This is a genomic window from Tardiphaga sp. OK245, assembly GCF_900108575.1.
GTDB lineage: Bacteria > Pseudomonadota > Alphaproteobacteria > Rhizobiales > Xanthobacteraceae > Tardiphaga > Tardiphaga robiniae.
On the sequence record NZ_FNWZ01000007.1, the window covers coordinates 1 to 57671 of the forward strand.

General features: G+C 61.8%; 47 protein-coding genes (1 of these 47 running past the window's edge). 28 read left to right on the plus strand and 19 right to left on the minus strand.

Features of this window, described 5'->3' with window-relative positions:
- The first annotated feature begins 670 nt into the window (after nucleotides 1–670).
- From BLW80_RS27665 to BLW80_RS27675, 3 genes are all read left to right on the plus strand, one after another.
- Nucleotides 671–1129: a PaaI family thioesterase gene (locus BLW80_RS27665; protein ID WP_093761584.1), complete on the plus strand. Its 459-nt coding sequence runs from the start codon at nucleotides 671–673 to the stop codon at nucleotides 1127–1129.
- Nucleotides 1130–1350: 221 nt separating this feature from the next.
- Nucleotides 1351–1761 carry a response regulator gene (locus BLW80_RS27670; protein WP_093761586.1) on the plus strand — a complete coding sequence of 137 codons (411 nt, stop codon included), beginning with the start codon at nucleotides 1351–1353 and terminating at the stop codon, nucleotides 1759–1761.
- A gap of 129 nt (nucleotides 1762–1890) precedes the next feature.
- On the plus strand, nucleotides 1891–3468 hold the full coding sequence (locus BLW80_RS27675; protein ID WP_244528473.1) for an ATP-binding protein: 1578 nt from the start codon (nucleotides 1891–1893) through the stop codon (nucleotides 3466–3468).
- Nucleotides 3469–3471: 3 nt separating this feature from the next.
- Here the strand turns inward: BLW80_RS27675 and BLW80_RS27680 are convergent, their stop codons facing one another.
- From BLW80_RS27680 to BLW80_RS27710, 7 genes are all read right to left on the minus strand, one after another.
- Complete coding sequence (locus tag BLW80_RS27680) at nucleotides 3472–6114, minus strand: EAL domain-containing protein (protein ID WP_139285962.1); 2643 nt, start codon at nucleotides 6112–6114, stop codon at nucleotides 3472–3474.
- A gap of 190 nt (nucleotides 6115–6304) precedes the next feature.
- Nucleotides 6305–8938 (minus strand): EAL domain-containing protein, encoded by a 2634-nt coding sequence (locus BLW80_RS27685; RefSeq protein ID WP_093761592.1) that lies wholly within the window; start codon nucleotides 8936–8938, stop codon nucleotides 6305–6307.
- A gap of 269 nt (nucleotides 8939–9207) precedes the next feature.
- Entirely contained in the window at nucleotides 9208–9993 is a 786-nt protein-coding gene (locus BLW80_RS27690; RefSeq protein ID WP_093761594.1) for an ABC transporter ATP-binding protein, read from the minus strand.
- A complete protein-coding gene (locus BLW80_RS27695; RefSeq protein ID WP_093761596.1) occupies nucleotides 9990–10763 on the minus strand; it encodes an ABC transporter permease in 774 nt (257 codons plus the stop codon). Before BLW80_RS27695 ends, BLW80_RS27690 begins: the two co-directional genes overlap by 4 nt.
- Nucleotides 10764–10893: 130 nt before the next feature.
- Complete coding sequence (locus tag BLW80_RS27700; RefSeq protein WP_089266870.1) at nucleotides 10894–11838, minus strand: ABC transporter substrate-binding protein; 945 nt, start codon at nucleotides 11836–11838, stop codon at nucleotides 10894–10896.
- 105 nt (nucleotides 11839–11943) lie between these two features.
- The gene (hutC, locus tag BLW80_RS27705; protein ID WP_093761598.1) at nucleotides 11944–12708 is read right to left on the minus strand and encodes a histidine utilization transcriptional repressor HutC; all 765 of its coding nucleotides are present in this window, start codon (nucleotides 12706–12708) and stop codon (nucleotides 11944–11946) included.
- Nucleotides 12708–14087 carry a formimidoylglutamate deiminase gene (locus BLW80_RS27710; protein ID WP_210185361.1) on the minus strand — a complete coding sequence of 460 codons (1380 nt, stop codon included), beginning with the start codon at nucleotides 14085–14087 and terminating at the stop codon, nucleotides 12708–12710. The genes hutC and BLW80_RS27710 overlap by 1 nt, the downstream gene beginning before the upstream one ends.
- Before the next feature lie 95 nt (nucleotides 14088–14182).
- On the opposite strand from BLW80_RS27710, the gene hutI reads away from it, so the two are divergent.
- From hutI to BLW80_RS27730, 4 genes are all read left to right on the plus strand, one after another.
- Nucleotides 14183–15409 carry an imidazolonepropionase gene (gene hutI, locus BLW80_RS27715; protein ID WP_093761602.1) on the plus strand — a complete coding sequence of 409 codons (1227 nt, stop codon included), beginning with the start codon at nucleotides 14183–14185 and terminating at the stop codon, nucleotides 15407–15409.
- Between the two features lie 10 nt (nucleotides 15410–15419).
- On the plus strand, nucleotides 15420–17093 hold the full coding sequence (hutU, locus tag BLW80_RS27720) for a urocanate hydratase (RefSeq protein ID WP_093761604.1): 1674 nt from the start codon (nucleotides 15420–15422) through the stop codon (nucleotides 17091–17093).
- Between the two features lie 9 nt (nucleotides 17094–17102).
- On the plus strand, nucleotides 17103–17672 hold the full coding sequence (locus BLW80_RS27725; RefSeq protein ID WP_093761606.1) for a HutD/Ves family protein: 570 nt from the start codon (nucleotides 17103–17105) through the stop codon (nucleotides 17670–17672).
- A 152-nt stretch (nucleotides 17673–17824) separates the two neighbouring features.
- Nucleotides 17825–18706 (plus strand): LysR family transcriptional regulator, encoded by an 882-nt coding sequence (locus BLW80_RS27730; protein ID WP_093761608.1) that lies wholly within the window; start codon nucleotides 17825–17827, stop codon nucleotides 18704–18706.
- 186 nt (nucleotides 18707–18892) lie between these two features.
- Here BLW80_RS27730 and BLW80_RS27735 read toward each other — a convergent pair whose 3' ends face one another.
- Together BLW80_RS27735 and BLW80_RS27740 are read right to left on the minus strand one after the other, a co-directional pair.
- A complete protein-coding gene (locus BLW80_RS27735) occupies nucleotides 18893–19852 on the minus strand; it encodes a phospholipase D-like domain-containing protein (RefSeq protein ID WP_093761610.1) in 960 nt (319 codons plus the stop codon).
- Nucleotides 19853–19926: 74 nt separating this feature from the next.
- Nucleotides 19927–21270 carry a TAXI family TRAP transporter solute-binding subunit gene (locus BLW80_RS27740; protein WP_093761612.1) on the minus strand — a complete coding sequence of 448 codons (1344 nt, stop codon included), beginning with the start codon at nucleotides 21268–21270 and terminating at the stop codon, nucleotides 19927–19929.
- Nucleotides 21271–21460: 190 nt separating this feature from the next.
- Here BLW80_RS27740 and BLW80_RS27745 point away from each other — a divergent pair, with 190 nt between their 5' ends.
- The 3 genes from BLW80_RS27745 to feoB all read left to right on the plus strand — a co-directional run bounded on the left by BLW80_RS27745 (nucleotide 21461) and on the right by feoB (nucleotide 25514).
- Nucleotides 21461–23254, plus strand: a complete 1794-nt coding sequence (locus BLW80_RS27745) for an ABC transporter ATP-binding protein (RefSeq protein WP_093761614.1) — start codon at nucleotides 21461–21463, stop codon at nucleotides 23252–23254.
- Nucleotides 23255–23343: 89 nt separating this feature from the next.
- Nucleotides 23344–23631, plus strand: a complete 288-nt coding sequence (locus BLW80_RS27750) for a FeoA family protein (RefSeq protein ID WP_093761616.1) — start codon at nucleotides 23344–23346, stop codon at nucleotides 23629–23631.
- On the plus strand, nucleotides 23628–25514 hold the full coding sequence (feoB, locus tag BLW80_RS27755; protein ID WP_093761618.1) for a ferrous iron transporter B: 1887 nt from the start codon (nucleotides 23628–23630) through the stop codon (nucleotides 25512–25514). The genes BLW80_RS27750 and feoB overlap by 4 nt, the downstream gene beginning before the upstream one ends.
- A 121-nt stretch (nucleotides 25515–25635) precedes the next feature.
- On the opposite strand, the gene BLW80_RS27760 is transcribed toward feoB, so the two are convergent.
- Nucleotides 25636–27228 carry a gamma-glutamyltransferase family protein gene (locus BLW80_RS27760; protein WP_093761620.1) on the minus strand — a complete coding sequence of 531 codons (1593 nt, stop codon included), beginning with the start codon at nucleotides 27226–27228 and terminating at the stop codon, nucleotides 25636–25638.
- Nucleotides 27229–27404: 176 nt separating this feature from the next.
- Between BLW80_RS27760 and BLW80_RS27765 the strand changes: the two genes are divergently transcribed.
- The gene (locus BLW80_RS27765; RefSeq protein WP_093761622.1) at nucleotides 27405–28853 is read left to right on the plus strand and encodes an amidohydrolase family protein; all 1449 of its coding nucleotides are present in this window, start codon (nucleotides 27405–27407) and stop codon (nucleotides 28851–28853) included.
- 230 nt (nucleotides 28854–29083) lie between these two features.
- Here BLW80_RS27765 and BLW80_RS27770 read toward each other — a convergent pair whose 3' ends face one another.
- Nucleotides 29084–30337 (minus strand): acetyl-CoA C-acetyltransferase, encoded by a 1254-nt coding sequence (locus BLW80_RS27770; RefSeq protein ID WP_093761624.1) that lies wholly within the window; start codon nucleotides 30335–30337, stop codon nucleotides 29084–29086.
- 251 nt (nucleotides 30338–30588) lie between these two features.
- On the opposite strand from BLW80_RS27770, the gene BLW80_RS27775 reads away from it, so the two are divergent.
- Both BLW80_RS27775 and BLW80_RS27780 read left to right on the plus strand, forming a co-directional pair.
- Nucleotides 30589–32151, plus strand: a complete 1563-nt coding sequence (locus tag BLW80_RS27775) for an adenylate/guanylate cyclase domain-containing protein (RefSeq protein WP_093761626.1) — start codon at nucleotides 30589–30591, stop codon at nucleotides 32149–32151.
- Nucleotides 32152–32279: 128 nt separating this feature from the next.
- Nucleotides 32280–33194, plus strand: a complete 915-nt coding sequence (locus tag BLW80_RS27780) for a 3'-5' exonuclease (protein WP_093761628.1) — start codon at nucleotides 32280–32282, stop codon at nucleotides 33192–33194.
- 153 nt (nucleotides 33195–33347) lie between these two features.
- Here BLW80_RS27780 and BLW80_RS27785 read toward each other — a convergent pair whose 3' ends face one another.
- Nucleotides 33348–34337: a Bug family tripartite tricarboxylate transporter substrate binding protein gene (locus tag BLW80_RS27785; RefSeq protein WP_093761630.1), complete on the minus strand. Its 990-nt coding sequence runs from the start codon at nucleotides 34335–34337 to the stop codon at nucleotides 33348–33350.
- 228 nt (nucleotides 34338–34565) lie between these two features.
- Between BLW80_RS27785 and BLW80_RS27790 the strand changes: the two genes are divergently transcribed.
- The gene (locus BLW80_RS27790) at nucleotides 34566–35624 is read left to right on the plus strand and encodes a ketopantoate reductase family protein (RefSeq protein WP_089266854.1); all 1059 of its coding nucleotides are present in this window, start codon (nucleotides 34566–34568) and stop codon (nucleotides 35622–35624) included.
- An 82-nt stretch (nucleotides 35625–35706) separates the two neighbouring features.
- Here the strand turns inward: BLW80_RS27790 and greA are convergent, their stop codons facing one another.
- Nucleotides 35707–36189 carry a transcription elongation factor GreA gene (gene greA, locus BLW80_RS27795; RefSeq protein ID WP_089266853.1) on the minus strand — a complete coding sequence of 161 codons (483 nt, stop codon included), beginning with the start codon at nucleotides 36187–36189 and terminating at the stop codon, nucleotides 35707–35709.
- A gap of 340 nt (nucleotides 36190–36529) precedes the next feature.
- Here greA and BLW80_RS27800 point away from each other — a divergent pair, with 340 nt between their 5' ends.
- Entirely contained in the window at nucleotides 36530–38398 is a 1869-nt protein-coding gene (locus BLW80_RS27800) for a dihydroxy-acid dehydratase domain-containing protein (RefSeq protein WP_093761632.1), read from the plus strand.
- Between the two features lie 182 nt (nucleotides 38399–38580).
- On the opposite strand, the gene BLW80_RS27805 is transcribed toward BLW80_RS27800, so the two are convergent.
- The gene (locus BLW80_RS27805) at nucleotides 38581–38937 is read right to left on the minus strand and encodes a hypothetical protein (protein ID WP_093761634.1); all 357 of its coding nucleotides are present in this window, start codon (nucleotides 38935–38937) and stop codon (nucleotides 38581–38583) included.
- A gap of 457 nt (nucleotides 38938–39394) precedes the next feature.
- On the opposite strand from BLW80_RS27805, the gene BLW80_RS27810 reads away from it, so the two are divergent.
- The 7 genes from BLW80_RS27810 (at nucleotide 39395) to BLW80_RS27840 (ending at nucleotide 50297) form a co-directional block, all read left to right on the plus strand.
- Nucleotides 39395–40123, plus strand: coding sequence for an outer membrane protein (locus BLW80_RS27810; protein WP_093761636.1), 729 nt, complete (start codon nucleotides 39395–39397; stop codon nucleotides 40121–40123).
- A 189-nt stretch (nucleotides 40124–40312) separates the two neighbouring features.
- Entirely contained in the window at nucleotides 40313–42457 is a 2145-nt protein-coding gene (locus BLW80_RS27815) for a methyl-accepting chemotaxis protein (protein WP_093761638.1), read from the plus strand.
- Nucleotides 42458–42577: 120 nt separating this feature from the next.
- Nucleotides 42578–43630, plus strand: coding sequence for a biotin synthase BioB (gene bioB / locus BLW80_RS27820; protein ID WP_093761640.1), 1053 nt, complete (start codon nucleotides 42578–42580; stop codon nucleotides 43628–43630).
- An 87-nt stretch (nucleotides 43631–43717) separates the two neighbouring features.
- Nucleotides 43718–44782 carry an MBL fold metallo-hydrolase gene (locus BLW80_RS27825; RefSeq protein ID WP_089266847.1) on the plus strand — a complete coding sequence of 355 codons (1065 nt, stop codon included), beginning with the start codon at nucleotides 43718–43720 and terminating at the stop codon, nucleotides 44780–44782.
- A 162-nt stretch (nucleotides 44783–44944) separates the two neighbouring features.
- Nucleotides 44945–46174: a 5-aminolevulinate synthase gene (gene hemA, locus BLW80_RS27830; protein ID WP_089266846.1), complete on the plus strand. Its 1230-nt coding sequence runs from the start codon at nucleotides 44945–44947 to the stop codon at nucleotides 46172–46174.
- A gap of 59 nt (nucleotides 46175–46233) precedes the next feature.
- Nucleotides 46234–46665, plus strand: a complete 432-nt coding sequence (locus BLW80_RS27835; RefSeq protein WP_244528474.1) for a GlpM family protein — start codon at nucleotides 46234–46236, stop codon at nucleotides 46663–46665.
- Between the two features lie 113 nt (nucleotides 46666–46778).
- Entirely contained in the window at nucleotides 46779–50297 is a 3519-nt protein-coding gene (locus BLW80_RS27840) for a PAS domain-containing hybrid sensor histidine kinase/response regulator (RefSeq protein ID WP_093761642.1), read from the plus strand.
- A 5-nt stretch (nucleotides 50298–50302) separates the two neighbouring features.
- Here BLW80_RS27840 and BLW80_RS27845 read toward each other — a convergent pair whose 3' ends face one another.
- Nucleotides 50303–50980, minus strand: coding sequence for a response regulator (locus BLW80_RS27845; RefSeq protein ID WP_068732722.1), 678 nt, complete (start codon nucleotides 50978–50980; stop codon nucleotides 50303–50305).
- A 412-nt stretch (nucleotides 50981–51392) separates the two neighbouring features.
- On the opposite strand from BLW80_RS27845, the gene BLW80_RS27850 reads away from it, so the two are divergent.
- Nucleotides 51393–53045 (plus strand): MFS transporter, encoded by a 1653-nt coding sequence (locus BLW80_RS27850; RefSeq protein WP_374725619.1) that lies wholly within the window; start codon nucleotides 51393–51395, stop codon nucleotides 53043–53045.
- A gap of 100 nt (nucleotides 53046–53145) precedes the next feature.
- Here the strand turns inward: BLW80_RS27850 and BLW80_RS27855 are convergent, their stop codons facing one another.
- Nucleotides 53146–53616, minus strand: a complete 471-nt coding sequence (locus BLW80_RS27855; protein WP_093761644.1) for a secondary thiamine-phosphate synthase enzyme YjbQ — start codon at nucleotides 53614–53616, stop codon at nucleotides 53146–53148.
- Nucleotides 53617–53709: 93 nt separating this feature from the next.
- Between BLW80_RS27855 and BLW80_RS30550 the strand changes: the two genes are divergently transcribed.
- Nucleotides 53710–53871 carry a hypothetical protein gene (locus tag BLW80_RS30550; RefSeq protein WP_170849831.1) on the plus strand — a complete coding sequence of 54 codons (162 nt, stop codon included), beginning with the start codon at nucleotides 53710–53712 and terminating at the stop codon, nucleotides 53869–53871.
- Nucleotides 53872–53886: 15 nt separating this feature from the next.
- Here the strand turns inward: BLW80_RS30550 and BLW80_RS27865 are convergent, their stop codons facing one another.
- The 3 genes from BLW80_RS27865 to BLW80_RS27875 all read right to left on the minus strand — a co-directional run bounded on the left by BLW80_RS27865 (nucleotide 53887) and on the right by BLW80_RS27875 (nucleotide 55464).
- Complete coding sequence (locus BLW80_RS27865) at nucleotides 53887–54108, minus strand: DUF6894 family protein (protein ID WP_068732634.1); 222 nt, start codon at nucleotides 54106–54108, stop codon at nucleotides 53887–53889.
- Between the two features lie 100 nt (nucleotides 54109–54208).
- Complete coding sequence (locus BLW80_RS27870; protein WP_093761818.1) at nucleotides 54209–54742, minus strand: hypothetical protein; 534 nt, start codon at nucleotides 54740–54742, stop codon at nucleotides 54209–54211.
- Between the two features lie 98 nt (nucleotides 54743–54840).
- Nucleotides 54841–55464, minus strand: coding sequence for a 2-hydroxychromene-2-carboxylate isomerase (locus tag BLW80_RS27875; protein WP_093761648.1), 624 nt, complete (start codon nucleotides 55462–55464; stop codon nucleotides 54841–54843).
- A gap of 275 nt (nucleotides 55465–55739) precedes the next feature.
- Here BLW80_RS27875 and BLW80_RS27880 point away from each other — a divergent pair, with 275 nt between their 5' ends.
- From BLW80_RS27880 to BLW80_RS27895, 4 genes are all read left to right on the plus strand, one after another.
- Nucleotides 55740–56117 (plus strand): AtpZ/AtpI family protein, encoded by a 378-nt coding sequence (locus BLW80_RS27880; RefSeq protein WP_089266840.1) that lies wholly within the window; start codon nucleotides 55740–55742, stop codon nucleotides 56115–56117.
- A gap of 104 nt (nucleotides 56118–56221) precedes the next feature.
- On the plus strand, nucleotides 56222–56971 hold the full coding sequence (locus tag BLW80_RS27885) for a F0F1 ATP synthase subunit A (protein WP_089266839.1): 750 nt from the start codon (nucleotides 56222–56224) through the stop codon (nucleotides 56969–56971).
- Between the two features lie 73 nt (nucleotides 56972–57044).
- On the plus strand, nucleotides 57045–57272 hold the full coding sequence (locus BLW80_RS27890; protein ID WP_068732626.1) for a F0F1 ATP synthase subunit C: 228 nt from the start codon (nucleotides 57045–57047) through the stop codon (nucleotides 57270–57272).
- Nucleotides 57273–57334: 62 nt separating this feature from the next.
- Nucleotides 57335–57671: the 5' portion of a F0F1 ATP synthase subunit B family protein gene (locus BLW80_RS27895; RefSeq protein ID WP_089266933.1), read on the plus strand. The gene runs 233 nt beyond the window's last position; 337 of the gene's 570 nt are visible here — the first part of the coding sequence; it begins with the start codon at nucleotides 57335–57337; the stop codon falls past the right edge of the window.

A 57671-nucleotide genomic window follows, 5' to 3' on the forward strand; every position in this document is an offset into this window, starting at 1 on the left:
CCATGGCGAACGGTCCCATCACCAAAATTAATGTCCCAGGGCGGAGGGACAGGGTAGCCGCAAAGCACTTGGCCGAACGCGTTTTGACTTGGTCGTCCGTCACACTGTCCAGGGGTTTGTCTATCCGAAGATCGGCCGTCTCCTTGCCAGTGGCAGTGCTGGCGCAGATCCGTCCTGCCCGAAGACAGACGTTCCCCCATGAACCGCGTGACGCCGCATCTCCGGCGTCCACCGCATCCCACCCCGCGAACGTGACGATCGCGATCGCCCCTCTCGGTGGGGCAGGACAGAGGGGAATATAAACCTGATGGAGATATTGTCAACGGGATATAGGAATAAATGTTTGGGTGCTGTATATCGCCCCATACTGTCATTCCGGGGCGTGGCCGGCACTTGCCGGCGCGAACCCGGAATCTCGACCTGTTCAGCTACCCCCTCGTCATTCCGGGTTCGCGCCGGCCCGCTTCGCGGTCCTCTGCGCCCCGGAATGACGAGGGGGTAGCTGAACACTCCGGCAGTCCGGCCCGGTCCGCCCGGAATGACGGGCGACGAGCCATGCAGATTGCGACGCGCGCCCTCGCCGCGACGTCCTATCCACCCGCCCCCCGCTTTTGTATGACCTAGCCCTCACTCCCTCCAGCCCACCGATATCTCGGAAGAAGGAAAATCCATGACTGATGTGGCGACTGACGCGGCCTATGCTGAACTCGAAGCCGCCGGCTGGAGCATCATGGACGATGACGGGTTCATCCATTTCGTCGGCCCGATGTGGCACCGGGTCGTCGATGGCATCAATGAATTCGCCATTCTTGGCCAGGACAAGCACCGCAACCGCCGCGGCGTGGTTCAGGGCGGGGCGGTGATGACGCTGGCCGACCGGAGCTGCGGCATGGCGGCGCGCGAGGCTGCGGGGGTCGAGGCGCTCGCCACCGTCCAGATGGATACTTATTTCGTCGATGCCGCGCGGATCGGCGACCTGATGATCTCCCGGCCCAAGGTCGTGCGTGCCACCAAGAGCCTGATCTTCATGAGCACCGAGGTCAGTGTGAACGATCACGTGGTCGCCACGGCGCATGGTGTGTTCAAGACGGTCCGCGACCGCACCGATGCCGGGCGCAAGAACGACTGACCTGACGGCCGCCGCGGATTTTCGTCATCTTCACGGATTTTTTTTCGCACGCGGCGGAACGAAAGCGCGATCAGCTCGCTTAGCAAAGACATGCGAACCAAAACAGTTTTTACGCGACCTATATTCGTATTCGATTGATCACGTTTAGACTGACCAATGCTTTCGACCCGAACCATCCCGGCCCTGTGGCCCATGGAACCGGCGATCAAGGTTCAAATCCCATGGCCCAAGACGCTGCCGTAAACGACGCCGCCCTCCCCGCCACCGTCCTGGTCGTCGAGGACGATGTACTGCTGCGCATGTTTGCGGTCGAGATGATCGAGGACGCCGGTTTCCGGGTGATCGAGGCGCAGGATGCTGACGCTGCGATCCGCGTACTCGAAGCCCGCAACGATATCCGGATCATCTTTACCGATATCGACATGCCCGGCTCGATGAACGGGCTCAAGCTCGCCCATGCCGTCGCCAATCGCTGGCCGCCCATTCGCATCATCGCAACATCGGGCCACTTCAGGATAGGCGAACGCGACCTGCCGGATGGCGGTCGCTTCATTCCCAAACCCTATCGACAGCACCAGATCATCGGCGCCCTCACCGAATTCGCCAATCCCCGCAGCGCATTCGGCGTCTGATAAGCCCCGTTCGCAATTGCGCTCACGCTTGACGCCTCCACACCGCCCGGTCACCCTCGGTTGCTAGATACCAGCTATCGGCGGAGGCACGCGATGTGGGCATCACTCCAGAACTTTCTCGATAGTTCCATGTTTGCCCCGCACGGCATTTGTCTGCTGTGGGATCCCGGCCTGATCTGGCTTCACGTCGCCTCGGATGCACTGATCGCCGCGGCCTATTTCTCGATTCCCGTCGTACTCACGATCTTCGTCTGGAAGCGCCGCGATGTGGAGTTCGGCTGGATCTTCTGGGCCTTCGCGCTCTTCATCATGGCCTGCGGCCTGACCCATGTGATGTCGATCTACACGCTGTGGGTTCCGGTTTATGGCGCCGAAGGAATCCTCAAGGCGATCACCGCCATCGCCTCGGTCGTCACCGCTGCGATTCTCTGGCCGCTGCTGCCGCGGCTACTGGCGATCCCCTCGCCCGCACAGTTGCGCGAAACCGAACTGGCGCTGATCGAGGAAGGCCGGCACCGGCGCGAGGCCGAGGACATGCTGCGCCATACGCAGAAGATGGAAGCGATCGGCCATCTCACCGGCGGTGTTGCCCATGACTTCAACAATCTGCTGACCATCATCATCGGCAATCTCGAAATCGCCGAGCACAGCATCTCGACCTGGACGGAATCGTCACGTGATCGCCTCAAGCGCGTCATTGCCAGCGCGGCCGGCGGCGCGCAACGCGCCGTGGTGCTGACGCAGCGCCTGCTTGCCTTCGCACGCAAGCAGCCGCTCGACCCGAAGACCATCAATGTCAACGGATTGCTCCACGGCATGTCGGACTTCTTCCAGCGCACGTTGAGCGAGAATATCGATCTCGAAATCGTCGGCGGCGCCGGGCTGTGGCAGGTCGAGGTCGATCCGAGCCAGATGGAAGCCGCCATCCTCAATCTCGTGGTCAATGCACGCGACGCCATGGCCGGCCAAGACCATCTGAAGATCGGCAAACTGACGATCGAAACCAGCAACGCCTTCATCGACGAGATCTACGCCCTGCAGCATTCCGATGTGGTCATCGGGCAGTATGTCCTGATCTCGGTGACGGACACCGGACCGGGCATGCCCAAGGACGTGCAGGAGCGCGCGTTCGACCCGTTCTTCACCACCAAGGAGCCCGGACAGGGCACCGGCCTCGGCCTGAGCCAGGTCTACGGCTTCGTCAAGCAATCCGGCGGCCATGTGAAGATCTATAGCGAGGTCGGCGAAGGCACGACCATCAAGGTCTATCTGCCGCGCAGCAGACAGCATACGGAGCAAGCAAGCGAGATCGAGAGGCGCATTGTCGGCAGCAAGGGCAACGAGACTGTGATGATCGTGGAAGACGATCCGGATGTGCGGTCCTACCTGGTCGAGACGCTGGAAGGTCTCAACTATCAGGTCCGCGAGGCCGGCAATGCCGACGCAGCGCTGGCCGATTTTGCCGCTGACCCCGAACCGTTCGACCTGCTGCTGACCGATATCGTGATGCCCGGCATGAACGGGCGACTGCTGGCCGACGAGATGCAAAAGCGGCAGCCGAAGCTGAAAGTGCTTTTCATGACCGGCTATTCGCGCAACGCCATCGTGCATCAGGGCCGGCTCGATCCCGGCGTGTCGCTGCTACAAAAGCCGATCACGCAAGCAGCGCTCGGCGGCAAGGTGCGCGAGATGCTCGACAAGAGATAACGACTACGGGATCCGTCTGACGGACGGGACGACGCCCAGCGTCCGCTCCGGATGCGCCTGGCGCCGCATCTCGCTCAGGGCGATGGCGGCACGCGACGTTTCGTGATTCGCGAACCAGAGTTCGAAATCGGGCACCGGCAGCGCAGGCGAATAGACGAAGCCCTGGATGACATCGCAGCCGAGTTCGATGAGAATCCGGCGCTGCCCGTCGGTCTCGACGCCCTCGGCGACCACGATCATGTCGAGACTCTGGCCGACGCGGATGATGGCGCGCGTAATCGCCAGCGCACTCGCCTCGCTTTCAAGGCCACGCATGAAGCTGCGATCGATCTTCAACTCACGGATCGGCAGATGCGCGAGACGGCTGAGGCTGGAATAGCCGGTGCCGAAATCATCCATCGACAGCTGCACGCCGGATTTGCGAATTTTCTCCATGGTCTCGACGGCGGTCGAATGCTCGCTCATCACCACGCCTTCGGTGACCTCCAGCATCAGCATGTCCGGCGACAGGCCGTTTTCGGCAATTACTTCGCCGACCAGCGTGGCGAGATCGCCGTTCTGGAAATTGATCGGCGACAGATTGACCGAGACGCTGGGCACGTCGACGCCATTTTTGCGCCAGGCCGCAACCTGCCGACAGGCTTCGCGCAGCGACCAGGTGCCGATCAGCTCGATCAGCCCGTATTCTTCCGCGAGCGGGATGAACTTCGATGGCGGCACTTCGCCGAGCACCGGATCGGACCAGCGGGCCAGCGCCTCGACACCGTAAAGGCGACCGTCAGCGCGCACCTGCGGCTGATAGTGAAGCCGCAGCGCATCCTGCACGATGGCATTGCGCAGCGCCGTACTGAAGGCGAGTCGCTCCTCGCTGACGCGGTTCATCTCCGCACTGAAGAAACGATAGGTCGAGCGGCCGGCCTGCTTGGCCTGATACATCGCCGCATCCGCATGTTTGAGCAGACCGTCGATATCACCGGCGTTGTCGGGATAGATGCTGACGCCGATGCTGGCAGATACCGGCACCAGCTTGGCGCCAAGCTGCATCGGCGGCAGCAGTGTCTCGAGCAGGCGGCTGGCGATCAAGGCGGCGCCTTCGACATCGCAATTCGGCAGCACAATGACGAATTCGTCGCCGCCCTGCCGGCTCAGCGTATCGGCCGGCCGGATTTGCCTGCACAGTCGTTGCGTGACCTTGACCAGCAACTCGTCGCCAATGGAATGACCGAGCGTGTCGTTGACGTCCTTGAAGTGATCGATATCGAGGAACATCACGGCAATGCGGTCCCGCGGTTTGCTCTTGTCGATCAGCCCCGTCAGGATCTGGCGCAGTTGCGCGCGGTTCGGCAAGCCGGTCAGCGCATCGAAATAGGCCAGACGCGCGATTTCGCTGCGGGCCTCATGCCGTTCAATGGCCAGTGCGCACAGATGAACACAGGCATCGACGATAGTCTGATGCCAGCGCGTCGGGCCGCGCACTTCACGGAAGTAGAAGGCAAAGGCGCCGATGACGCGGCCGTCCCGCGCCTTGATCGGCGTCGACCAGCAAGCGCGCAGGCCGGCTTCCAGCGGCAGGCTGCTATAGAGGCGCCACCGCGGATCGGTGGCGATATCGGTGGCCAGCACCGCGTGGCCGAGAAAGGCCGCCGCGCCGCAGGACCCGACATCGGGACCAGTGGCAATACCGTCAACAACAGGCGCGAAGGCGGCCGGGAGGCTGGGACCACCGAGCGGATGGAGCCGACCGTCCGCGTCCACATGCAACACCGACGAGACGATATCGGGCGCGATGGCTTCGACGCGGTGGCAGAGATCGCCGATCACATCCACGACCGGCATGTCGTTGGCGAGATTTTCCAGCACATGATGCTGCAGCGAATTGATCTGCTTGCTCTCGGTGATGTCGTCGAGCACCGCGACGAGATGCTCGACCTCGCCGGCTTCATTGCGGCCTGCATTGACCGTGCTCGAAATCCAGATCTCGTGACCGTCCTTGTCATAGACAAGGATATCCTCTTGCCCGTGTCCTTCGGCATCGATCTGCGCGTGAAACCGCTCCAGCGTTTCGTTGTCGGTATATTCTCCGGTCAGCAAATCCCGCGGGTGTTTGCCCATCGCTTCCGCCAGCGTGTATCCGAACAGCTCCGTGAAAGCGTCGTTGACATAGACGATGGTCATGTCGCGTTTGGAGACCATCACGACACGGTCGGTCTTCTCGGCAACCAGTGCCATTAGCGCATTTTGCTCGCGGTCACGGACATCGTCCGTCACGTCTCGGATAAAGTTGATGTAGAGCGTCTTGCCGGCATAATCGACACGCGAGATCGAGAACGCACCCCAGGCCTCGCTCCCGTCCTTGCGGCTGATCCTGAACTCGCGGCGGCCCTTGACCGCCGTCCAGGGGTCCATGGCAGACTTTGCCGCGATCACTCCATCAAGATGTTCGCGCACGTCGAGCGGGACGAGGACGCTGACCTGCCGACCGACGACTTCGTCGCGGTGATATCCCCACATCCGCTCGGCCGCAGCATTGAAATGCCTGATCTCGTTGTCGATCCCGGTGATCACGACAGCATCGACCGCCTGTTCGAACGCAGAGAACAGCGCCTTCGCCTCTTCGCTGGGCTGGTCGACGGGACTTGTAGGCATGAAACGACCTTCGATCACGGAAGCCGCCTGAGCACGACGACGACTGTCTTCGTTACAGCGGCAATGTCATTCGCAGGTACGAGTGTATTCGAACTCCAGTAGCTAAGAAGTTCGTTCGATCTCATATCGAGGGGCCGGAATACCGGATGTCGTTAACAACACGTTAACGGCGATTGTCAACTTATCGAGATTACATGGCCGCGAGCGCACCCGGCCACATTTCCTCTTGCGCAGCTTCGGCCCGGCGCTCGTCAACCAGCGCCGCCCAGCGTTCGGCATGGCGGGCCACCAGCCAGGCTTCGAGATCGAATGCGGACAGTGCAGGCGAGTACAGGAACCCCTGAAGGACGTCACAGCCCAGCCCGGCCAGAATCCTGCGCTGCTCTTCGGTCTCGACGCCTTCGGCCACGACCGTCATGTTGAGGCTCTGTCCGACGCACACGATGGCGGTGGCGATCGCCAGAGCACAGACCTCGGTCTCGATACCGCGCATGAAGCTGCGATCGATCTTCAGCTCGCGCACCGGCAAATGCGCCAGGCGACTCAAGCTCGAATAACCGGTGCCGAAATCATCCATCGACAATCCGATGCCCGCCGCGCGGATCTGCATCATGATCTCGATCGCGGTCGTGTGTTCGCTCATCACCGCGCCCTCGGTGACTTCGAGCATCAGCCTGTTAGGCGCCAGCCCGTTTTCCGCGATGATGTCGGAGATCAACGCCGGCAATCCCGGATTCAGAAAATTGATCGGCGACAGGTTGACCGAGACGCAAGGCACATCGAGCCCTGCCTTTTGCCACGCCGCAATCTGCCTGCATGCCTCGCGTAGCGACCAGACACCGATCTGCTCGATGAGGCCGCATTCCTCCGCGAGCGGAATGAACTTGGCCGGTGACACATCGCCCAATACGGGATCATGCCAGCGCGCCAATGCCTCGACACCGTACAGATCGCCGCTGCCTGCGCGGATCTGCGGCTGGTAGTGCAACCGCAGGCCGCCTTGTGCAAGCGCGTGGCGCAAAGCAGCGCTGAGACGAAGGCGCTCCTCATTCACGCGGTCCATGTCGTTGCTGAAAAACCGATGCGTGGAGCGGCCGGCCTGCTTCGCCTTGTACATCGCCGCATCGGCATATTTCAGCAGACTATCGAGATCGCGGGCATTGTCCGGAAACATGCTGATGCCGGCGCTGGCAGAAATCGGCACCTGATGGCCGCCGAGCTGCAACGGAACCGACAGTGCCTCGGTGAGACGGCCCGCGATGCGCGAGGCATCGGCCGCGATACAGTTCGGCATCAGGATGATGAATTCATCGCCGCCCTGACGACTGAGGATATCGCCGGGTCGGATATGCTGATGAAGCCGCTGTGTGACGGCGACCAGCAAGTCATCGCCGACAGCATGCCCGAGCGTATCGTTGACGTCCTTGAAGTGATCCAGGTCAAGAAATATCAGCGCCATCTGCGCATCTGCGGAGCATTCCGCGACGGCGCGCTCCATCAACTGGCGCATATGGGTCCGGTTCGGCAGACCGGTGAGCGCATCGAAATAGGCAAGCCGCGAGATTTCGTTGCGCGCTTCCTCACGCTCGATGGCGACCGCGGCGAGATGGACACAGGCATCGACGATGCCGTGATGCAAGCGGCTGGGTCTGCGACATTCCCTGAAATAGAATGCGAACGTACCGATGACGCGCCCATCCCTGGTCTTGATCGGCATCGACCAGCAGGCCTTCAGACCGGAAGCCAGCGGCGCGCTGTTGTATGGCAGCCATAGAGGATCGTTTTCGATATCGGTGACCAGAACAGGCTCGCCGCGAAAGGCAGCGGTCCCGCAAGACCCGACATCCGGTCCGATGGCAATGCCGTCCAGCGCCTGCGCATAACCTGCCGGGAGGCTTGGCCCTCCCAAAGGATGCAGCAATCCCGCGGAATCGACATGCAGCACCGAACAGACGACATCGGGCGCGATCTGCTCCACCTTCCGGCAAAGATTGTCCATCACACCCCGCAGCGGCTGCTCATCGGCCAGCGCTTCGAGGATGTGATGCTGCAGCGACTGAAGCTGCTTGCTCTCGGTGATATCGGTCATCAATGCGACAAGGTGCTGGATTTTTCCATCCGCGCCATGAATCGCATTCAAGGCAACCGAGACCCAGACCTCGTTGCCGGCTTTGTCGTAAAGGAGAATTTCGTCTTCAGCAGAACCTTCCGTTCTGATCTGCTGGTCCAGATATGCGAGCGTCGCCTGGCTGGTATATGCGCCGACGAGGAATTCCTCCGGGATGAGTCCCGTCGCTTCATCCAGCGCGTAGCCGAACATGCCGGTGAAGGCGCCGTTGACATAGCAAATCCGTGCATCGCGACCCGCAATGTAGATAGCGCGTTTCGTCTTGTCGACCACGAGAGCCAGCGGGATAATTTCTTCCCTGCGCTTCACCTCCTCCGTCACATCGCGGACGAAGCCCATATAGGTGATCTCGCCATTCACCTCGACCCGCGACATCGACAACGATCCCCAGATCTCGCTGCCGTCCTTGCGTTCGATTTTCACCTCGCGGCTGTGACCGACGATGCGATTGACGCCGGTCGCGCGGTTCGCGGCGATGTATCCGTCATGCTGCGACCTGATGGCCATCGGCACCAGAAAGCTGATATTTCGCCCGAGCACTTCATCGCGCTCATAGCCCCACAACCGTTCGGCGGCGGCGTTGAAATGGGTCACGCTATTCGTGCTGTCGATCATCACGACAGCATCGATGGCCTGCTCCAGCCCGGCGAGGAGCGTCCTGGCAGCATCACTCTGGTCGACATGCACCAACGTCATAAACGCAACTCGCAATTACTTTGCTCAAACCATCGGACCGTCGTTGAAATGACCCGATCACCGGCTTTCAGCCGAGGTGGTGCAATCGTATGTGCAAGACGTCGCCAAACTGTTTTGCGCGGCGCCGGAGTTTCCGACGGCCGCGAACGTACTTAAGGTCCGGATAAAATCACGCAGCCAGAGCAGGACACACAAGCAACGACGCAACCTTCGATAGTTGGCGCGTCGCTCAAGCGGTATCCTGACGCCGCTGATGCGGCCTGAGAATCTCAGTGGGCCTCAGCCGCGAGCACGGCCTCGACACGGATTTCTTCCGTGAGCCGCGCTTTGAGATCGGAAAAAGCCGGGCTGGTCTTGATGGTGTAGTGCCGCGGATGCGGTAGATCGACCGCGATATCGGCCTTGATGCGACCGGGACGCGCCGACATCACCACGGTGCGCGACGCGAGGAACACCGCTTCCTCGATATCGTGGGTGACGAAGATCACCGTCTTGCGCTCGCGCTCCCAGATACCGAGCAGCAATTCCTGCATCAAGGCGCGGGTCTGGTTGTCGAGCGCGCCAAACGGCTCGTCGAGCAGCAGGATCTTCGGATCGTTGGCGAGCGCACGCGCAATCGCGGTGCGCTGCTGCATGCCGCCGGAGAGCTGCTTCGGAAAATGATTGGCGAAGCTGGTGAGGCCCACCTTCTCCAGCCACTGTTTGGCGATGTCGTTGCGCTCGCGGGTCGAGACGCCGCGCTCGCGCAGGCCGAAGGAAATATTCTCCGACACCGTGAGCCAGGGAAACAGCGTGTAGGACTGGAACACCATGCCGCGATCGGCGCCAGGACCGGTGATCGCCTTGCCGTCGAGCAGGATGCGGCCGGTGGTGGGCGTATCCAGACCGGCGACCATGCGCAGCAGCGTGGACTTGCCGCAGCCTGACGGGCCAAGGATCGTGACGAAGTCGTTGTCCGCAACCGACAGATTGGTCGGCTCCAGCGCACGCGTCGGCGTGCCGCCGCGCACGGCGGGGAAAATCCGCGAGACGTTGTCGATGACGAGCTTGCTCAAATGATGCTCCACGGAAACAAGCGCCGGTTCGCAGCCTTGAACGCGTAGTCCGAAATCAAACCGATGATGCCGATGACGATGATGCCGAAGATGATCTGGCCGGTGGCCAGCAGCGCCTGGCTGTCGATGATCATGTGGCCGATGCCCGAGGACGAGCCGATCAGTTCGGCGACGATGACATAGGTCCAGGCCCAGCCGAGCACGAGACGAAGAATTTCCGCAATCTCCGGCGCGGCGGATGGAATCAACACGCGTTTCAGCACGCCGGCGTCGCGCGCGCCGAGCGTGAGCGATGCCTCGACGAGATCGCGGCGTACGCTACCGACGGAGACGGCGACCATGAGAATGAGCTGAAACACCGAGCCGATGAAGATCACCAGCAGCTTCTGCAATTCGCCGATACCGGCCCACAGGATCAGCAGCGGAATGAAGGCCGAGGCCGGCAGATAGCGCGCAAAGGAGACGAAGGGTTCGAGAAAGGCTTCGATCGGCTTGTAGGCGCCCATCAGGATGCCGATCGGCACCGCGAACAGCGCCGCCAGCACGAAGCCGCCGATCACGCGCCAGATGGTCATGCCGATATCGTGCAGGAAGCCCTGCTTCACCAGCAGAAACCAGCCGTCCTGCAGCATGGTCCACGGATTGGCGAGGAAGGTCTTGGAAACGAAGCCGCCGAAGGTCGCATAGGACCACGCGGCAACGAACAGCACAAAGAACGATATGCCGAGCACCACGCGCGCGGTGGATGAGATGGGGGCGAGTGGTTTCATGCTGCGTATTCGATGCTCATGACCGTCATTGCGAGGAGCTCTTGCGACGAAGCAATCCAGTCTTCCTTAAGTAAGAGCTGGATTGCCGCGTCGCTTCGCTCCTCGCAATGACGGAAGCGACGGCGGAGATTTACTGAATGAAGCGCGGATCGGCGAGCTTCGTCAGATCCGGGATTTCCTTGATCACGCCGATTTCGAGCAGCAGCTCGGCCGCTTCCTTCGAGAACGCCTGGTGCTCGCCGGCGAAGAACTTCTTGTTCGCCTCCTGATCCTGCCAGCGCAGATACTGCGCGGAGGCGCCGAACTTCTCGCCGGTCTGCTTCACGTCGGCGCCCATGATCTCATAGGACTTGTCTTTCTCAGCGCCGATCATCGCAACGGCCTCGAAATAGCTCTTGGCCAGCGCCTTCACGGCACCTTCGTTATCGGCGATGAATTTCGGCGTGCAGCCGAAGGTGTCCATGATCATCGGATAGTCGAGCGTGGTGGCGATGATCTTGCCGGCTTCCGGCTTCTCACGCACGGCCGACAGATACGGCTCATAGGTCATGGCCGCATCGTTCTGGCCGGCGATGAAGGCCTGCGCTGCCGGACCCGGCTCCATATTGACCACGGAGACATCCTTCACGCTGAGGCCGTTCTTCTTCAGGAACCAGGCGAGCGTGAAATAGGGCGCAGTGCCCGGAGCCGACGCGGCAACGGTCTTGCCCTTCAGATCCTTGATCGATGCGGTGCCGGCGCGCACGGCCATGCCGTCGGCGCCATAGGACTTGTCGAGCTGGAACAGCTGCGTGGTGGCGACGCCGTTGGCATTCCACACCACCCAGGTCTCGACCGTGGTGGCGGCGCATTGCACATCGCCGGAGGCGATAGCGAGATGGCGGCTGGCCTGCGGGACTTTCTTGATGGTGACGTCGAGACCGTTCTTGGCGAAGATGCCGGCTTCCTTCGCCAGCGTCAGCGGCGCGAAACCCGTCCAGCCGGAAATGGCGATGGTGACCTTGGTCTGTGCCGCAGCCGGGGTCGCAACGAGAGCCGCGAGCATGGCGGCGACGGAAACTCCAATCAACTTCATAACGCACTCTCCTCAGCCAGATTTAGAATGATACTGCATGGCAACATGGCGGATTGCCAGAGTCAATTTGCGCGGCTATGCCGCGGCAGATGATTCATATCGTCCTCATGATCGCAGCCCCGTCGGGGTGAAGCGTGCGGTGAGCTGATACAGATCGTTCGGATAGGTGACGCGCACCGATGTGATGATCTTGTTCTTGCGCCAGGTGCGGCGCTCGACCACCAGGCAGGCGGCCGGCTTCTTCAGCGTCAATGCCTTCAAGGCGACATCGCCAGCGAGACTTGCCGTGATCCGATGCTCCGCCTCATTCCACGGTACGTGACCGAGCAGCCAGGTACCGGGCGGCACGCGCGTGAAATCGATTTCAGACGCGGGCGGCACCACGTCGAGATTGATCAGGCGCTCCTCCAGCGCGAAAGGCCTGCCCTTGGCGATGTGCCGACAGCTCAACACCAATACATCGCAGCTCTTGTCGATGCCGAGACGTTCGAGATCGTCCTTGGTCGCCTTGCGCCGCTTGCGCGTGAGCAACTCATAAGCATAGGCCTCGCCGCGCTTGGCGATCTCGGCCTGGATATCCGGAATATGCAGCACTGCGGACTGCACCAGCGGCTTGGCGACGAAGCTCCCGACGCGGCGCTTGCGTTCGATGACACCAGCGGCTGCGAGACCCGACAGCACCTTGTTCACGGTCATCCGCGAGCAATTATAGCTCTCGACCAGCTCATGCTCGAACGGAATGCGATAGCCGGGCGGCCAGCGGCCGGAGAGGATCTTCTCCTCTAGATCGGCGCGGATGCGCTGATACAGCGCCTGCGGCGCGACCTGCGCTTTTCCGTTTGCCAGTTTTGACACGCGCGCTGCCGCCATCAGAGTGTCGCCAGCCGCTGCATGACGCGCCGATAGCGCTCGGTGATGGATGCGCGCTTGATGTGGCGACCGCCGTTGACGACCTGCTTGCCGCCGACGAAGACGTCGGAGATCGCCGACTTGCTGGCAACAAAGGTCATGGCATCGAGCCAGCGGTCACCGGTGACGGCACAGAGATCGGGATGCGCGGTATCCAATACGACGATATCCGCACGCTTGCCGACCGCAAGTGCACCGATATTGCGGCCCGAGGCGTGCGTGCCGCCGATCAGCGCATGTTCATAGAGAGCACGGCCAGTGGACTCGCCCTCATGGCGCGCCACGGCATTGCGGACGCGATAGGCGAGACGCTGGCTGTATTCGAGCTGCTTGAGTTCGCCAGGCGCCGTAATCTCGATATTGGAATCGCTGCCGACACCGAACACACCGCCGGCATCGATGAAGCGCGGACCTTCAAAAATGCCGTCGCCGAGGCTGGCTTCGGTGAGCGGACAGAGGCCGATGACGGCACCTGCTTTCGCGACACCGGCGGTTTCCTCATCGGTCATATGGGTCGCATGGATCAGCACCCAGCGTCTATCGACCGGCATGTGATCCAGCAGCCATGCCACCGGCCGCTGGCCGGACCAGGCGATACAGTCCTCGACCTCTTTAGTCTGCTCGGCCACGTGGATATGGATCGGACCATCGGGCACCGCCTTGAGGACATCACTCAAGGTCTCCGGCGTAATCGCGCGCAGAGAATGCGGCGCGATGCCGATGGCGGCGTCATCGAGAGGCGCGATAGCCGCACGGGATTTGTCCAGCAGCGCCAGAAAGCGCGTGGGATCGTTGATGAAACGGCGCTGACCATGGATCGACGCGGCGCCGCCGAAGCCACTGAAATTATAGAAGGACGGCAGCAGCGTCAGACCGATGCCGGTCTCGCTGGATGCCGCCGCGATGCGCGTACCCATCTCCGCGAGATTCGCATAGGGCGCGCCGGTCTCGTCGTGATGCAGATAGTGGAATTCGGCCACCGAGGTGAAGCCGCCTTCCAGCATCTCGGCATAGGCGAAAGAAGCAATCGCCTCGACGTCATCCGGCGTCAGCGTATCGATGAAACGATACATGAGCTGCCGCCAAGTCCAGAAACTGTCCTGCGTGGCGCCGCGGATTTCGGTGAGGCCGGCCATGCCGCGCTGGAACGCATGGCTGTGCAGATTGGGCAGTCCGGGCAGCGCCACGCCGCTGATGATTTCAGCGTCAGCGCTGCTCGAATTCGCGGCAACGGCCGTGATGGTGCCATTCTCGATCGCGACAATGACGTCGCGCGCCCAGCCTGACGGCAGCAGCGCGTGCGCGAAGAACAGCCTTTTTGCAGCACGTTGCGTGCCCATAGCGATTGCCTGTTGCATTCAAAAGACGCTCGACAATAAGCGAGGCCGCTGATTATGTATAGACATACGACGTCCCGAATTTACGGCAGTCCGTCATGACCTTCGATACCATCTGGACCAATGCACGCCTTGCCACCATGGCGCCCGGCACGCCCGACCTCGGGATTGTGGAGCACGGGTGCATCGCAGCAAAGGATGGCCGGATTGCTTACGCTGGTCCTGCGTCAGACCTGCCGCCGGATGCCGACGCCAAGACACGGATCGATTGCGAGGGTCGCTGGATCACACCTGGGCTGGTCGATTGCCACACCCATCTGATCTATGGCGGCAACCGCGCCAGTGAATTCGCAATGCGGCTCGAAGGCGCGAGCTATGAGGACATTTCACGCGCCGGCGGCGGCATCGCCTCGAGCATGAAGGCCACGCGTGCGGCCAGCGAACAACAGCTCGTCGCCAGCGCCTTGAAGCGGCTCGACCATCTGCTCGCTGAAGGCGTCACCACCATCGAGATCAAGTCGGGTTACGGCCTCGACAAGGAGACCGAGATCCGCTGCCTCACGGCGGCACGCCAGCTCGCGAGGGAGCGCGACGTCTCCGTCCTGACATCGTTTCTTGGCGCACATGCGATGCCGCCGGAAGCGGGTGGCGACAAGGACGCCTATATCGACACGGTCATCGCCGAAATGCTGCCGGCGATTGCCGAACTGAAACTCGCCGACGCCGTCGACGCGTTCTGCGAAGGCATCGCATTTTCGCCGGAGCAGACGGCGCGGGTGTTCGACGCCGCCAAGAAACTCGGCCTGCCCGTGAAACTGCATGCCGACCAACTGTCCAACCTTCACGGTGCTAAACTCGCCGCCGAGCATAACGCGCTGTCGGCCGATCATCTCGAACATACGGACGAAGACGGCGTGATCGCGCTGACCAAGGCCGGCACTGTCGCCGTGGTATTGCCGGGTGCTTACTACACCCTGCGCGAAACCCAGGCGCCGCCGATCGCGCTGTTTCGCAAGCACGGCACGCATCTGGCGCTGGCCACCGACAGCAATCCCGGCACGTCGCCGCTGACCTCGCTGCTGCTGACCATGAATATGGGCGCGACACTGTTCCGCATGACCGTGGATGAATGCCTGCTCGGCGTGACGCGCGAAGGCGCGCGGGCGCTGGGCAAGCTGAGCGAAGTCGGCACGCTGGAGACCGGCAAGGTCTGCGATCTCGCTATCTGGGATATCGAACATCCCGCCGAGCTGGTCTACCGCGTCGGCTTCAATCCGCTTCACGCCCGCGTCTGGCACGGCCGGACTTCCGCGACATCCAAATAAGGACATCATCATGGATCGCAGCAAGAACAGCCGCATCGTACGCAGCCCGCGCGGCACAGAGCTTTCCGCCAAGGACTGGCTCACCGAAGCGCCGCTGCGCATGCTGATGAACAATCTCGATCCGGAAGTGGCCGAGAACCCGAACGAGCTGGTGGTCTATGGCGGCATCGGCCGCGCCGCGCGCAATTGGGAAGCCTTCGACCAGATCGCCAAATCGCTGCGCGAGCTCAATACTGATGAGACGCTGCTGGTGCAATCCGGCAAGCCGGTCGGCGTGTTCAAGACGCATGCGGATGCGCCGCGCGTGCTGATCGCCAATTCCAATCTCGTACCGCGCTGGGCCACCTGGGAGCACTTCAACGAGCTCGATCGCAAGGGGCTGATGATGTACGGCCAGATGACGGCCGGCTCGTGGATCTATATCGGCTCGCAGGGCATCGTGCAGGGCACCTATGAGACCTTCGTCGAGGCCGGACGTCAGCACTATAACGGCGACCTCTCCGGCAAATGGATTCTCACGGCAGGCTTGGGCGGCATGGGCGGCGCGCAGACGCTGGCTGCCACCATGGCCGGCGCGTCGTGCCTCGCGGTCGAGTGCCAGCCGAGCCGCATCGAGATGCGCTTGAAGAGCCGTTATCTCGACGTGCAGGCAAAGGATCTCGACGACGCATTGGCGATCATCGAGAAGGCCAACAAGGAGAAGAAGCCAATTTCCGTTGGCGTGCTCGGCAATGCTGCCGATATCTTCCCTGAACTGGTGCGCCGCGGCGTCCGGCCGGACATCGTCACCGACCAGACCTCGGCGCATGATCCGGTCAACGGCTATCTGCCGAAAGGCTGGACGCTGTCCGAGTGGGAAGCCAAGCGTGCCAGCGATCCGCAAGCCGTCGAGAAGGCCTCGCGCAAGTCGATGAGCGAGCATGTCCGCGCGATGCTCGACTTCCACAAGATGGGCGTGCCGACGGTCGACTACGGCAACAACATTCGCCAGATGGCAAAGGAAGAAGGCGTCGATAACGCATTCGACTTCCCGGGTTTCGTCCCCGCTTACATCCGTCCGCTGTTCTGCCGCGGCATTGGCCCGTTCCGCTGGGCTGCTCTCTCAGGCGATCCCGAGGACATCTACAAGACCGACGCCAAGGTGAAGGAGATCCTCGGACACAACAAGGCGCTGGTGAACTGGCTCGACATGGCGCGCGAGCGCATCCAGTTTCAGGGTCTGCCGGCGCGCATCTGCTGGGTCGGCCTCGGCGATCGCCATCGCCTCGGCCTCGCCTTCAACGACATGGTGGCTTCGGGCGAATTGAAGGCGCCGATCGTCATTGGCCGCGATCATCTCGACTCCGGTTCGGTGGCAAGCCCAAACCGTGAAACCGAAGCAATGAAGGACGGCTCTGATGCCGTCTCCGACTGGCCGCTGCTCAATGCGCTGCTCAACTGCGCATCTGGCGCGACGTGGGTGTCGCTACATCACGGCGGCGGCGTCGGCATGGGCTTCTCGCAGCATTCCGGCATGGTCATCGTCGCCGACGGTACGCCGGAAGCGGCCAAGCGCCTCGAACGCGTGTTGTGGAACGATCCGGCCACCGGCGTGATGCGCCACGCGGATGCAGGCTATGAGGAAGCTATCGCCTGCGCCGAGGAACATCACCTCAATCTGCCATCGCTGCACGCCAAGGGCTGAGTGCGGCGCATGCAGATCCTGCGCGCCGCGAACTACAAGGTGATGCCCTGGAAGAACGGGCTGGGATCGACCACGGAGATCGCGATCTTCCCGGCGGATGCAAAGCTGGACGATTTCGACTGGCGCGTCAGTATGGCGCAGGTGACGAGCGACGGACCGTTCTCGTCATTTCCCGGGATTGATCGTACACTTCTGGTCATCGATGGTGCCGGCATCGACCTCAATGTCCACGGCCGCGCATCTGCGCGCATTGATCGCAGTACGATCCATTCCTTCCCGGGCGATCAGCAAACGTCAGCGTTACTGATCGACGGCCCCATTACAGATTTGAATGTGATGAGCAGGCGCGGGATCGTCTCACAGCATGTGAGACGCATCAACGTCATGAAACGTCAGGATTTTATAGTTTCTGCACAAGCGTTTCTGTTCGTTGAGCATGGCACTGCGACCGTACGGTCGGCATCGACCGTCGACAGCCTGTCGGCGCATGATGGGCTGCTTGTGGAACAAGGATCAGCACCTGTCGCGATTGAGTCCGATGCGGCGGCGCGTGTAGTCATCATCGAATTCGGTAGATAGCCGCCACACACTGATTTTGATGACGCCATAAGTTCCCGAAATGCCATCCAAATCAAATATATAACCAAGAGTGATTACGCCTATATGATTGGTAGAGAATCGCGACACCACTTGGTCCGACTCATGGCGCAATTGCGAGGCTGGATATTCAAATGCACAAGCGGCATCTCAATATTCCGATTGAAATTGTTCGTACCGTCGTTGCCATTTCAGAAACAGGTAGCTTGACCAAGGCTGCGGAGCAATTGGGGTTGAGTCAGCCCGCGGTGAGTTCGCAGATCAAGCGCCTCGAACAACTTGTTGGCGGTTCGCTGTTCAGCAAGACGCCAAACGGAAGTTGTCCGACCGATCTCGGCAAGCTGGTGCTTGCGCAGGCGCGCAAGATCATCGAAGCCAACGATCAGGTGCTTGCGCTCGGCGGAGCCGATAATCATGTCGACCGGCTTCGTTTGGGCCTGAGCGTTGTCCTCGCGCAGCGCTTCGTCGCCGAGCAGAGCCTGAGCAACCTCAATGACATCCATATCCATGCCGGAATGTCCACCGAGATTGCGACAGCGTTGATCGACGGCCATATCGACGTCGGGTGTTTTTTCCAGCGGGGAGAAATCAGTGCCGATCTGGCTCCGCTCATTGTCGATGAATCCGAGGATCGGCTGGCATGGGTTCGCTCGAAATCATTCGTGCTCAGCCCCGGCGCACCGATCCCAATCGTCACCTGGACCAATGACGACTGGATGATTCATACACTCACGCGGCATGGCCTTTCCTATCGAATTGCCTTCAGCAGTCAGGACTACAGCGCGAAGAAAGCCGCCGTCGAAGCCGGCATCGGACTGACGGCTGTTCCCAGCCGGATCATTCCGCCGGGACTGGTCTGGGCCAGGGACTATTACTTACCGGAGCTTCCGACCATCAAAGCGCTGCTCTGTATTCGCCCGGGTATGACATCGCCGCGTGTCCTGGAAATCAAGGATCAGCTCTCGGCGATGTTCCTGCGCCCCGCACTGTCCATGGAAAACGACAAAGTTGCCTAGCGAAGCCGCATATTTCAGAGAGCAGGCCGAGCGCTGCGAAAAGCTGGCGCGGGAGATTGATGACCCCGTGGTTCGCGAACGACTGCTGAACCTGGCCACGGAATATGCTCGCCGCGCCGAAAGGAAACCTGTGCAGCCCCGAGCCCGGCTATCGCCGCGGCCGGATCGGCGCTGAGCGACAACGCGCTACTGCCGGATGCCGTGTTTTTCCAGATCCGCCTGAACCGCCTCGTCGGAGAGGTCGAGCTTGCGCGAATGTTTCCAGTCGTGATGTGAGGTCTCGACGAGACGCTTCACAACATGATGCGCATCGGTCTCAATGGCCAGTTCGCGGCGATCGTCAAAACTACCCGGCGTGAGATTGATGGAACCGACGATAGCGCGTTCCTCGTCGGCTAACAGCATCTTGCCGTGCAGCTTCATGTCATTGAGCCGGTGCACCTTGGCGCCGACGTCATGCATGATGCGCAAGCCGCCGATCCCCTCGATCAGCTTGTTCTTCTTCAGCTTGTGCGGCTGCCGCGCCATGATGTGGACCTGAACGCCGCGCAGCACCGCGCGAACCAGCCGCTCGATGATGTCCGTGTCCTGATAACGCTCGTTCTGGATCCAGAGCGTGTCCCGCGCGGAATCGATGAAAGCGCCGATCCGCTCGCGGCCGTTGTTCGGGCACCAGATCAGTTGCGAGTCCGGGTTCGGTACGAAATCCTGCTTCGCCCAGTCGGCCTCGAAGCAATCCACCATCTCGGAAATCTCGAGCTTCTTGGTCGTGGTCACCGCGTAGTCGCGCGTCTCGGTGAGATCGCGGGTCTCCCAGTTCAGCGACTCGACAAAGCCCCACTCATGATCGATCACCATCGATTTCTGATGGGTCAGCGCGAAGGCCGGATTGCTGTCACGAACCTCGACCCCGGCAGCAGCCAGCGCCGCGGCGGTTTCGTTATTCTCGCTCTCGCCGTTGCGCCGGGCCGGATTGAGCATGACGCGCACTTTCACGCCGCGCCGCTTCGCCGCGATCACCTCATGCAGCAGCGTCGGATCGGTGAACAGGAACATCCGGATGTTCAGGCTGCGCTTTGCCGCCCTGATCGGATCGATGATGCACTGCGCGGTGTCATCCGGAAACACGAGCAGGTTATGCGTCATGATTGACCTCTCGCGAGAAATAAAGGTGCCCGCAAACGGCTGTTGGTTCTGCAAAACAGCGTCATGGCCTGGAACTACGTCTCCGACTCTATACTTGAATGCGGCGCGGCAGAAAATGGGGCCCGCGCCAGCGCCGAACGGCGGTGATGAATGAGGTTATCGAGGCGCTGTGCCGAAGAGACCAGCGTCGCCATTTCAAGTGCATCGTCATCATTGCGCATGGTCTTCGCCAATTGCGCGCTGAGAAGATCGTCGACCTCCTGCTCGATCGCGCACAGTTCCGCATCGTCCGCCGCCGCCCGGATCCGGCGCGGCAATGCATAAAGTGCATTGAGTGTCGCCTCACGGTGGTCGGGCGGGCGGATGCCGAGGAATTTCCAGGCGGCAGCCAGCACAGAGGCAAGGGCGCCAAGGATCATGGGGGCGAGATAGATGTCGTCGCCGTATTTGTCCATGAAGCTCTGCTCGGTACCGTTGTAGTAGGCAGCAGCGCCGGGATGAATGGGGATAAAGGCATCGGGATCGGTGTCGGCAGCGGCGATACCGGCCAGTTGGGGTTGCCCGGCGATCAGATCGCGGCGCGCCGCGATCACCATTTCGGTCAGACGCGCGATCAGGCTGGAATGGAGCTTCTTGTTCGCGACCAGATAGTAACTGACCCGAAGCGTTGTCACGTCATCATCCGGGACGGGCGGCGCACCGCGGAGCGACCCTTTCGGAATGTCGAAGCTTTCATAGGCGCCATTGGCATCGGCAATGGCGCCGGCGGCATCGATCGGGATCAGCACGGGGGCGCCGGTTTTGAACAGACCGCGCACCAAGGACAAATACTTCTCAGTCAGCGGAATCACCACCAGCAGGGCGCCGACTTCCTTGGCTTCCACCGCGCGCCGGGTATCGCTGACCTCAAGATTCTTGAATGTGACCCTCGCACTCGTCAGGTCGTATTGCTTGGTGAGCGCATCGACCAGCCTACGATTGACCTCGCCGCCCACCACACCGACGGTGCGGCCGCGCAGACCTTCGACGCTGGTGATTTTCGAGCCGGGAGGCGCGATCAGCATGACGACCGCCTTGGCCATGACGGCAACGGCGCGCGCCTCGGAGAGATCGCCGACATCGGCCCGGACCACAGCGAGATCGACCTTGCCGGAGGAGAACGCCTTGCCGGCATCGACCGCGTTGCCGAAGGTCTCGAAATCCAGCCGGATCGGCGACTTCCTGGTGGCGAAATGGCTGGCGATGATCGATGCCGTCTTGCCGGCTTCGCCATCGATCGACCCGACCGCCAGCTTGAGCACGGTCGGACGCTCGATATAGCGCCAGGTCAGAAGGCCGCCGCCCAGCACCAGACCGAGGATGCCGGCCAGCAGAAGCACCCTGCCCCAGAACGGGAAAGCAACGGATCGCACGTTCATGTTCGGTCCTGCGCAGCCCTGCCAAATTAACTGACGCTCCTGCCCGCATGCCACAATGCGCGGGCTGTCAGCAAAAATCCATCTGTACCCGACTACAGTTAAGACCCGCTAACCGACGGCGGCTATATACTGCGGCCGCCCGGACTGCTCATGATTCCCGGTCGGGCCGTGTTGCTGGAGACAATGTTCGATGACTCGTCTGGTACTCGAGATGCTCCGGCCCTATCGCGGCTGGCTGATCATCGTCTTCCTCGCCATGCTGGTCGAGATTGCCATGAGCCTGGCCGCGCCCTGGCCGCTGAAACTGGTGCTCGATGACGCGCTGGGCAGCCATCACCTGCCCGCCTGGCTGGACTGGGCCCATGACTACGGGATCGGCCGCCACACGCTCGGCGTCGCATTGTTCGCCGGCATCGCCACCCTGGTGATCGCCGTGATCGGCGCGATCGCCACCTACATCGACAACTACTATTCGACATCGGTCGGCCAGTGGGTGGCCAACGACCTGCGCATCCGCATCTATGCGCATCTGCATCGGTTGTCGCTACGCTATTACGACAAGGCCAAGACCGGCGCGCTGATGTCCACGATCACCACAGACGTCACAACGCTGCAGAACTTCGCTTCATCATCGACGCTGGATATCCTGCTCGACCTGATCACCATCGTCTTCATGATCGGGCTGATGTTTTGGCTCGACTGGGATTTTACGCTGATCGCGCTCGGCATCACGCCGTTCCTGATCGTCTTCGTGTTCCATTTCAAGCGCGCCGTGAAGGAGGTCACGCGCACGGTGCGGCAACGGCAGAGCGAGATCGTTGCCGTGGTCCAGCAGGGCCTCGGCCAGGTGCGCGCAGTCACGGCCTTCGGCAGGCAGGATCTCGAACTGGCACGGCTGGAAGCCGCCAGCCATGCAACGGTCGAGGCCGCCATGAAAGCGCGTCAGGTGAAATCGTTGCTCTCGCCTGTGGTCAGCATCGTGGTGGCGTTCTGCACCGCCATCGTGCTGTGGAAAGGGACCTCGCTGATTGTCGCTGGCACCATGACGGCTGGCGCGCTCACCGTGTACCTCGCTTATCTCGCGCAGTTCTTCAAACCGGTGAAGGACCTCGCCAGCATGACCAGCGCGATCGCGCAGACCACCGTGGCGCTGGAGCGGATCCAGAATATTCTCGCGGCCGATGACGTGATCTTGGAAAAGCCGGGTGCGGTCGATCCCGGTCGCGCCAAAGGCGCTATCACCTTCGAGAACGTCGCCTTCGCCTATAGCGAGGAGGCCAGCGTGCTCCGCGACGTCTCGCTGCATATCGAACCCGGCCAGATCGTCGGCGTGGTCGGGCCGACCGGCTCCGGCAAATCCACGGTGCTGAGCCTGATCCCGCGCTTCTACGATGCGACATCGGGGCGCGTGCTGATCGATGGCGTCGACGTCACCGATTACAAATTGTCCGCCCTGCGCGCCCAGGTCGGCTTCGTGCTGCAGGAGACCGTACTGTTCCGCGGCACGATCCGCGAGAACATCGCTTATGGCCGGCCCGGCGCCACCGATGACGAGATCGTCGCCGCCGCCAAGATCGCCAATGCCGACGAGTTCATCAGCCGCATGCCGCATGGTTACGACTCCATGGTGGGCGAGCGCGGCGACACGCTGTCTGGCGGCCAGCGTCAGCGCATCGGCATCGCGCGCGCGGTGGTGCGCAACAGCCCGATCATGATCCTGGACGAGCCGACCGCGGCGCTCGATCCGGAATCCGAGGCGCTTGTGATCGAGGCGCTGCGCCGGCTGATGCAGGGTCGCACCGTCATCATGATCGCGCATCGGCTTTCAACCATTCGTGACGCCGACAAGATCATCGTGCTGAAGGACGGCGTCGTGGCCGAGCAGGGCTCCAATGACGAATTGATCGCGCAAGGCGGCATCTATGCAGAACTGGTGAAGATCCAGCAGCGGGTGGTGAACGAGCAGTCTGCGGGCGCATCGTAAGCGGTGCCGGAGCGCCTCTTTATAATCATTCTAATAACATACGAGCGTTTGTCTTGACCTTGTCAGGACGCTGCTCGACAAGGTCGGGCATGACCGTCCACCAGACTGCATCCGAAACATCCACACACGAATTGCGCCTCGGCAATGCGCCGCGCGGATTCATCGGAACCATCGTGGCGTTGCAGCCCGATATTGCAGGCGCCGCCGAGAGCGGCCACGAGCTCGAACGGCATCTGCTGGAAATGGGCTTCACCGAAGGCGCGCGCGTCGAGATCCTGCATCAGGGCGCTATCCAGCGCGATCCGATCGCGGTGCGCGTCGACAATATTACGATCGCCGTTCGCCGGCGCGAAGCCATGGCAGTTGTTGTGAAATGACCCATACAGACGTGACCACCGAGCGCTTTCATCTCGCGCTGGTGGGAGCCCCCAATAGCGGCAAGACATCGCTCTTCAACGCACTCACCGGCAGCCGCCAGAAGGTGGCCAACTATGCGGGCGTCACCGTCGAGCGCAAGGCAGGCGCCTTCGTCACGCCGGCCGGCCGTCAGGTGACGCTGCTCGACCTGCCTGGCACCTATTCGCTGCGCGGCCGCAGCCCGGATGAAGAGATCACCCGCGACGTCGTGCTCGGCAAGCGCCCCGGCGAAGCTGCGCCCGATCTGGTCCTGTGCATCGCCGACGCCACCAATCTGCGCCTCACGCTGCGGCTGATCCTGGAACTCAAACGTACCGGTCGCCCGCTGCTGGTGGTGCTCAACATGTTCGACATCGCGCAGCGCCGCGGCGTCAGCATCGATGTCGATGCGATGTCCGCAGCACTCGGCGTGCCTGTGATCACCTCGATCGCGGTGAAGAAGGCCGGCGTCGAGGAATTACGCAAGCGCACCGACGAATTCGCCGCCAACATGCCGGCAGTTACCGCAGGCGATGGCTGGAAGCCGCTCGGCCTGTCCGAGATGAAGGCGCTGCAGCGCGAGGCCGACCGCATCATCCGCGAAACCGTCACGATGCCAACCAAGCCCGACACGCTGACCACGCGGGTCGATGCCGTGGTGCTGCATCCCGTCGCCGGTCTCGCGATTCTCGCGCTCATTTTGTTTGTGATGTTCCAGGCGGTGTTCTCCTGGGCGCAGCCGCTGATGGAGCTGCTGTCGGATTCGTTCGGCGCGCTGGGTACGCTGGTGGCGCAGGTGCTGCCCGAAGGCATCTTTCAGAGCTTCCTGCAGAACGGGTTGATCGCCGGCGTCGGCAGCGTGCTCGTGTTCCTGCCGCAGATCATCATCATCTTCCTGTTCATCCTGCTGCTGGAAGATTTCGGCTACATGGCGCGCGCGGCGTTCCTGATGGACCGCATCATGGGCGGCGCAGGCCTCCATGGCCGCGCCTTCATCCCGCTGCTGTCGAGCTTCGCCTGCGCCATCCCCGGCATCATGGCGACGCGTGTGATCGACAACCGCCGCGACCGCCTGACCACCATCCTGATCGCGCCGCTGATGACCTGCTCGGCACGCATCCCGGTCTATACGCTGATCATCTCGGCCTTCATCCCGGCGGAAAACGTCTGGGGCTGGGTCAACCTGCAGGGGCTGGTGATGTTCGGGCTCTATATCGCCGGCATCGGCAGCGCACTTGCCGCATCCTTCATCATCAAGTTCTTCATGTGGCGCGACTACCAGCCCGCGCCATTCATGCTGGAATTGCCGGACTACAAGCTGCCGCGCATCAAGAGCATCGCCATCGGCGTCTATACCCGCGCCAAGATGTTCCTGCAGCGCGCCGGCACCACGATCCTGTCGATGATGATCCTGATTTGGTTCCTGGCCTCGTTCCCGCAGGCACCGGCCGGCGCCGAAGGGCCGGCGATCAATTACAGCCTGGCTGCGATGATCGGAAAATTCCTGGAGCCGTTCTTCGCACCGCTCGGCTTCAACTGGCAGATCGCGGTGGCGCTGATCCCCGGCATGGCGGCGCGCGAAGTCGCGGTCGGCGCGCTCGGCACCGTCTATGCGATCGAAGGCGGCAAGGAAGCAGCGGACGCCATCGGCCAGGCGCTGGCCAGCAAATGGAGCCTCGCGACAGCTCTGTCGTTCCTGGCCTGGTTCATCTTCGCTCCGCAATGCGCCTCGACGCTGGCCGTGATCCGCCGCGAGACCGGCAGCACCAAGTGGATGGTGGTGACGTTCCTCTACATGTTCGCACTGGCCTATCTGGCGAGTTTGATCACCTACACCGTGGCGAAGGCCGCCGGGCTGGGCTGAGGCATGTAGGGCGGATTAGCGGTAGGATGGGTAGAGCGCCTTCGCGAAACCCATCAATGTCGTGTGCAAAAGAGATGGGTTTCGCTGCGCTCTACACATCCTATGATAGTGCCCCCGGGCTTCAGAATCCCGCCGCGAGCCCATCCTTGCGCGGGTCCGAGCCGGCGACATAGCCGCCATCGATTTTGCGCACGAGCTGCGCGCCGCCGAAACCGAAGGCGGAGTCCGGCGGTTCGCGCTCGATGACGTGGCCGCGGCTGGCGAGGTCTGCCGCGACATTGTCCGGCACCGCGGTTTCGATCGCCACTTTCAACCCAGCGACATAGCGCCAGCGCGGCGCATCCGCCGCCGTCTGCGGATCCTGCCCCCAGAGCTGCATGCGCAGCATGATCTGCAGATGGCCCTGTGCCTGCATCGGGCCGCCCATCAGGCCGAAGGCCATCAGCGGCTCTTTGCCCTGCATGACAAAACCGGGAATGATGGTCTGGAACGGGCGCTTGCGCGGACCGACCTGATTGGGATGACCCTCAGTCAGGACGAAACCGAAGCCACGATTCTGCAGGCTGATGCCGGTGCCGGGCACGACGACGCCAGAGCCGAAACCCGAATAGTTCGACTGGATATAGGACACCATCATGCCGGAAGCGTCGCCGGTGGACAGGCACACCGTGCCGCCGGTCTTGGGCGCACCGGCGCCGAAATCCTGCGCACGGCTGCGATCGATCAGCTTGGTGCGCGAGGCGAGATAGGTGGGATTGAGCAGATGCGCGACGGTGACATCGTGCATGTAATCTAGATCGGCGGCATAGGCATAGACATCGGCGAAAGCTAGTTTCGTGGCTTCGATCTGCAGATGGAAGGCATCGCCGCTGTCGAGCACGAGACCGTCGGTGCCATAGGCCCGCATGATGCCCAGCGCCATCAGCGCCGCGATGCCCTGCCCGTTCGGCGGGATTTCGTGCAGCGATGCGTCGCCGAAATCCTGATGGATGGTGCCGCACCAGTCATTGCGATGCGCGGCCATGTCGGCCTCGTCGAGCACAGCGCCATGTTCGCGCGCAAAGGCAGCGATGCGCTGGGCGAGTTCGCCGCGATAGAAGGCTTCGCCTTTGGTCTCGGCGATCAGCTTGAGTGAATAGGCATGGCCCGGTGCCTTGAAGAGTTCACCCGCCGCAGGCGCACGACCGTTCGGCATGAAGGCCTCGGCAAAGCCCGGCTGGTTCTTCAACTCCTCCGCACCGCGGCGCCAGAGTTCGGCGATCACGGGCGAGACGTGGAAGCCATTCTCCGCATAGGAGATCGCAGGCTCGAACAAGTCAGCGAATGGCAGCTTGCCGAAGCGTTCGGACAGGTCGACCCAGGCCGAGACGGCGCCGGGCACGGTGACGCTCTCCCACCCGCGATGCGGGAATGTCTTGTGATTTGCAAATCGCTCCGGCGTCCATCCCGCCGGCGACCGGCCCGAGGCGTTGAGGCCGTGCAGCTCCTTGCCATCCCAGAGGATGCAATAGGCGTCCGATCCGATGCCGTTGCCGGTCGGCTCGACCACGGTCAGCGTGATCGCTGCCGCGAGCGCCGCATCCAGCGCATTGCCGCCGCGCTCCAGCATGCGCAACCCGGCCTGCGTTGCCAGCGGCTGCGACGCCGCCACCACATTGCGCGCCATGACCGGCGAACGGCGGGAAGCGTAAAGGCCATCATGTCTGTATTGCATCAGTTCAGGCTCTCTTCAGGACTTTGCAGATCAACGCGTCTTCTTATCGTCATTTGCACGAGCCGAACAGACGGGTTGCACCTGCCAAATAGACAGGCGGGTCTGCTCACCTCTCGATCTTGCACCGGCTAGTCGCTTGCGCTTACGGTTCCTCGCCTTCCATCAAGAGGATCAGTATGGCCATCACCGTCATCCGCAACGCGGACTATGTCGTCGCCTGGGACGCCGCAAAGAACAGCCACACCTATGTCACCGGCGGCGATGTCGCTTTCGACGGCGGCCAGATCGTGTTTGCCGGCCGCGACTATCGGGGCGAAGCGGTCGAGACCATCGACGGACGCGGCTTCATGGTGATGCCGGGTCTCGTCGATATCCACTCGCATCCGTCCAGCGAACCGCTCAACAAGGGCTTTCTCGACGAGATCGGCTCGCCCGGCCTGTATAATTCGTCGCTCTACGAATACATGCCGATCCTGCGGTCCGATCCGGAAGGCGTGCCGGACTGCGTGCGCGTCGCCTATTCGGAATTGCTGCTGTCCGGCGTCACCACGGTGGTCGATCTATCGATGCCGCATCCGCAATGGCTCGATCTCGCCGGACAAAGCGGCCTGCGCGTCTATATCGCTCCGGGGTTCCGCTCGGCGCGCTGGTTCACGCCGAATGGCACGCTCGTCGATTACGAATGGAACGAGAAGGCCGGCGAAGACGGCATGCTGCAGGCCTTCGCGCTCATCGATACAGCCGAGAGCCATCCGTCCGGCCGTCTCTCCGGAATGATGTACCCAGCACAGATCGACACCTGCACGCCGCAACTGATGAAAGACAGCTACGCTGAAGCGAAGCGCCGCGGCATTCCGTGGCAGACTCATGCCGCACAGTCGGTGTCGGAATTTCACGAGATCGTCCGCCGCCATGGCGTGACGCCGATCCAGTGGCTCGGCGAACTCGGCGTGCTCGGCCCGACCTCGCTGGTCGGCCACTCCATCTTCGTCGACGACCATCCGCTGACGCCGTGGCACACCAGGCGCGACCTCGCGCTGCTGGCCGAGACCGGAACGACGGTGGCGCATTGCCCGACCGTGTTCATGCGCCGCGGCATCGCGCTGCGCGATGTCGGCCGCTACCGCGCCGCCGGCATTTCAGTGGCGATCGGCACCGATACCTATCCGCACAACATGATCGAGGAAATGCGCAACGTGACGATGACCTCGCGACTGATGGCCGGGCATCCGCGCGGCCTGAACTCGACCATGCTGTTCGAGGCGGCCACCACCGTCGGCGCCAAGGCGCTCGGCCGCAACGACATCGGTAGGCTCGAGGCCGGCTGCAAGGCGGATTTCGTGATGGTCGACGTCACCCATCCGATGATGCAGCCGCATCGCGATCCGATCCGCAGCATGATCTATGCGGCGGCGGAACGCGCAGTGCGTCATGTTTATGTGGATGGCCGGCAGGTGGTGAAGGACGGCGTGGTACAGACGTTCGATTATCCAGCGGCTGCGCTGCGCGTACATGAAGCGCAGATCCGCGCGGAAGAGCGCACGCCGGGTCTCGACTGGGCCGGCCGCAAGCTGACGGAAATCTCGCCGCTGTCGTTCCCGATGGCGTGGCCGTCGAACGAGTAAGGCCGTCGCAGGCTTCGCTCCAGACGCCGGCACGTTCCCTCGCCCCGCATTTGCGGGGAGAGGGTTAGGGTGAGGGGCGGGGTTTGACGCTTCAACAGACGCGGACTCACGGGTCGAGAAATTTCCGACCCGTGAGTCCGCGTCTGATGTGTCTGCAGTGATAGCCCCTCACCCGGCGCTGCGCGCCGACCTCTCCCCGCAAAGAGCGGGGAGAGGTTAGAAGCAAACGCTTACACGCGCTCGATGATGATCGCCGGTGCCATGCCGCCGGCGGCGCACATGGTGACGAGGCCGCGCTTCAGGTTGCGGCGCTCGAGTTCGTCGAGGATCGTGCCGATCAGGATCGCGCCGGTGGCGCCGATCGGATGACCGAGCGCAATCGAACCGCCATTGACGTTGACCTTGCTGCGATCGAGATCGAGATCGAGGATGAACTTCTCGGCGACCACGGCGAAGGCTTCATTGATCTCCCACAGATCGATGTCTTCCTTCTTGAGACCGGCCTTTGCCAGCACCTTCTTCGCAGCCGGCACCGGCGCATTCAGCATCAGGGTCGGGTCGTCACCGATATTGGCCATGGCGACGATGCGCGCGCGCGGCTTCAGGCCATGCTTGTCGGCATAGGACTTCGAGGTCAGCAGCAAGGCTGCGGCACCATCGACCACACCCGATGAATTGCCGGCGTGGTGGAAATGCTCGATCTTGAGATCCGGATATTTCTGGTTGATCTGCTTGCGGAAGGTCATGCCGCTTTCATCCAGCGGATGATCGGCCATCGCAGCGAAAGCCGGCTTCAGACCTGCGAGACCTTCGGCAGTGGTTTCCGGACGCGGGTATTCGTCCTTGGCGAGCACGATGTTGCCCTCGTCATCCTTCACCGGGACGATGCTCTTGTCGAAACGGCCTTCCTTGATCGCGATGGCTGCGCGACGCTGGCTTTCGAGGCCGAGCGCATCGAGCGCCTCGCGGCTGATGCCCTCCATCGAGGCGATCGCGTCGCCGCAGATGCCCTGATGCGACTGCGGATGCACCTTGGCGAGCCGCTTGTTGCCCGAGCCCATGCCGAGCGGCGCCTTGCCGGCGGCCATGTCCTCGGCAGCCATCGCACCGGTGAGCGACATCATCTCGGTGCCGCCGGCGATGACGACGTCTTCCATGCCCGACATGATCTGCGCCGCCGCGAAATTCACCGCGGTGATGCCACCGCCGCAGAAGCGATCCAGCGTGGTGCCGGAGGCCTTGATGTCATAGCCGGCATCGAGCGCGGCCATGCGGCCGAGATCGCCGCCCTGCTTGCCGCGCTGGGTCGAGGTCGACCAGATCACGTCGTCGACATCGGCGGTGTTGAGCTTGTTGCGCTCGGCAATCGCCTTGAGCACGGTCGCTGCCAGATGCTGCGGATGATGTTCGGCGAGCTTGCCCTTGCCCACTTTGCCGATGCCACGGGGCGTGCGGACTGCGTCGATAATATAGGCGTCGGCCATGATCTTCTCCCAAGAGTTTTGAAGTGTTTTTCTGACCGCGAGATTGGCCAAGCGACCCGTGAAGTCAAGGTGCGCAGGCGGCATGCACGTCTGCCAAAATTGGCGGGCGGCCGGTGCAATTTCATCCACTACCAGAAAATTGGCACAACCCAGGCACGATATTATAACCATACCGGCACTATGAGACTGAGGCGGCCGCGCCGCTGCACGCTCATTGCGCTCAACAGCCAGAAATCCAGGAACCTATCTTCATGGATCAGCCTGATGTCCCCCGTCGACGCTCGCGCGTATTTGCGCCTGGGCTCGCCGTCGCCGCGCTTTTGCTTCTGCTGCCTGTAGCGGTGTGGCTCGATCTGACCAATCTGGTTGACGCCGCTTTGCGCCGGCAGGCCAACGACCTGAACTCCGTGATCACCAGCGTGCGTGGTTATTACGCAACCAATGTGGTCGGGCGCGTACTGGCCCATCAGGGCACCACGCAGGTGGTTCACAATTACGAAAGCGTGCCCGGCGCGATCCCGATTCCGGCGACGCTTTCCCTCGAACTCGGCCGCGTGATCGGGGCGCAGCAGGAGAATATCAACTACCGCTTCGTGTCGGATTATCCGTTCCAGAACCGCGCGCCGCACCAGCTCGACGATTTCGAAAAGACATCGCTGCGCAGCCTGCGCGACAATTCCGAGCAGAAGATCATCGACACCAGGGCGTCGCTGTTCAGCGACACCGTCCGCATCGTGGCACCCGTCCTGATGGGCCCGGCCTGCGTCAGTTGCCACAACAGCCATCCGGAAAGCCCGAAGAAGGACTGGAAGGTCGGCGACGTCCGCGGTATCCAGGAAGTCATCATCACGCAGCCGATTGCGGCGAACCTGTTCTCGTTCAAATTCCTGCTTGCCTATTTCGCGCTGGCCGCCGTCAGCGGCGTCTCGTTCCTGGCTTTGCAACGCCGCCAGTCGCTGCGCATTGCCGGGATGAACCATGAGCTGGAAGCCAACAACGATTTCCTCGCCGCGCTGTCCATGAAGATCTCCCGCTATATCTCGCCGCAGGTCTACAAGAGCATCTTCAGCGGCCAGAAGGACGTCACCATCCATACCGAGCGCAAGAAGCTGACGATCTTCTTCTCCGACATCCAGAATTTCACGGCCACGACTGAGCGGCTGCAGCCGGAGCTGATCACGCATCTGCTCAACGAGTATTTCACCGAGATGTCGGCGATCGCACACGAGCACGGCGGTACCATCGACAAATTCATCGGCGACGCGATGCTGATCTTCTTCGGCGACCCTGAAACCAAGGGCGATCGACAGGATGCGCAGGACTGCCTGCGCATGGCGTGGCGGATGCAGCGCAGGCTGATCGAGTTGAATGCGAAGTGGCGCACCGAAGGCATCGAGGAGCCGTTCAAGGCCCGCATCGGCATCAATTCCGGCTATTGCAATGTCGGCAATTTCGGTAGCAGCGACCGCATGGACTATACGATCATCGGCGCAGAGGCGAACCTCGCGGCGCGCCTGCAGTCGATCGCAGAACCCGGCGGCATCGCCATCAGCTATGAAACCTTCGCGCTGGTGAGCGACATCATCACCTCGCATCCGCTGCCGCCGATCACCATGAAGGGCATCAGCCGCGAGGTCGTGCCCTATGCGGTGGACAGCATCATCGACGACAGGCCGGTGCAAACCGATATCGTCGTTGAACGCATGCCGGGGCTGGATTTCTATCTCGACCCTTCCGCCGTGCGGCCCGACGACACCGAACGCCTGCGCTCGGTGCTGAACGACGCGCTGGCCTCGCTGGATCGCAAGGTATAATCGGCCGCAAAGCTGGAGCCTGAGCGCCACACAGCTGTGTCTATCGCCGGCAAGCAGGTTGCTCCGATTCAGCGAAGCACATAGTCATGGCTGAATCACCCTGCGCTTGAAGAACTGCCCGGAATCAGATGCTCCAAGACGATCTTAGCCTGCAGGACGATCCCAGCCTTGCCGCCATGGCGGACACGCTCGCCAGATCGACCGACTACCGCGTGCTCCGCCGGCTGATCCCGCGCACCGAATTCGCGCCGGCCAATGGCCAGCCGACCCGCTCCGGCATTCTCCTCGACGTCGAGACCACGGGTCTCGATCAGGTGCGCGACGAAGTCATCGAACTTGCCATGATCAAGTTCGACTATCTGCCGGACGGCAGCATTACGCGCGTGGCGGATGTCTTCACCGCATTCAACGAGCCGTCGCGGCCGATCCCGCCGGAGATCACCGAGCTGACGGGCATCACGGACGAGATCGTCGCGGGACACCGCATCGATCCCGATGCCGTCGCCGCTTTCGCCGACGACGCCGTCATCGTCATCGCGCACAATGCGGGCTTCGACCGCAAGTTTTCCGAGCGCTATTGGCCGGTGTTCCAGCACAAGGCCTGGGGCTGTTCAGCCACGGAAGTGGACTGGCGCAAACACGGCTTCGACGGATCGCGCCTCGGCTATCTGCTCGCCGGCGCCGGTTTCTTCCATCAGGCGCACCGAGCGATCGACGATTGTCACGCGCTGCTGGAGATTCTCGCGTTCGAATTGCCCGATCTCGGTGCGCCGGCACTGGCGGTTCTTCTGGAACGCGCCCGGAAGAAAACGATGCGGGTCTGGGCAGAGCAGTCGCCCTTCGATCTCAAGGACGAGCTGAAGCGGCGCGGCTATCGCTGGAGCGACGGCTCCGACGGCCGGCCGAAGTCCTGGTACATCGATGTCGAAGAAAGCAAGGAAGCGAGCGAAATCGAATTCCTGCGCAAGACGATCTACATGCGCGATGTCGAACCGCGCGTGCAGGCGCTCAGCGCGATGAGCCGGTTTTCGGTGCGAGCGTAGAACATCTAAAGAAAAGGCTAGATATTCGCGCCGTCATTGCGAGGAGCCCTTGCGACGAAGCAATCCAGTCTTTTTGTTCTTGAAGACAAGAACTGGATTGCCGCGTCGCTTCGCTCCTCGCAATGACGAACGTTAATTCAATCCAGCCGGCGGTCAGACCGGCTGCAAACCGAGCGCCTGCGCCGCCTCGATCCAGACCGGCAGCTCCTTCTGATACAGCGCATTGGTCTCCTTGAAGCCGAGCGCCGGTTCGAGCACGAAGGTCTTCAGCACTTCCTTCACTTTCGGATCGCTGTTGGCGGCGACGCAAAGCTGCGACAACCGATCGACGATCGGCTGCGGTGTCGCCTTGGGCACGGCCCAGCCCGTGAAGCCGCTCACCGTGAAGAACTTCGACGTTGCGCCCTGCTCGGGCAGCGTTTTCACATTGGGGATGGCGTCGACCTTCTTCGAATGCACGGCGAATGGCACGCCGCGGTCGCTCTGCAGCACACTTTGTGACGCAGTGTAGCTGCCCATCGCAAAATCGATCGAGCCTTCCGCCAGTCCCGTCCACATCGGCGCTTCGCCGCGATAATGGATCGGCTCGATCTTGAGGCCATACTGCTTGTTGAGTTCGTTGATCGTCATGTGCGGCGCCGAGCCGACGCTATAGGTGCCGAAGTTCACCTTGTCGTTCTTGCGCGCGAAGGCGACGAAGTCCTCCAGCGTCTTGACGCCGGATTTTGGACTGGCGACCAGCGGCAATCCGGCACCGGGAATGACGCTGACCAGCGTCAGATCCTTGTCCATGTCGTAGCCGGGCGTCTTGAGCATCACCCGGTTCATCACATAGGTGGTCGAGATGGAGCAGAGAATCGTGTGACCGTCTGGCTCGGCGCGCGCGACTTCCGCTGTGCCAATGGCGCCGGATGCGCCGGCCTTGTTTTCGATGACGACAGTCTGTCCAACCTGTTTGGAAATATATTCGCCAAAGGCGCGCGCGAGCAGATCGGTCTGCCCGCCGGCTGGATAGCTACAAATCATGCGGATCTGCCGCGATGGCCAGGCGGCTTGCGCTGAAGCACCGCGCGCGACGAACGGCATGGCGGCGGCAGCCGACCCGGCAGCAATGAAGTGACGACGATTGATGATCGCAGACATGTTTCCCTCCGTTGTTTTTTATGACGGTACCCGATCGCTCCCTCATTCGCCACGACGATAGGCGGGACAGATTGGCGCATTGGAAAAGCAAATCGCCTCCAACTCTGCACGTATCGGCTCACGCCATCTGGATCGCAGCGCGGCAGTGCAGTAGTGTCCGCGCCAACTAAAAATGCCGGACCGTTCGGATCTGGCGCACACATCACATCACGTGAGGGACGAAACACCATGGCGCGGAATATCCTGATTCTCGGAGCTTCCTACGGCTCGTTGCTGGCGACGAAGCTCCTGATGGCCGGTCATAACGTGACCCTCGTGTGCCGGAAGAAGACCGCCGAACTCATCAATCGCGATGGTACTGAAGTGCGCATCAAACTGCGCGACGAACCGAACCACCGCGCCATCTTCTCACGCGACCTGCCGGGCAAACTGGATGCGACCTCGCCGGATCAGGTCGACATATCGCGCTACGATCTGGTCGGCCTTGCGATGCAGGAGCCGCAATATACCAACCACACGATCCGCGTGCTGATGATCAAGATCGCCGCGGCGAAGCTACCTTGCCTGTCGATCATGAACATGCCGCCGCTGCCCTATCTCAAGCGCATTCCGGGGCTGGCCGACATGAAACTCGAAGAGGCCTATACCAATGCCCAGGTGTGGGAACGCTTCGACCCGGGACTGGTGACGCTGTGCTCGCCCGATCCGCAGGCCTTCCGGCCGCCGGAAGAAGCCGCGAATGTCCTTCACGTCGGCCTGCCGACGAATTTCAAGGCATCGGCCTTTGCCGATCCGGCTCACAACAAGCTGCTGCGCGAACTCGAAGCCGACATCGACGCCGTGAAGCTCGACGGCCAGGACGTGCCGGTGAAGCTGAAAGTATTCGACTCGCTGTTCGTGCCGCTGGCGAAGTGGTCGATGCTACTCACGGGCAACTATCGCTGCATCACGCCTGAAGAGCCGCAGTCGATCCGCGAGGCCGTTCACGGCGACCTGAAAGTGTCGCAGTCGATCTACGAGCATGTCGATGCCGTGGCGCGGCGTCTCGGCGCTGATCCCGAAGATCAGGTCCCGTTCGCCAAATACGCCAAGGCAGCGGAGAGCCTGCTCAAGCCGTCATCGGCGGCCCGGGCTGTCGCGGCTGGCGCGCCGTTTATCGAGCGGGTCGATCTTCTGGTGAAGCTGATCTCGCATCAGCTCGGCATGACCAATGCAAATATCGATCGCACGGTCGAGGTCGTCGATCAGAAGCTCAACGAGCGGCTGGAGTCCAGCGCGGGAATCTGACGCGCTGGCGTGACGGCGCTGCGATCCAGTACCGGCTTCGCGACTGACATCAGACGCGAAGCTACCGCCGCGACGGCATCCTCTATTCGATCGATATGATCTCGAGCTCCTGGGCGCCCGCGCCGACGATGTCACCAACGGCCTTGCCCATCAGCGATTTCGCCACCGGGGACACGAAGGAAATCGAACCGGCCTTGGGATCCGCTTCGTCCTCGCCCACGATCCGATAGGTCTGCACACGCCCGTCATTGCGGCTGAAAGTCACCGTGCTCCCAAAGGCTACGGTGTCGGTCGATGTCGGAGCTGGAACGAGTTGGGCCGTGCGGACACGGGCCGCGAAATAGCGCATGTCCCGCAGCGGGATCGCTGCCTGACGCCGCCGTTCGTTCACGTCGTCGATCGCGCTCGCGGCGTCATGCGCCTCGCGGGCCTGCTGGAGCTGCGTCTCCAGCGCCTGCAAACCTGCCTCGGTCACGAGGTTCGGATGAGGCGAGATCGGGCGATCGGGCAGCAGGGTTTCCGCAGCCGTTTCGGCACTTTCTTCCTTGGTGAAGGCAACGCTCAATCTCGAACTCCGTATCGACGCGATCCGCTGTGACGGCGCAGGAAGCGATTACCCCATTGGTTTGTCAAAACCATGCAGAAATAGCCTGATCGCGTAAATGGCACCCGGAATTTTGCTGCTTTGCGGCACCGGACGGCGACAAGGCAGCCTTGTTCCAGCGGAGGGGCAATCCGATTGTGTTTGCGATCTTCGGGGGTTATGCACTGGCTAGACCGATCCTAAATTGGATCGTGGACGGACCCTGCCCTGACCGCAGGGTCTGACATGCGCCAATGCCGAGCGCCGGCGGCGGTGCATTCAAGCCTCGCAGATCAAGAACGCCGTCAGGAAGGAATTCGTCGTGTCCAAGTCGCCCGTCGTCACCATCGACAACCATCCCGGCCGCTCCGCGCAGACCATCGGCATTGCGCGCATACTCGGCACGGACGAGACGCTCATTCATGAGCCGTCGGTGGGCGTGGTGGGCACCAAGGGCGACAGCCAGTGCTATATGGGCGTGATGTCCAAGGTGGACGCGATCCATGAGAGCCTGAAGAAGCGCATCGGTCGCGGCGAAGGCCAGTTGCCCTATCGCCTGGTGCAGCCGGAATACACCATCGCGACCTCGGACGGCATCCGCAACGGCACGCGCGAAATGCGCTATTCGCTGATCGGCCGCGAAGTGACCAACGACGCGCTGTCGGAGCATCTGAGCGCCACCGGCCTGCTCGGCACCATCGCCGTGGTCGCCTGCGACAAGCCGCCGGTCGGCGCGCTGGCTGCGCTGCTCGAACATAACGAGCCGTCGATCATCATGTCGGACGGCGCGATCCATCCCGGCACCGATCCGGAGACGGGCGAGAAGCTCGACATCGTCAGCGCCTATCAGGTCGCCGGCAATCCCGACGCCGAATATCGCCACCGCATCGCCTGCCATGCCTGCCCGGGCTATGGCTCTTGCGGCGGCATTTTCACCTACAACACCATGCAGACTTTCATCGGCGTGGTCGGCATGCAGCCGCTGCACATGGTGGCGCCACCATCGGACGATCCGCGTCGCGTCAAGGAATTCCCGGAGCAGCTGGTCAGCTATCTCGCCAACATGATCGCCAAGGGCATCAAGCCGCGCGACATCGTCAGCCGCGACTCGATCCGCAACGCGATGATCGTGTCGCTGGCGATCGGTGGCTCGACCAATGTGACGCTGCATGCGCCGGAAATCGCGCGCGCCGCGGGCTTCGCCGACTTCTGGAAGGAAGTCATGACGCCGGCGGAGTTTAACTACCTTTCGCAATATATCGTGCCGGTCCTCACCGACGCCCGGCCCTATGGCAAATATTCGATGGTCGATATCGATGCGGTCGGCGGCGTGCAGGTGATCGTGCGCGAGCTGATGGATGCCGGCCTGATCAATGGCGACGTGCTGACCTGCACCGGCGAAACGCTGGCCGAGCAGATCAAACGCCTCGAGACCAAGCCGGCCGACGGCCGTGTCGTCTATACTGTCGCGAAGCCCTACAAGCCGACCGGCGGGTTGCGCGTGCTCGGCGGCAACCTGTCGCCGGAATTTTCCGCCATTCTCAAGCTCGCCGGCGTCGAAGGCGGGCTCGAGGACAATCGCTTCCGCGGCACCGCGCGCGTGTTCGAAGGCGAGCGCGGCCTGCTGCAGGCGCTCGACCAGCATCCGGAAAAATTCCAGAACCACGACATGGTGATCGTGCGCTACGACGGCCCCGTGGGTGCGCCCGGCATGCCGGAAATGCTCGACCCGACCTCGCGTATCACCACCCTATGCCGCGAGCGCAACATCGTCGTGGGTCTCATGACCGATGCGCGCTTCTCCGGCGGCTCGGTGGGCCTCGTCATCGGCCATGTCGGCCCGGAAGCCGCACTGGGTGGTGCCATCGGACTGATCGAGGACGGCGACGAGATCATCGCCGATCTCAATCTCAACGAACTCAACTGCACGCAGCTGCAGGACCCCGCCATCTATGCCAAGCGCAAGGCGGCATGGGAAAAGGTGGTTGCGGACAATGGCGGCATCCATCCGAGCTGCGGCGAGGCTGATACGCGCTTGCTGCATCGCGCCCGCACCAGCGCCGTGCCCGCCACCCGCGGCGCCGGCCTGCATCCGAGCCGCGAGGTCTGGGTGCGCAACCAGCGCGAGGCCACACGCTCCGGTTTCGTGCCGAAAAATACGCATCGTCCGGAAGCCAACAAGGCTTTCTAGACCTGCGGACGGGCGCTCAGGGCCGGGTTTGCTGCAAAGCTCCCGGCCTGAGCCATTTCCCGTCATCTTCCATCAGCTCTTCCCAAAGCGGCTGGAGCATTTTTCTTTATTGGAAGCATGATCTCTCGACAAACGAACTCGTTTGTCGGCGAAAACCGGCATCCACTTTTTGGGATCATGCTCTAACCGTCTCCCGCTTCAAGCATTTTGAGCGCCTCGCGGTTATCGGCGGCGCGCGCATCGTCGATGTAAGCGACGAGCAACCGGTTGATGGCGACCGAATCAAGCAGCCTGAATTCGCGGGGCCTGATCCAGCCATCGAAATAGCGGTCGATATAACCGATGGGGCTATCGCGCTCCTCCACCCAGTTCGGCCCGATCAGACCTTGAGGGTGCAGTTCCCAGTAGCAGGAAATGAGGTGGCCGCCTTGGGCACCGGCCTGGGCAGAGTGGCCAAGGATTCGCTGACCGTCGCGTGGCGCCTCACTCATCGGCCGAAGGAAGTGGCCGTATTCACGTAAAATCCGCTCAACCTGCATGCAACGCGATTCCATTCACGGAGGCGCCGACCGGCACCACGCAAACATCTAACGGGTCGCGCGTTTTTTGTTTCCCATGACAGACCGGTCGGTGTCATCACGCAGCCGGCATTCGCACAGCGCTTTGAGACGTTCCAAAACGTGATGTCGGAGGTTGCAGGCGATGCAGATAAAGCGCTGTAGCTTTGCCGATCACAATAAATCGATCTAGAGCAAAACCAAACTGCTGCGGGTTAGCGCGAGCAGGTAAGCTGGTCCGCCAAACCTCTGTAAATTAAGGCATCTTTCAGCTTTTATTAAGGCGTCAAGCATGCCGTTGCGCCAATCCAGATCGTGTCGGGTTGTCGATTGCTGTGGCGAATGGGTGACAGCATTTTACGCAAAAGCTGTCTAAGTCCACGCCATAGACGGAGCGAACGCGCTCTCGCTCTAAAATGGTTTTCTGGAGAAGAAGAAAATGAAGAACTTCCTGATGGGCACCGTTGCCCTGATCGCCCTGGGCGCCTCGGTTCCGGCAATGGCCGCTGATCTGGCTGCTCGTCCCTACACCAAGGCTCCGGCTTACGTTGCCGCTCCGATCTACAACTGGACCGGTTTCTACATCGGCGGTCACGTCGGCGGCGCGTTCAACGGTTCGAACGGCTTCGGCGGCACCTCCGACAATTCGGATGGCCGTTTCCTCGGCGGTCTGCAGATCGGCGCTGACTACCAGTTCGCTCCGAACTGGGTCGTTGGTATCGAAGGTCAGTACAGCTGGGTTGGTTCGAACAACACCAACGTGCTGTTCGCCGGCTCGGGCAACACCTACAACCTGAACCAGAAGGGCCTCGGCTCGGTGACCGGTCGCATCGGTTACACCTGGGGTCCGGCACTGCTCTACGTGAAGGGCGGCTACGCTTACTCCGACTACAGCGAATCGCTGGTCAACGTTGCGGGCGCTCCGGTCGCCTTCACGAGCGGCACCAAGCATGACGGTTACACCGTCGGCGCCGGCCTCGAATACCTGTTCACCCAGAACTGGTCGGGCAAGGTCGAGTACCAGTACTACGACTTCGGCAGCACCAACCTGTCGCCTCTCGCAACGGGCATCGTTGGCGGCGCTTCGTCCAAGAACGACGAGCACACCGTCAAGGCTGGCCTGAACTACCGCTTCAACTGGGGTGGCCCGGTTGTTGCGAAGTACTGAGCTTCGCGCCTGATTTCAGGCTCTTAACTACGGAAAGGCCGGCGGAAACGCCGGCCTTTTTCGTTTTACCCTTTGGTAACCTCGCAAGCCCCGCGACAGCCAAAGGTTGCCGATTTACCCGAATATTAACTCGGTACCTACATACTCTCTACGCGATCCGCCACCAGGACGGTGGACGCGGGGGAATCAATGGCACTGACGTCGTTCATCGGAAAATTCGGACGGTTTCGTTTCTCGCGGCCCCGTTGGGGCATTCGCGGCAGCCTGTTCGCCGCCTTCGCTGTTATCGCGGGCATGGCGATCCTGATCAGTGCCGGTGCCGGCATGATTCTCGGTCAGCTCGGCGGCATGATGACGGACCTGAACGGCCGGGACATTCCGAAACTGACCGCCAGCCTTCAACTGGCCACCGCCAGCGAGAGCCTTGCCAGCCAGGGCCCGATGCTGCTGGCATCGAGCAGCCCCGACGTTCTGAAGGAACGCTCGCAGCGCATGCGCGATACGCACAAGATTGCAGTCGAGAAGCTCGACACCATCGCCAAGCTCGGCGCCGACAAGGCCGTGGTCGCCGCCCTGGCCGATACCGTCAAGAACATCGAAGACACGATTCGCAGCCTTGGCGCTGCCACCCAGGAACGTCTCGACGCCGTCGCCCAACATCAGAAGCAATACGACTCCCTGCGCGCCGCTGCAGCAAACTTCGTCAAGATGTCGGAGCCAGCCGCCACCGACGCCCAGAACGTGATGAACGACACGCTGCGGGCAACAGTCTTCTCGGCCGAAGATTCGGGCGAAGCCGCGCGAGTCATCGTGCAGGTCGGCGAGGTCGTCGCCAGCACCAACCTGATCTCGTCCGATCTGATGGCCGCACTGTCGGCCGGCTCGTCCGAAGCGCTCTCTCCGATCGAAGACAACTTCAAGGCCGCACAAGCTCGCGTCAAATCGAATCTCGATGCCCTCGTCGGCATCAAAGGGACCAAAGAACTCAAGGAAGCCGCCCTGCAGCTGCTGGCGATCGGCGACGGCAAAAACAGCGTCTTCAAGGTGCGCCAGAAAGAGATGGACACCGTCGAATATGGCGAACTCATTCTCGACGAGACGCGCAAGCTCAATGTCGGCCTCGGCATGAGCGTCAAGCAACTGGTCGACAAGGTACGCAGCGAAACCGATGCCGCCACGACACAGGCACAGACGACAATCACGCTGGCGACGCAGGTGATGCTCGGCCTCGGCGCGCTGACGCTGATCGGATCGGCATTGTTCGTCTGGCTCTATGTCGGCCGCAGCATCCTGCGCCGGCTCGCGCAATTGCAGCGCGCGATGCAGCGGCTGTCCAGCGGAGATCTCGACACCGAGATCGCCCGCAGCCGCCAGCAGGACGAAATCGCGGCGATGGCAGGCACGCTCGAAGTGTTCCGCGACAGCATGATCAACGCCCGCACGCTCAGCGCGGAGCAGGATCAGGACCGCATCGCCAAGGGCGAACGCACGTCGCGCATCGAAGCCCGCATCGTCGACTTCGAGAGCAAGGTGCGCACCGCTTTGGAGAAGCTGCAGAGCTCGGCCGATTCCATGCAATCGACCGCACAGAGCATGACGGCTACGGCCGATCGTTCCAGCGCGCTGGTCAGCGCCGTCGCGTCGGCCGCAGAGGAAACCTCGGTGAACGTCCAGACGGTGTCGGCCGGGACCGAGCAACTGTCGTCATCGATCAACGAGATCAGCCGACAGGTCGTCACGTCAACCGAAATCGCCGCAAAGGCCGTCAACGAGGCCGGCGAAACCGATGTAACGATGCAGGGCTTGGCCGACAACGCCAATCGCATCAGTGTGGTGATCGATCTGATCCAGACCATCGCGTCGCAGACCAACCTCCTGGCGCTCAACGCGACCATCGAGGCGGCACGCGCGGGCGACGCAGGCCGGGGCTTCGCCGTGGTGGCTTCGGAAGTGAAGAGCCTTGCCGATCAGACCGCAAAGGCCACCGACGAGATTCGCACGCAGATCGTCTCGATGCAGCAGGTCACGTCCACCGCCGTCGGAGCGATCCGCAACATCGGGCAGACCATCGCCGAGATCAATCATGTGAGTGCCGCCATCGCCACCGCCGTCGAACAGCAAGGTGCGGCAACACGCGAGATCGCGCGCAACATCCAGCACGCCGCCGGCGGCACCAGCGAAGTGTCGAGCAACATTGTCGGCGTCAGCGATGCATCGACGCAGGCCGGCACGGCTGCCAACGACGTGCTCGGCGCCTCGGGCGAATTGCGCCGCGAGGCCGACGTTCTTCGTGGTGAAATCGACGAATTCCTGTCGAGCATCCGCGCGGCATAGGAGCGGCGATCCAGCGCATGGCTGCACCCGGCCAGCGTCATTGCTCCAACCCTCAAAATCATGGACTGCTTTCGCAGCAGCCCATGATCGGTGGCTGCGCAGAATGTAAGGATTGCGTGAATGCCCCCAACTCCCTCTGCATGGACATCGACCGAACTGCGCCACGACTGGCAACGCCATGAAGCCCAGGCACTCTATGATTTGCCGTTTGCAGACCTGATTTTTCAGGCGCAGAGCACCCACCGCAGCAATTTCGATCCGAATCACGTCGAGACTGCGAGCCTGCTCAGCATCAAGACCGGCGGCTGCGCGGAAGATTGCGGTTATTGCTCGCAAAGCGCGCACTACAACACTGACGTCAAGGCGACCAAGCTAATGGACCGCGACGCCGTGGTTGCCACGGCGCAGCGCGCAAAGGATGCCGGTGCGAGCCGCTTCTGCATGGCCGCGGCCTGGCGCAATCCCAAGGACAAGGATCTCGACCGCGTATGCGACATGGTCAGCGCGGTGAAGGATCTCGGCCTCGAGACCTGCGCGACGCTGGGCATGCTCACGGAAGATCAGGCCAAGCGCCTGCAGGACGCCGGCCTCGACTTCTACAATCACAATGTCGATACCTCGCCGGAGTTCTACGGCAAGATCATCACCACGCGCACGATGGAAGATCGCATCGAGACATTAGCGCGGGCGCGCCATGCCGGCCTCAAGGTCTGCTGCGGCGGTATCATCGGCATGGGCGAGCAGGTCGAGGATCGCTTGGGCATGCTGATGCTGCTGGCCAACCTGCCGCATCATCCGGAGAGCGTGCCGATCAATATGTGGAACGAAGTGAAGGGCGTACCGGTCAACGACACCGCCGAACGCCCGGATCCGATCGCGCTGGTCCGCATGATTGCCGTGGCGCGTATCATGATGCCGAAGAGCGTGGTGCGGCTTTCCGCGGGACGGCAATATATGACCGATGAACTGCAGGCGCTGTGCTTCGTCGCCGGCGCCAATTCCATCTTCATCGGCGACGTGCTGCTGACCACGAAAAACCCCCAGACCGACCGCGACGCTAACCTGCTGGACCGGCTCGGCATGACCTCGCGGCTCGACGACGTGAGCGGAAAGAGCACGGCGACTCCGCCGGTTACCGCTTCAGCACAGGCCGATATGCGCGCCAGCGCATAAACCCATGCCCTGCGCCAGCCGAATTTGTGCTGGCGCAGGGGTCCTTGGCCCGCTAAGCCGGATGAAAAGGACATTGTGACAGAACCGATGCATTCGAAAACAGACGCCAGCACAAAGCCAGCGGATGACCTCCGCTATCCCTGGGAGAACCATCCCGGGACCGATCAGGTGGTCGAAATTGCTCCGGGCGTTCTCTGGATCCGGCTCGACCTTCCGTTTCGCCTCAACCATGTGAACATCTATCTGCTCGCCGACGGCGACGGCTGGGCCATGGTGGATACCGGCATCGGCAATGACGCCACCATCGCTGCATGGACGAAACTGTTCGAAGGTCCGCTGAAGGGCAAGCCGATCAGCAAGGTGATCGTCACCCACGCGCATCCCGATCATGTCGGCCAGGCCGGCTGGATGGTGCAGCGGTTCAACTGCCCCTTCTATATGTCGCAAGTCGAATATCTGCAGGGCGTCTATCACCAGCACCGCCGCACCGAAGAGCGCATCGTCAATATGCGGCAGTTCTTCCATCGCCACGGCATGGATGCAGATATTACCGAGCAATTGCTCGGCCGCGGCCAGGAGTATCTGAAGAAGACGGTACCGCTTCCGGCCGCCTATCGCCGACTGTCCGATGGCGACGATCTCGTGATCGGCACGCGCACCTTCCGCGTGCTCACCGGCGCCGGCCATTCTCCAGATCAGGTGATGCTGTATTGCGAGGCCGACAAACTGTTCCTGTCGGCCGATCAGGTGCTGAGCAAGATCTCGCCCAATGTCAGCGTCTGGGCGCATGAGCCCGACGAGAATTCGCTCGGCTCATATCTGCATTCGCTGAAGCGCCTCGCTGATACGCTGCCCGATGACGTGCTCGTGCTCCCGGGTCACGGCGTGCCGTTTCACGGCCTCAAGATCCGCATCAAGCAGCTCGCAGACCATCACGAAGAGCGCTGCCAGATGATCGCCGCCGCATGCAAGGATACCGGCAAGACCTCGGCCGAGCTGGTGCCGGTGGTGTTTCACAAGCACAAGCTGGATGCCCACCAGACCGGATTTGCCGCCGGCGAATTGATCGCCCACGTCAATCACATGCTGGCGCAGAAGCGGCTGACCTCGACAATGGGCGCCGACGGCATGCTGCGGTTCAAATCGGCGTAACCTGCAGCGCAGCAAAAATTCGTGAATGACCTCAGGCTCTTGATGCACATCAAAAGCCGCGGCGCTTGGTCAAATTGACCAATTGCGCCTCGACAGCCAAGCTGGAAAAGCTCTAAAACGCACCTGACGCTGGGTTCGGGTTTCGTTTTTGGGTCTTTTGCGATGGATTACAGCAAGTTCTTCAGTGACGCGCTCAATCGTTTGCATGACGAGCGCCGCTATCGTGTCTTCGCCGACCTCGAGCGCATTGCCGGTCGGTTCCCGCATGCGGTCTGGCACACGCCGCAGGGTCCGCGCAATGTCGTGATCTGGTGCTCCAACGATTACCTCGGCATGGGCCAGCACCCGAAAGTGGTGGGCGCCATGGTCGAGACCGCGACCCGTGTCGGCACCGGCGCCGGCGGCACCCGCAACATCGCAGGCACCCATCATCCGCTGGTGCAGCTCGAGGAAGAACTCGCCGACCTCCACGGCAAGCAGGCAGCACTGCTGTTCACCTCGGGCTATGTCTCGAACCAGACCGGCATTTCGACGCTCGCCAAGCTGATGCCGAATTGCCTGATCCTGTCCGACGCGTTGAATCATAACTCGATGATCGAAGGTATCCGGCAGGCCGGCTGCGATCGCGTTGTGTTCCGCCATAACGACGTCGCGCATCTCGAAGAACTGCTGAAGGCTGCCGATCCCGCGCGGCCGAAATTGATCGCCTGCGAGAGCCTGTATTCGATGGACGGCGACGTCGCGCCACTGGCTGCGATCTGCGATCTCGCCGAACGTTATGGCGCGATGACCTATGTGGATGAAGTCCACGCGGTCGGCATGTATGGCCCGCGCGGCGGCGGCATCGCCGAGCGCGACGGCGTGATGCACCGCATCGACGTACTCGAAGGCACGCTGGCCAAAGCCTATGGCTGCCTCGGCGGCTATATCGCAGCAAACAAGGACATTGTAGACGCCGTGCGCTCCTATGCGCCGGGCTTTATCTTCACCACCGCGCTGCCGCCGGCGATCTGCTCGGCCGCGACCGCAGCGATCAAGCACCTGAAGAGCTCCAGCTGGGAGCGTGAGCGCCATCAGGATCGCGCTGCGCGGGTCAAGGCGATCCTCACCGCCGCCGGCATTCCGGTGATGTCCACCGACACCCATATCGTGCCGGTGTTCGTCGGCGATGCCGAGCTCTGCAAGAAGGCCTGCGATCTGCTGCTCGAAGATCACGGCATTTACATCCAGCCCATCAATTATCCCACCGTCGCCAAAGGCGCCGAGCGCCTCCGCATCACGCCGTCGCCCTATCACGACGACGTGCTGATCGATCATCTCGCGGAATCGCTGCTGCAGGTGTGGGATGAACTCGGCCTGCCACTGCGCACCAAGGCGCTGGCGGCGGAGTAACAACATGCTCCGCCCCTCATGGTGAGGAGCGCGCCCTTGCGCGCGTCTCGAACCATGAGATGATGCGCACCGACGCTTCCCGCCATCCTTCGAGACGCGGCCAAGTGGCCGCTCCTCAGGATGAGGGCGGAGCTTGCTGCGGCTCACCTGAAGGACATCCCTTGGACATCATCTGGAAAGGTATTCTCGGCGGACTGCTCACCGCCCTGATTGCCTGGTTGTCCAAACGGGGCAACACGCTGCCCGGCATTCTGCCGTTGTTTCCGACCTTTGCGATCATTGCGCTCCTCATCGTCGGCGCAAAAGGCGACAGTGCGGGCTTCCGGGAAGCCTGCATGGCCGGCGCGAAGACCATTCCGGCCTATCTCGCTTTTCTCGGCATCTGCTATCTCACGGTCGGCACGTTCGATTACCGCCTCGCTCTGCTGGCCGGCGTGACCGCCTGGCTGTTCATTATCCTGATCGCCTTTTTCGGCCCGCGCTGGATTTAACGACGATCCGGCATTCCCCGGCGTCCGGCCAAATCCCTGTCGCCTGCACCGGCGCAACCGGCTAGATTTTCGCCTGACGGACGGGCTTGCGCCCGCCAAAGGGAGCACGCACGATGCTGCACGACTGGGGCGTGATTGTTGCCGCCCTCTGCTACATCGGATTTCTGTTTTGCGTCGCCAGCTATGGCGACCGGATCGCGCTGTTCCAGAGCGGCCGTGCCAAGGCCGTCATCTATCCGCTGTCGCTGGCGATCTATTGCACGTCCTGGACCTTCTTCGGCTCGGTCGGCGTGGCCAGCCGGACCAGCGTGGATTTCCTCGCGATCTATGTCGGCCCGATCCTGTTCTTTGCCTTCTTCTCGCCGGTGCTGCGGCGTGTGATCCATCTCGCCAAGACCCAGAACATCACCTCGATCGCCGACTTTATCGCCGCACGTTACGGCAAGAGCCAGGCCGTCGCCGCCACCGTGGCCGTGATCGCCATCATCGGCTCGGTTCCGTACATTGCGCTGCAGCTGAAAGCCGTCGCGTCATCGTTGGAAACGATCCTCGGCGAAGACAAGGCCATTGCCGGCGTTCCCATCGTCGGCGACATGGCGCTGGTCGTGACGCTCGCCATGGCGATGTTCGCCGTCCTGTTCGGCACGAGGCAGACCAATGCGACCGAGCATCAGCACGGCTTGATGCTCGCCGTGGCGACCGAATCCATCGTCAAACTGGTGGTGTTCATCATCGCCGGCGCCTTCGTGACATTCTGGATGTTCGGCCCCTCGGAGCTGGTCGAGCGCGCGATGAAGACACCAGAGGCGATGCGCGCCATCAACTATGTGCCGTCGTTCGGCAATTTCCTCACGATGGTGCTGCTGTCGTTCTGCGCCATCATGCTGCTGCCCCGGCAGTTTCACGTCAGCGTCGTCGAGAATTCCAGCGACTCCGAAGTGAGCCGTGCGCGCTGGCTGTTTCCTACCTATCTGATCGCCATCAACCTGTTCGTCATTCCGATCGCCCTGGCGGGCCTCGTGACCTTTCCGTTCGGCGCGGTCGACAGCGACATGTATGTGCTGGCGCTGCCGATCGAAGCCGGCTCCAGCGCACTCAGCATGGCGGTGTTCATCGGCGGTTTATCGGCTGCCACCGCGATGGTGATCGTCGAATGCGTTGCGCTGGCCATTATGGTGTCCAACGATATCGTGTTGCCACTGGTCTTGCGGCGCGGACCGCAGACGCAGAATGAGCAGACCGACTTCGGCAACTTCCTGCTGAAGGCGCGGCGGTTTTCGATCTTCGCCATCATGGTGATGGCCTATTTCTACTTCCGCGCGCTCGGCAATACGCAACTGGCCGCCATCGGCCTGCTGTCATTTGCCGCCATCGCGCAACTCGCTCCGGCTTTCTTTGGCGGGCTGATCTGGCGGCGCGCGACCGCCCGCGGCGCCATGGGCGGCATGGTGGTCGGCTTCATCGTCTGGGCCTATACGCTTTTCATCCCGAGCTTCCTTGAAGGCAGTACCGCAGGCGTCCTGTTCCTGCAGCACGGCCCGTTCGGTATCGAGGCGCTGCGGCCACAGGACCTGCTCGGCACTGAATTGCCACCGCTGCTGCACGGCACGCTCTGGAGCCTGTCGCTCAATATCCTGACCTATATCGTGCTGTCGCTGATGCGGGCGCCGTCGTCGATCGAACGGCTGCAGGCTGATGTCTTCGTGCCGAACACACTGGCGCCGATCACACCGGCATTCCGGCGCTGGCGGACCACGGTGACGGTGCAGGACATTCTCAGCACCGTGACCCAATATCTCGGCCCGGACCGCGCGCGCGAATCCTTCGATGCTTTCGCCACGCGTCGCCGTGTCGATCTCGATCCAGCCGCGCCTGCGGATTTCGAACTGCTGCAGCACGCAGAATATCTGATCGCGTCATCGATTGGCGCAGCCTCGTCCCGCGTGGTGATGTCGCTGCTGCTGCGCAAGCGTACGGTGTCGGCCAAGGCGGCCTTGAAGCTGCTCGACGATTCCCATGCGGCGCTGCATTTCAATCGCGAAATTCTGCAGACTGCGCTCAATCACGTCCGCCAGGGCATCGCCGTCTTTAACCCCGACCTGCAGCTCATCGTCTCCAACCGGCAGTTCGGCGAACTGCTCGGCCTGCCACCGCAGATCGTACAGATCGGCATTCCACTCCGGGAGATTCTGGAATTCATCGGCATCCAGAGCGCGTCGCCTTATGGCGACAACGAAACCCTGACGCAGGCGCGGTTGGCTGCCTACACCACCGAGGGCGAGCCTTATCTTGAACGTCTTCAGGACCGCCAGATCGTCATCGAGGTCCGCACCAACAAGATGCCCGATGGCGGGCTCGTGCTCACCTTCTCCGACGTCACGCCCAGCTTCGAGGCAGCAGAAGCGCTGGAGCGCGCCAATGCCACGCTGGAAAAACGCGTCCGCGACCGCACCGAGGAACTGACGCGACTGAATTCCGAACTGGCGCTCGCCAAGAGCACTGCGGAAGACGCCAATATCTCGAAGACCCGCTTTCTGGCCGCTGCCAGCCACGACATTCTACAGCCGCTCAATGCCGCACGGCTCTATGTCACCAGCCTGGTCGAGCGAAAGAGCGGCGGCGAGGATGCGCGGCTGGTCGAGAATATTGACGACTCGCTGGAGGCCATCGAGGAAATCCTCGGAGCGCTGCTCGACATCTCGCGCCTGGATGCGGGCGCCATGAGCCCTGCGATTTCCAGCTTCCGCATCGGCGACCTGATGCGTTCACTCGAGATCGAATATGCACCGATTGCACACGCCCGCGGCGTCAAGCTCACATTCGTGCCGTGCTCACTGCCCGTCGAATCCGATCGCCTGATGCTGCGCCGTCTCCTGCAGAACCTGATCTCGAACGCGATCAAATACACGCCGCATGGCCGCGTGCTGGTCGGTTGCCGGCGCCGCGGCAAGGCCTTGCAGATTGGCATCTACGATACCGGCGTCGGCATTCCGATCCTCAAGCGCGGCGAGATCTTCAAGGAATTTCACCGGCTCGAACAGGGCGCGCGGATCGCGCGTGGCCTCGGGCTCGGCCTGTCGATCGTCAAACGTCTCGCGCATGTGCTCAATCACGGCATCGCGCTGGATTCCAATCGCAGCGGCGGCTCGTTCTTCTCGGTGACGGTGCCCGTCGCCAAGGCGATCAATCACACTACCGCGGTCACCAGCGCGACGCCGCTGTCGAAGTCACCTATGTCGGGCACGCTCGTTGTCTGTATCGAGAACGATATGGCGATTCTCGACGGCATGAAGACGCTGCTGCAGGCCTGGGGAGCCGAGGTCGTCGCCGTCCCTGATCCGGAAGCCGCGATGAACGCGATTGCCGAAATCCAGGGCTCGGGCCGCCGCCTCACGGGTCTGCTGGTCGATTACCATCTCGACCGCGGCAACGGCGTCGCCGCGATCCGGGAAATCCGCAACCGTTTCGGCAAGGAGATCCCGGCCATCCTGATCACCGCCGACCGCAGCCCGCATGTGCAGTCCGCCGCGCGTCAGGACAAAATCGCGGTGCTGAACAAGCCGGTCAAACCGGCGTCGTTGCGCGCCCTGCTCGGACAATGGCGCACGCAGCAGATGATCGCGGCGGAATAATCCGATTATTGCGGCGTCTGCTCGCCCTGGCGCCACTGGCCGCCGGCGATCTTTGCGGCGGCGATGACGGCCTGGGTGCGGCTCTCGACACCGAGCTTCTGCAGGATCGCCGAGACATGCGCCTTGATGGTCGCCTCGGACACGCCGAGCTCATAGGCGATCTGCTTGTTGAGCAGTCCCTGCGACAGCATCATCAGCACGCGGACCTGCTGCGGCGTCAGCGTCACCAGCCGATCGCGCAGTTTGCTCATTTCCGGATCGGCTGCTGCGGACATGTCGACGTCCGGTGGAACCCAGACGTCGCCATCCATCACGCGCACGATGGCATCGCGCAGCGTATCGACGCCGAAGCGCTTTGGAATGAAGCCTGACGCGCCAAAGTCCAGCGATTGGCGGATCGTACCGACGTCATCGCTGGCGGAGACGATAACCACCGGAATCGCGGGATACTGTGCTCGGAGGTAAATCAGTCCCGAGAATCCTGATATCCCCGGCATCGACAGATCGAGCAGGATTAGATCGACGTCGGAATCCTGTTCCAGCAGTTTGGTCAGATCCTCGAATGTACCAGCTTCATCGACCGTGGTCGTCGGCAGCACACTGCTGACCGCCTGCCGCAATGCACCGCGGAACAACGGATGATCGTCGGCAATAATGAGGCGCGAGGGAGCGATAACGGTCATCAAAATCCATGCAAAAATCTTGCGGCGAACCAGCGACCGCGTTGAGACGACGCGCAAAAGCGCATTTCGCCACAAGTGTCCCCCGCGCGACAACGTCTTGCAAGCGTCCAATGCTGCCACGCGGTAAATTGGTGAACGCGAGTCATTGTGCGATGCAATATTTCATATGCACGCGCACGTCCGGAAAAACGTTTTCCGCCACTGCGACGTCTGCGCACAGCCCCTTGCGCACGGCCTAAAGTCGTATTGGGTCGCATTTCCCCGCAATGCTACCTTTTGCATCGAAGTTCTCTGCAATGAGCCGACAGAAGTTCGGCGCAGCGAGCGAGAAGCCACAATAAATTTTGCAACGGATTTGGGGAGCGATTCAAACATGTCCACCATCGCAGCAACATCGGCGAAAGCCCAAGGGATGACGAAGGACGAACGCTTCGTCATCTTCGCGTCATCGCTCGGCACTGTTTTCGAATGGTATGACTTCTACCTGTTCGGCTCGCTGGCCGGCATCATCGGCGCGCAGTTCTTCGGCGTGATCGATCCCGCCACCAAGCTGCCGATGTTCAATCAGGCCACGCGCGACATCTTCGCGCTGCTGGCCTTCGCCGCGGGCTTCATCGTTCGTCCGTTTGGCGCCATCGTGTTCGGACGCGTCGGCGACATCGTCGGCCGCAAGTATACGTTCCTCGTCACCATCCTCATCATGGGCCTGTCGACCTTCATCGTCGGCATCTTGCCTAATGCAGCGACCATCGGCATCGCGGCTCCGATCATCCTGATCGGCCTGCGCCTGCTGCAAGGCCTTGCGCTCGGCGGCGAATATGGCGGCGCGGCAACTTATGTGGCGGAACACTCGCCGGCCGGCAAGCGTGGCTACTACACGTCGTTCATTCAGACCACGGCCACGCTCGGCCTGTTCCTGTCGCTGCTGGTGATCCTGTTCACGCGGTCGGCGCTGGGTGAGCCTGAATTCGCCGCCTGGGGCTGGCGCATTCCGTTCCTGGTCTCGGTGGTTCTGCTCGGCATCTCGGTCTGGATCCGTCTGCGCCTGAATGAATCGCCCGTGTTCCAGAAGATGAAGGACGAGGGCAAGGGCTCCAAGGCTCCGCTCACCGAAGCCTTCGGCAACTGGAGCAACGCCAAGATCGTGCTGATCGCACTGTTCGGCGGCGTGATGGGCCAGGGCGTGGTCTGGTACACCGGCCAATTCTACGCGCTGTTCTTCATGCAATCGATCCTCAAGGTCGACGGTTACACCGCGAACCTGCTGATCGCGTGGTCGCTGCTGCTCGGCACCGGCTTCTTCGTGTTCTGGGGCGCCCTGTCCGACAAGATCGGCCGCAAGCCGATCATTCTGGCAGGCTGCCTGATCGCAGCGCTGACCTTCTTCCCGATCTTCCGGATGATCACCACCAACGCCAACCCGACTCTGGAAAAGGCGATCGAGACCGTGAAGGTGGAAGTTGTTTCAGATCCCGCGCTGTGCGGCGATCTGTTCAACCCGGTCGGCACCCGCGTGTTCTCCACACCTTGCGATACGGCCCGCGCCTATCTGGCCCAGTCGTCGGTCAAGTACTCGACCGCCTACGGGGCAGCGGGCTCGGGCGTGAAGGTCGTCGTCAACGGCAAGGACGTGCCCTACACCGCGGCTGCAGCGTCGAACCCGCAGGTTCTCGCAGCAGTTCAGGCGGCGGGCTATCCCAAGGCGGGCGACGCGCAGATCGTGAAGATGGCGCATCCGTTCGATATCTTCCGTCCGCAGGTCGCGGCGGTGATCGGACTGCTGTTCGTCCTGGTGCTGTTCGTGACCATGGTCTACGGGCCGATCGCGGCAATGCTGGTCGAACTGTTCCCGACCAAGATCCGCTACACTTCAATGTCGCTGCCCTACCACATCGGCAACGGCTGGTTCGGCGGACTTCTCCCGGCGACTGCCTTCGCCATCGTGGCCTCGACCGGCGATATCTATGCCGGCTTGTGGTACCCGATCATCTTCGCGGCAATCACCGTGGTCGTCGGCTTCTTCTTCCTGCCGGAGACCAAGGACGTCGATATCAGCGCGAACTAATCTCGCCCAGCCGGCAGCCAGGCTGCCGGCGGACACGACGACAACAAACGGCCGCGGAGCAATCCGCGGCCTTTTTTTTGTTTCGGCAGATCTGCGAGCGTCAGGTCGCGCCGACGAACTGCAGCACCACCTCGCGGCGATGCGGGCGGGCGCGGTGTTCGATCAGATAGATCCCCTGCCAGGTTCCGAGCGCGAGCTTGCCTGACAGAACGGGGATGTGCAGCGAGGTTGCGGTCAGCATGGCACGAACATGCGCCGGCATGTCGTCGGGACCCTCCGTATCGTGCGTCCAGTTAAAATCCTGAGGCGCAAGACGATCGAGCGTTGTCATGAGATCGACCAGCACGGAAGGATCGGCATTTTCCTGGATGGTGAGCGACGCTGAGGTATGGCGGATGAACAGCGTCAACGCACCTTCTCGGGCGCCGATCTCGCTCAGGAATTTGCCGACCTCGCGGGTGATATCGATGAAGCCGGCACCGGATGTCTGCACAGTCAGCAGTGACGACATCACGGTCTCGACACGAACTGAAGACGGCGCGCTGCGCGTAACGGATCTGGCAGATGTCATGAAGTCCCCTCTTGGCCAATTCCACCTTGACTGATGAACCAAAACGCCGAGATGGCGTTCCCACTTCAATCAGGATGGACAAGGGAAAACGCCATGAAGCCTAAAACATCAAGGGACATTCCGGGGCCGGGGCCACGCAAGGACGAACAGCGCGCACAGGAGAAAGCTGTCATCAAGGACGCAGACAACACCGATCAAGCCGACCGCGACGCCATTCATGGCGACGGCGACGATATCGGGCTCGACCGCAAATAAGAGCTGCGCACTGCGTTAATCGTCAGAGCTAACCACATCTGCGCGGTGAATTTCATCGCCCTCTTCGTTGCGGACGGAAATGGCGAAGTGCTTGCCGCGGAGCTCGGGCCTGATCTTGTAAATATCGCCTGCGAGCTTGTCGGCGACCTCAGCGGCCAGCAATTCATTGCGCAAAATCTGCCCGGAAGCGTCGGGCACGGTCGTCCCATCGACGAGATCAAAATAAAATCTCGGCATCAAAGTGCTCCCTTAAGTCGAAAAACGTACGATTTGGCTCCTCTCTGCTAGTACCGAATTATTCTCGATATCGCGGCAAAAGGCGCTGCGATAATACCAGTCAGCTATGTGAGCGCTGCCATCCGGCGCTAAACTCGCAGCGCTCAGATCTTCCCGAATCGCGCTGGATGCGGCTGGCCATGTCGACAAGGCGACGCCACGCGTTTTCGACAAAGGCCATCACCCGATCGACGTCGCGTTCGCTCGGCAGCGGAATCTCGATCTTCCTCTCGCCATCCGCACTCCCTGGTTTTCCGGGCTTCAGCGAATCCTGCTTCGGGAGCGCTTCATCGGTCTTGCCGGCGACGGCTGGACCGCGCTGGGCAAGCTCCGCCTTCAGTCTGTCGTTGTCCCTCTGCAACCGCCCGATCTCGGTATCGAGCGCGGCACGTTCATCCGGCAAGACATAGCAGGCCCAGCCGGATCCCTTATCCGTGCATGTCGAAACCGTGCCGGTGCGGGTATCCAGGCGGATGACGCCTTCAGCGATCGGCGACAGCGAATAACGGCCATTCTCGATGTCCGGGAGGGCCTGCGCAGACGCACTGACGATCCCGGCCATCAGAACCGCGCCAACCCGCGCGGCGTACCGCATGGGCTGTCCGGGAGAGGCAAAACGCACCACAGCATTCTTCATGGAGATGCTCCGCGTTGCGAGTTCGGGGCGAAAGCCGCCTTTACTCTCAGATGTGCTCAGATTTGAGATTTGAAAGGCGCCCGCTTCGCCTTCAACGCATCAGCCAGCAATTCGAGCCGGTCCTGCCCCCAAAATACTTCACCGTTGAGCACATAGGCCGGCGAGCCGAACACGTCAGCCGCAATCGCCTCCTGACGGTTCTGTTCGTATTTCGCAGCCACATCGCTCGACGCCGCGCGCTCTAGCAGTTTCGCGCCCGGCAGCCCCGAATCATCCGCCAGTCTGGTCAGCACGGCCGTGTCGCCGAGATTAAGCTGACCTTCCCAGACCGCAGGAAACGCGCGGCGCAGGAACGGGTCCGGATCGTGTCCGGCCTCGAGCGCCGCGATCACCAGACCATCAGCGAGTCGGCCATCGAATGGCCAGTTCTTCGGCTGCAAATGAAAATCGAGACCGCGTTTGTCGCGCCAGCGCTGCAATTCAAGCATCCGGTAGCGCTGCCGCACCGGATGACGCTTGCCCAGCGGAAGGCCGCCGGTTTCCGAAAACAGATCGCCGAGAAATACCGGCTTATGATTCACCTTGAGATCATAAGTACTTACGAGATCGCGAAAGAGCGTGTGGCCGATATAGGCCCAGGGCGATGGCAGCGAAAAATAGTAGTCGATCTCTTGAGACATTCCGGGCTCCGGCAGGGGCGTTTTCAAACTCTGCGGTACTCCAACAGAGCGCCCTGCGCCGTGCAAGATAGATCACCTCGAAAGTCATTCTTGCGCTGCGGCGATCCCGCGCAGCGGGATTCGAATTTCGTCAATAAAATCAAATGAATCAAAGCACTAACAGGCGATCAGCGAATCTTGACTTGGCAAGATGCGCTAAGTATGGTCCGCCCGGCTTTGAAGGGTGATGGGGCGTTATTTCCAGCATTTGCAGCGTTATTTCGAGTGTCGCAAGCATGACGAACGGCACACGGGACGATGACAGTGAACGCAGAAACGATGGCAAATCGTCTCCCGATGAGGCTGCGCTTTCCGCAAGGCTCGGAAGTCTGAATCAGCGTCTGTCCAAACTTCAGGATGAGCGCAAACTTCAGACTGACCAATCCGAAACTGGAAGCGGAAACGCGCAGTCCAGGGCATCGGCCATGGCGGTGGGTCTCCGTCTTTCTTCGGAACTGGTCGCGGGCGTCGTCGTCGGAACGATTCTGGGCTGGGGCTTCGATCGTTTGCTGTCGACATCGCCGTGGGGGCTGATCGTTCTCATGCTGCTTGGCTTCGTCGCCGGCGTGATGAACGTGATGCGCTCGGCTGGTGTCGGAAAAAAAGCGGAATAAGAAATTCGCGCCCAAGACCTCTGCGTCGTTGGCGCAGCATTTGAGTGCCGGCTGTCCGGCAAGGAAACGCCGGACGTTCCGGCCGAATTGAAAGACCGACGTGGATGGCCGATCCGATCCATCAATTTGAGATCCACAAGATCTTCACCCTGGGCCATATCGGCAATCAGGAAATCGCCTTCACCAACTCATCGGCCTATATGTTCGGCGCCGTCGCCGTCGTGTCGCTGCTGATGATCGGCGGCAGCGCCGGACGTGCGCTGATCCCGAGCCGCTTCCAGTCGGTCGCCGAGCTGTCCTTCGAATTCGTGTCGAATACGGTGCGCAGTAGCATCGGCGAAGAAGGCATGAAGTTCTTCCCGTTCGTGTTCTCGCTGTTCATGTTCATCCTGACGGCGAATCTGATCGGCATCATCCCCTATACCTTCACCGTCACCAGCCATCTGATCGTCGCCGTCGCGCTGGCATTGATGGTGTTCCTGACCGTGCTGCTCTACGGCCTCTACAAAAACGGTCTCGGCTTCTTCAAGCTGTTCGTGCCGCACGGTATTCCGATTTACATCCTGCCGCTGGTCACGGTGATCGAGGTGATCTCGTTCCTGTCCCGCCCGGTGTCGCATTCGGTCCGTCTGTTCGCCAACATGCTGGCCGGCCACATCACGCTGAAGGTTTTTGCCGGCTTCGTGACCTCGCTGAGCGCACTCGGCGCACTCGGCATTTTCGGTTCGGTGCTGCCGCTGGCCATGACCACGGCGCTGACCGCGCTGGAACTGCTGGTCGCCTTCCTGCAGGCCTATGTGTTCACGATCCTGACCTGCATCTATCTCAACGACGCACTTCATCCGGGCCACTAACCATCGCTTCTTAGTGTCCTGGCGGAATTCACCCTCAACCGTCTAAATCCCTATCCCAAGAAGGAGTTTTACTATGGATCCCATCGCAGCGAAGTACATCGGCGCCGGCATTGCTTGTCTCGGCATGGGTGGCGCTGGCATCGGCGTCGGCATGATCTTCAGCCAGTTCCTCAACGGTGCGCTCCGCAATCCGTCGGCTTCCCAGGGCCAGTTCGCGAACCTGATCTTCGGCTTCGCCGTGACCGAAGCGCTCGGCATCTTCTCGCTGCTGATCGCGCTGCTGCTGCTGTTCGCCGTCTAAGCTGAAAACGGATCCGGTTGCCGCTCCGTCCTGGAGCGCTTCCGATCGATAAGGAGACTGCTGTGGCTGAAGGTCAGGGCAAATCCAAGGGCGCCGATCACGGGACTGCCGCGCACACTGCGGCAGACGGTGGTCACAAGGCGTCGTTTCCGCCGTTCGAGAGCAACACCTTCGCTTCACAGCTGGTGTCGTTCGCGATCGCGTTCGGCTTGCTCTATCTGATCGTGTCGCGTCTGGCGCTGCCCCGCGTCGGCGGCGTGCTTGCGGCCCGTCAGCAGGTTCTCGATACGGACCTGAACGAAGCCGCCAAGCTCAAGGGCGATTCCGACGCTGCATTGAAGGCTTACGAAACCGAACTCGCCAATGCTCGCGCCAAGGCGCAGGCGATGGCGACCGAAG

Excerpts from the sequence above, each read along its gene's own strand:
- BLW80_RS27665 (WP_093761584.1), top strand. The coding sequence starts at position 671 with ATGACTGATGTGGCGACTGACGCGGCCTATGCTGAACTCGAAGCCGCC.
- BLW80_RS27670 (WP_093761586.1), top strand. The coding sequence starts at position 1,351 with ATGGCCCAAGACGCTGCCGTAAACGACGCCGCCCTCCCCGCCACCGTC.
- BLW80_RS27675 (WP_244528473.1), top strand. The coding sequence starts at position 1,891 with ATGTTTGCCCCGCACGGCATTTGTCTGCTGTGGGATCCCGGCCTGATC.
- BLW80_RS27680 (WP_139285962.1), bottom strand. The coding sequence starts at position 6,114 with ATGCCTACAAGTCCCGTCGACCAGCCCAGCGAAGAGGCGAAGGCGCTG.
- BLW80_RS27685 (WP_093761592.1), bottom strand. The coding sequence starts at position 8,938 with ATGACGTTGGTGCATGTCGACCAGAGTGATGCTGCCAGGACGCTCCTC.
- BLW80_RS27695 (WP_093761596.1), bottom strand. The coding sequence starts at position 10,763 with ATGAAACCACTCGCCCCCATCTCATCCACCGCGCGCGTGGTGCTCGGC.
- BLW80_RS27700 (WP_089266870.1), bottom strand. The coding sequence starts at position 11,838 with ATGAAGTTGATTGGAGTTTCCGTCGCCGCCATGCTCGCGGCTCTCGTT.
- hutC (WP_093761598.1), bottom strand. The coding sequence starts at position 12,708 with ATGGCGGCAGCGCGCGTGTCAAAACTGGCAAACGGAAAAGCGCAGGTC.
- BLW80_RS27710 (WP_210185361.1), bottom strand. The coding sequence starts at position 14,087 with ATGGGCACGCAACGTGCTGCAAAAAGGCTGTTCTTCGCGCACGCGCTG.
- hutI (WP_093761602.1), top strand. The coding sequence starts at position 14,183 with ATGACCTTCGATACCATCTGGACCAATGCACGCCTTGCCACCATGGCG.
- hutU (WP_093761604.1), top strand. The coding sequence starts at position 15,420 with ATGGATCGCAGCAAGAACAGCCGCATCGTACGCAGCCCGCGCGGCACA.
- BLW80_RS27725 (WP_093761606.1), top strand. The coding sequence starts at position 17,103 with ATGCAGATCCTGCGCGCCGCGAACTACAAGGTGATGCCCTGGAAGAAC.
- BLW80_RS27730 (WP_093761608.1), top strand. The coding sequence starts at position 17,825 with ATGCACAAGCGGCATCTCAATATTCCGATTGAAATTGTTCGTACCGTC.
- BLW80_RS27735 (WP_093761610.1), bottom strand. The coding sequence starts at position 19,852 with ATGACGCATAACCTGCTCGTGTTTCCGGATGACACCGCGCAGTGCATC.
- BLW80_RS27740 (WP_093761612.1), bottom strand. The coding sequence starts at position 21,270 with ATGAACGTGCGATCCGTTGCTTTCCCGTTCTGGGGCAGGGTGCTTCTG.
- BLW80_RS27745 (WP_093761614.1), top strand. The coding sequence starts at position 21,461 with ATGACTCGTCTGGTACTCGAGATGCTCCGGCCCTATCGCGGCTGGCTG.
- BLW80_RS27750 (WP_093761616.1), top strand. The coding sequence starts at position 23,344 with ATGACCGTCCACCAGACTGCATCCGAAACATCCACACACGAATTGCGC.
- feoB (WP_093761618.1), top strand. The coding sequence starts at position 23,628 with ATGACCCATACAGACGTGACCACCGAGCGCTTTCATCTCGCGCTGGTG.
- BLW80_RS27760 (WP_093761620.1), bottom strand. The coding sequence starts at position 27,228 with ATGCAATACAGACATGATGGCCTTTACGCTTCCCGCCGTTCGCCGGTC.
- BLW80_RS27765 (WP_093761622.1), top strand. The coding sequence starts at position 27,405 with ATGGCCATCACCGTCATCCGCAACGCGGACTATGTCGTCGCCTGGGAC.
- BLW80_RS27770 (WP_093761624.1), bottom strand. The coding sequence starts at position 30,337 with ATGGCCGACGCCTATATTATCGACGCAGTCCGCACGCCCCGTGGCATC.
- BLW80_RS27775 (WP_093761626.1), top strand. The coding sequence starts at position 30,589 with ATGGATCAGCCTGATGTCCCCCGTCGACGCTCGCGCGTATTTGCGCCT.
- BLW80_RS27780 (WP_093761628.1), top strand. The coding sequence starts at position 32,280 with ATGCTCCAAGACGATCTTAGCCTGCAGGACGATCCCAGCCTTGCCGCC.
- BLW80_RS27785 (WP_093761630.1), bottom strand. The coding sequence starts at position 34,337 with ATGTCTGCGATCATCAATCGTCGTCACTTCATTGCTGCCGGGTCGGCT.
- BLW80_RS27790 (WP_089266854.1), top strand. The coding sequence starts at position 34,566 with ATGGCGCGGAATATCCTGATTCTCGGAGCTTCCTACGGCTCGTTGCTG.
- BLW80_RS27805 (WP_093761634.1), bottom strand. The coding sequence starts at position 38,937 with ATGCAGGTTGAGCGGATTTTACGTGAATACGGCCACTTCCTTCGGCCG.
- BLW80_RS27810 (WP_093761636.1), top strand. The coding sequence starts at position 39,395 with ATGAAGAACTTCCTGATGGGCACCGTTGCCCTGATCGCCCTGGGCGCC.
- BLW80_RS27815 (WP_093761638.1), top strand. The coding sequence starts at position 40,313 with ATGGCACTGACGTCGTTCATCGGAAAATTCGGACGGTTTCGTTTCTCG.
- bioB (WP_093761640.1), top strand. The coding sequence starts at position 42,578 with ATGCCCCCAACTCCCTCTGCATGGACATCGACCGAACTGCGCCACGAC.
- BLW80_RS27825 (WP_089266847.1), top strand. The coding sequence starts at position 43,718 with ATGCATTCGAAAACAGACGCCAGCACAAAGCCAGCGGATGACCTCCGC.
- hemA (WP_089266846.1), top strand. The coding sequence starts at position 44,945 with ATGGATTACAGCAAGTTCTTCAGTGACGCGCTCAATCGTTTGCATGAC.
- BLW80_RS27835 (WP_244528474.1), top strand. The coding sequence starts at position 46,234 with ATGATGCGCACCGACGCTTCCCGCCATCCTTCGAGACGCGGCCAAGTG.
- BLW80_RS27840 (WP_093761642.1), top strand. The coding sequence starts at position 46,779 with ATGCTGCACGACTGGGGCGTGATTGTTGCCGCCCTCTGCTACATCGGA.
- BLW80_RS27845 (WP_068732722.1), bottom strand. The coding sequence starts at position 50,980 with ATGACCGTTATCGCTCCCTCGCGCCTCATTATTGCCGACGATCATCCG.
- BLW80_RS27850 (WP_374725619.1), top strand. The coding sequence starts at position 51,393 with ATGACGAAGGACGAACGCTTCGTCATCTTCGCGTCATCGCTCGGCACT.
- BLW80_RS27855 (WP_093761644.1), bottom strand. The coding sequence starts at position 53,616 with ATGACATCTGCCAGATCCGTTACGCGCAGCGCGCCGTCTTCAGTTCGT.
- BLW80_RS30550 (WP_170849831.1), top strand. The coding sequence starts at position 53,710 with ATGAAGCCTAAAACATCAAGGGACATTCCGGGGCCGGGGCCACGCAAG.
- BLW80_RS27865 (WP_068732634.1), bottom strand. The coding sequence starts at position 54,108 with ATGCCGAGATTTTATTTTGATCTCGTCGATGGGACGACCGTGCCCGAC.
- BLW80_RS27870 (WP_093761818.1), bottom strand. The coding sequence starts at position 54,742 with ATGCGGTACGCCGCGCGGGTTGGCGCGGTTCTGATGGCCGGGATCGTC.
- BLW80_RS27875 (WP_093761648.1), bottom strand. The coding sequence starts at position 55,464 with ATGTCTCAAGAGATCGACTACTATTTTTCGCTGCCATCGCCCTGGGCC.
- BLW80_RS27880 (WP_089266840.1), top strand. The coding sequence starts at position 55,740 with ATGACGAACGGCACACGGGACGATGACAGTGAACGCAGAAACGATGGC.
- BLW80_RS27885 (WP_089266839.1), top strand. The coding sequence starts at position 56,222 with ATGGCCGATCCGATCCATCAATTTGAGATCCACAAGATCTTCACCCTG.
- BLW80_RS27890 (WP_068732626.1), top strand. The coding sequence starts at position 57,045 with ATGGATCCCATCGCAGCGAAGTACATCGGCGCCGGCATTGCTTGTCTC.